Source organism: Bradyrhizobium sp. CCBAU 53340, from assembly GCF_015291645.1.
Lineage (GTDB): Bacteria > Pseudomonadota > Alphaproteobacteria > Rhizobiales > Xanthobacteraceae > Bradyrhizobium.
Window position 1 is genome coordinate 6,607,985 of sequence record NZ_CP030055.1, and the last position, 56,600, is coordinate 6,664,584.

51 protein-coding genes (2 of these 51 running past the window's edge) are annotated in these 56,600 nt (G+C 65.0%); 30 read left to right on the top strand and 21 right to left on the bottom strand.

Annotation, left to right across the window (positions count from 1 at the left end; genetic code table 11):
* Positions 1 to 529, bottom strand: partial view of an acetolactate synthase large subunit gene (locus XH89_RS31220; protein WP_194464171.1) — the beginning only. The gene continues 1,019 nt to the left of window position 1, outside the view; 529 of the gene's 1,548 nt are visible here — the first part of the coding sequence; its start codon is at positions 527 to 529; its stop codon lies beyond the left edge, outside the window.
* A gap of 265 nt (positions 530 to 794) precedes the next feature.
* Between XH89_RS31220 and XH89_RS31225 the strand changes: the two genes are divergently transcribed.
* Both XH89_RS31225 and XH89_RS31230 read left to right on the top strand, forming a co-directional pair.
* On the top strand, positions 795 to 1,373 hold the full coding sequence (locus XH89_RS31225) for a L,D-transpeptidase (protein ID WP_194464172.1): 579 nt from the start codon (positions 795 to 797) through the stop codon (positions 1,371 to 1,373).
* 159 nt (positions 1,374 to 1,532) lie between these two features.
* On the top strand, positions 1,533 to 2,348 hold the full coding sequence (locus XH89_RS31230; protein WP_194464173.1) for a DUF2927 domain-containing protein: 816 nt from the start codon (positions 1,533 to 1,535) through the stop codon (positions 2,346 to 2,348).
* A gap of 44 nt (positions 2,349 to 2,392) precedes the next feature.
* On the opposite strand, the gene XH89_RS31235 is transcribed toward XH89_RS31230, so the two are convergent.
* Complete coding sequence (locus XH89_RS31235; RefSeq protein ID WP_194464174.1) at positions 2,393 to 3,520, bottom strand: threonine synthase; 1,128 nt, start codon at positions 3,518 to 3,520, stop codon at positions 2,393 to 2,395.
* A 57-nt stretch (positions 3,521 to 3,577) separates the two neighbouring features.
* Complete coding sequence (locus XH89_RS31240; RefSeq protein ID WP_194464175.1) at positions 3,578 to 5,497, bottom strand: tetratricopeptide repeat protein; 1,920 nt, start codon at positions 5,495 to 5,497, stop codon at positions 3,578 to 3,580.
* 270 nt (positions 5,498 to 5,767) lie between these two features.
* Here XH89_RS31240 and XH89_RS31245 point away from each other — a divergent pair, with 270 nt between their 5' ends.
* The 4 genes from XH89_RS31245 (at position 5,768) to upp (ending at position 9,628) form a co-directional block, all read left to right on the top strand.
* Complete coding sequence (locus XH89_RS31245) at positions 5,768 to 6,214, top strand: sigma factor-like helix-turn-helix DNA-binding protein (RefSeq protein WP_246767669.1); 447 nt, start codon at positions 5,768 to 5,770, stop codon at positions 6,212 to 6,214.
* A 227-nt stretch (positions 6,215 to 6,441) separates the two neighbouring features.
* Positions 6,442 to 7,698 (top strand): GTP cyclohydrolase II, encoded by a 1,257-nt coding sequence (locus tag XH89_RS31250; RefSeq protein ID WP_194464177.1) that lies wholly within the window; start codon positions 6,442 to 6,444, stop codon positions 7,696 to 7,698.
* A gap of 7 nt (positions 7,699 to 7,705) precedes the next feature.
* A complete protein-coding gene (locus tag XH89_RS31255) occupies positions 7,706 to 8,944 on the top strand; it encodes a URC4/urg3 family protein (RefSeq protein ID WP_194464178.1) in 1,239 nt (412 codons plus the stop codon).
* 54 nt (positions 8,945 to 8,998) lie between these two features.
* The gene (upp, locus tag XH89_RS31260) at positions 8,999 to 9,628 is read left to right on the top strand and encodes a uracil phosphoribosyltransferase (protein WP_057744709.1); all 630 of its coding nucleotides are present in this window, start codon (positions 8,999 to 9,001) and stop codon (positions 9,626 to 9,628) included.
* 71 nt (positions 9,629 to 9,699) lie between these two features.
* Here the strand turns inward: upp and XH89_RS31265 are convergent, their stop codons facing one another.
* Positions 9,700 to 10,800 carry a M48 family metallopeptidase gene (locus tag XH89_RS31265; protein WP_371825241.1) on the bottom strand — a complete coding sequence of 367 codons (1,101 nt, stop codon included), beginning with the start codon at positions 10,798 to 10,800 and terminating at the stop codon, positions 9,700 to 9,702.
* A gap of 35 nt (positions 10,801 to 10,835) precedes the next feature.
* Positions 10,836 to 11,975: a YjgN family protein gene (locus XH89_RS31270; protein ID WP_194464180.1), complete on the bottom strand. Its 1,140-nt coding sequence runs from the start codon at positions 11,973 to 11,975 to the stop codon at positions 10,836 to 10,838.
* Between the two features lie 365 nt (positions 11,976 to 12,340).
* On the opposite strand from XH89_RS31270, the gene XH89_RS31275 reads away from it, so the two are divergent.
* Both XH89_RS31275 and XH89_RS31280 read left to right on the top strand, forming a co-directional pair.
* On the top strand, positions 12,341 to 13,606 hold the full coding sequence (locus XH89_RS31275; RefSeq protein ID WP_194464181.1) for a cytochrome P450: 1,266 nt from the start codon (positions 12,341 to 12,343) through the stop codon (positions 13,604 to 13,606).
* A 175-nt stretch (positions 13,607 to 13,781) separates the two neighbouring features.
* A complete protein-coding gene (locus XH89_RS31280; RefSeq protein ID WP_194464182.1) occupies positions 13,782 to 15,056 on the top strand; it encodes a cytochrome P450 in 1,275 nt (424 codons plus the stop codon).
* A gap of 296 nt (positions 15,057 to 15,352) precedes the next feature.
* Here XH89_RS31280 and XH89_RS31285 read toward each other — a convergent pair whose 3' ends face one another.
* Entirely contained in the window at positions 15,353 to 16,273 is a 921-nt protein-coding gene (locus XH89_RS31285; protein ID WP_194464183.1) for a LysR substrate-binding domain-containing protein, read from the bottom strand.
* A gap of 125 nt (positions 16,274 to 16,398) precedes the next feature.
* On the opposite strand from XH89_RS31285, the gene XH89_RS31290 reads away from it, so the two are divergent.
* The 4 genes from XH89_RS31290 to mdlC all read left to right on the top strand — a co-directional run bounded on the left by XH89_RS31290 (position 16,399) and on the right by mdlC (position 21,315).
* Positions 16,399 to 17,568, top strand: coding sequence for an acyl-CoA dehydrogenase family protein (locus XH89_RS31290; protein WP_194464184.1), 1,170 nt, complete (start codon positions 16,399 to 16,401; stop codon positions 17,566 to 17,568).
* A 9-nt stretch (positions 17,569 to 17,577) separates the two neighbouring features.
* Positions 17,578 to 18,678 carry a CaiB/BaiF CoA-transferase family protein gene (locus XH89_RS31295; protein WP_194464185.1) on the top strand — a complete coding sequence of 367 codons (1,101 nt, stop codon included), beginning with the start codon at positions 17,578 to 17,580 and terminating at the stop codon, positions 18,676 to 18,678.
* Positions 18,679 to 18,694: 16 nt separating this feature from the next.
* Positions 18,695 to 19,546: a MaoC family dehydratase N-terminal domain-containing protein gene (locus tag XH89_RS31300; RefSeq protein ID WP_194464186.1), complete on the top strand. Its 852-nt coding sequence runs from the start codon at positions 18,695 to 18,697 to the stop codon at positions 19,544 to 19,546.
* A gap of 146 nt (positions 19,547 to 19,692) precedes the next feature.
* On the top strand, positions 19,693 to 21,315 hold the full coding sequence (mdlC, locus tag XH89_RS31305) for a benzoylformate decarboxylase (protein WP_194464187.1): 1,623 nt from the start codon (positions 19,693 to 19,695) through the stop codon (positions 21,313 to 21,315).
* A 5-nt stretch (positions 21,316 to 21,320) separates the two neighbouring features.
* Here the strand turns inward: mdlC and XH89_RS31310 are convergent, their stop codons facing one another.
* Entirely contained in the window at positions 21,321 to 22,097 is a 777-nt protein-coding gene (locus tag XH89_RS31310; RefSeq protein WP_194464188.1) for an SDR family NAD(P)-dependent oxidoreductase, read from the bottom strand.
* 75 nt (positions 22,098 to 22,172) lie between these two features.
* Between XH89_RS31310 and XH89_RS31315 the strand changes: the two genes are divergently transcribed.
* Complete coding sequence (locus XH89_RS31315) at positions 22,173 to 22,634, top strand: MarR family winged helix-turn-helix transcriptional regulator (protein WP_194464189.1); 462 nt, start codon at positions 22,173 to 22,175, stop codon at positions 22,632 to 22,634.
* Positions 22,635 to 22,820: 186 nt separating this feature from the next.
* On the opposite strand, the gene XH89_RS31320 is transcribed toward XH89_RS31315, so the two are convergent.
* Positions 22,821 to 23,615 (bottom strand): SDR family oxidoreductase, encoded by a 795-nt coding sequence (locus tag XH89_RS31320; protein ID WP_194464190.1) that lies wholly within the window; start codon positions 23,613 to 23,615, stop codon positions 22,821 to 22,823.
* 54 nt (positions 23,616 to 23,669) lie between these two features.
* Entirely contained in the window at positions 23,670 to 24,365 is a 696-nt protein-coding gene (locus tag XH89_RS31325; RefSeq protein ID WP_194464191.1) for a hemolysin III family protein, read from the bottom strand.
* 179 nt (positions 24,366 to 24,544) lie between these two features.
* On the opposite strand from XH89_RS31325, the gene XH89_RS31330 reads away from it, so the two are divergent.
* Both XH89_RS31330 and XH89_RS31335 read left to right on the top strand, forming a co-directional pair.
* Positions 24,545 to 26,014 (top strand): YcjX family protein, encoded by a 1,470-nt coding sequence (locus tag XH89_RS31330; RefSeq protein WP_194464192.1) that lies wholly within the window; start codon positions 24,545 to 24,547, stop codon positions 26,012 to 26,014.
* Positions 26,011 to 27,039 (top strand): YcjF family protein, encoded by a 1,029-nt coding sequence (locus tag XH89_RS31335; protein ID WP_194464193.1) that lies wholly within the window; start codon positions 26,011 to 26,013, stop codon positions 27,037 to 27,039. The genes XH89_RS31330 and XH89_RS31335 overlap by 4 nt, the downstream gene beginning before the upstream one ends.
* Before the next feature lie 133 nt (positions 27,040 to 27,172).
* Here XH89_RS31335 and XH89_RS31340 read toward each other — a convergent pair whose 3' ends face one another.
* Positions 27,173 to 28,783: a glycosyltransferase family 39 protein gene (locus XH89_RS31340; protein ID WP_194468689.1), complete on the bottom strand. Its 1,611-nt coding sequence runs from the start codon at positions 28,781 to 28,783 to the stop codon at positions 27,173 to 27,175.
* A gap of 324 nt (positions 28,784 to 29,107) precedes the next feature.
* On the opposite strand from XH89_RS31340, the gene XH89_RS31345 reads away from it, so the two are divergent.
* The 4 genes from XH89_RS31345 (at position 29,108) to XH89_RS31360 (ending at position 33,003) form a co-directional block, all read left to right on the top strand.
* Positions 29,108 to 30,844 carry an adenylate/guanylate cyclase domain-containing protein gene (locus tag XH89_RS31345; RefSeq protein WP_194464194.1) on the top strand — a complete coding sequence of 579 codons (1,737 nt, stop codon included), beginning with the start codon at positions 29,108 to 29,110 and terminating at the stop codon, positions 30,842 to 30,844.
* A gap of 241 nt (positions 30,845 to 31,085) precedes the next feature.
* Positions 31,086 to 32,285 (top strand): molybdopterin-dependent oxidoreductase, encoded by a 1,200-nt coding sequence (locus XH89_RS31350; protein ID WP_194464195.1) that lies wholly within the window; start codon positions 31,086 to 31,088, stop codon positions 32,283 to 32,285.
* A gap of 12 nt (positions 32,286 to 32,297) precedes the next feature.
* Complete coding sequence (locus XH89_RS31355) at positions 32,298 to 32,606, top strand: cytochrome c (protein WP_194464196.1); 309 nt, start codon at positions 32,298 to 32,300, stop codon at positions 32,604 to 32,606.
* A 196-nt stretch (positions 32,607 to 32,802) separates the two neighbouring features.
* Positions 32,803 to 33,003 (top strand): cold-shock protein, encoded by a 201-nt coding sequence (locus XH89_RS31360; protein WP_008134691.1) that lies wholly within the window; start codon positions 32,803 to 32,805, stop codon positions 33,001 to 33,003.
* A 167-nt stretch (positions 33,004 to 33,170) separates the two neighbouring features.
* Here XH89_RS31360 and XH89_RS31365 read toward each other — a convergent pair whose 3' ends face one another.
* Positions 33,171 to 33,632, bottom strand: coding sequence for an Lrp/AsnC ligand binding domain-containing protein (locus XH89_RS31365; RefSeq protein ID WP_194464197.1), 462 nt, complete (start codon positions 33,630 to 33,632; stop codon positions 33,171 to 33,173).
* Between the two features lie 113 nt (positions 33,633 to 33,745).
* On the opposite strand from XH89_RS31365, the gene putA reads away from it, so the two are divergent.
* From putA to XH89_RS31380, 3 genes are all read left to right on the top strand, one after another.
* Complete coding sequence (gene putA / locus XH89_RS31370) at positions 33,746 to 36,745, top strand: bifunctional proline dehydrogenase/L-glutamate gamma-semialdehyde dehydrogenase PutA (protein ID WP_194464198.1); 3,000 nt, start codon at positions 33,746 to 33,748, stop codon at positions 36,743 to 36,745.
* A gap of 144 nt (positions 36,746 to 36,889) precedes the next feature.
* A complete protein-coding gene (locus XH89_RS31375) occupies positions 36,890 to 38,095 on the top strand; it encodes a CaiB/BaiF CoA-transferase family protein (protein ID WP_194464199.1) in 1,206 nt (401 codons plus the stop codon).
* A gap of 281 nt (positions 38,096 to 38,376) precedes the next feature.
* Positions 38,377 to 39,024, top strand: a complete 648-nt coding sequence (locus XH89_RS31380; protein WP_194464200.1) for a glutathione S-transferase family protein — start codon at positions 38,377 to 38,379, stop codon at positions 39,022 to 39,024.
* Between the two features lie 7 nt (positions 39,025 to 39,031).
* On the opposite strand, the gene XH89_RS31385 is transcribed toward XH89_RS31380, so the two are convergent.
* The 3 genes from XH89_RS31385 to XH89_RS31395 form a co-directional block, all read right to left on the bottom strand.
* Entirely contained in the window at positions 39,032 to 39,196 is a 165-nt protein-coding gene (locus XH89_RS31385; protein WP_194464201.1) for a hypothetical protein, read from the bottom strand.
* A gap of 28 nt (positions 39,197 to 39,224) precedes the next feature.
* A complete protein-coding gene (locus XH89_RS31390) occupies positions 39,225 to 40,763 on the bottom strand; it encodes a hypothetical protein (protein WP_194464202.1) in 1,539 nt (512 codons plus the stop codon).
* Positions 40,764 to 40,856: 93 nt separating this feature from the next.
* Positions 40,857 to 41,861 carry a hypothetical protein gene (locus XH89_RS31395; protein WP_194468690.1) on the bottom strand — a complete coding sequence of 335 codons (1,005 nt, stop codon included), beginning with the start codon at positions 41,859 to 41,861 and terminating at the stop codon, positions 40,857 to 40,859.
* 282 nt (positions 41,862 to 42,143) lie between these two features.
* On the opposite strand from XH89_RS31395, the gene XH89_RS31400 reads away from it, so the two are divergent.
* Together XH89_RS31400 and XH89_RS31405 are read left to right on the top strand one after the other, a co-directional pair.
* On the top strand, positions 42,144 to 42,515 hold the full coding sequence (locus XH89_RS31400) for a Crp/Fnr family transcriptional regulator (RefSeq protein ID WP_194464203.1): 372 nt from the start codon (positions 42,144 to 42,146) through the stop codon (positions 42,513 to 42,515).
* Positions 42,512 to 43,324 (top strand): MBL fold metallo-hydrolase, encoded by an 813-nt coding sequence (locus tag XH89_RS31405; protein WP_194464204.1) that lies wholly within the window; start codon positions 42,512 to 42,514, stop codon positions 43,322 to 43,324. The genes XH89_RS31400 and XH89_RS31405 overlap by 4 nt, the downstream gene beginning before the upstream one ends.
* A gap of 176 nt (positions 43,325 to 43,500) precedes the next feature.
* Here the strand turns inward: XH89_RS31405 and XH89_RS31410 are convergent, their stop codons facing one another.
* The 3 genes from XH89_RS31410 to XH89_RS31420 all read right to left on the bottom strand — a co-directional run bounded on the left by XH89_RS31410 (position 43,501) and on the right by XH89_RS31420 (position 45,614).
* Positions 43,501 to 43,998 carry a TPM domain-containing protein gene (locus tag XH89_RS31410; protein WP_194464205.1) on the bottom strand — a complete coding sequence of 166 codons (498 nt, stop codon included), beginning with the start codon at positions 43,996 to 43,998 and terminating at the stop codon, positions 43,501 to 43,503.
* Between the two features lie 2 nt (positions 43,999 to 44,000).
* Positions 44,001 to 44,873: a YgcG family protein gene (locus tag XH89_RS31415; protein WP_194464206.1), complete on the bottom strand. Its 873-nt coding sequence runs from the start codon at positions 44,871 to 44,873 to the stop codon at positions 44,001 to 44,003.
* 132 nt (positions 44,874 to 45,005) lie between these two features.
* Positions 45,006 to 45,614, bottom strand: a complete 609-nt coding sequence (locus XH89_RS31420; protein WP_194464207.1) for a LemA family protein — start codon at positions 45,612 to 45,614, stop codon at positions 45,006 to 45,008.
* 183 nt (positions 45,615 to 45,797) lie between these two features.
* On the opposite strand from XH89_RS31420, the gene XH89_RS31425 reads away from it, so the two are divergent.
* Genes XH89_RS31425 through XH89_RS31435 form a run of 3 tightly spaced genes read left to right on the top strand, consistent with a single transcriptional unit; the run spans position 45,798 to position 49,003 of the window.
* Positions 45,798 to 46,649 carry an enoyl-CoA hydratase gene (locus XH89_RS31425; protein WP_194464208.1) on the top strand — a complete coding sequence of 284 codons (852 nt, stop codon included), beginning with the start codon at positions 45,798 to 45,800 and terminating at the stop codon, positions 46,647 to 46,649.
* A 5-nt stretch (positions 46,650 to 46,654) separates the two neighbouring features.
* Positions 46,655 to 47,794 (top strand): acyl-CoA dehydrogenase family protein, encoded by a 1,140-nt coding sequence (locus XH89_RS31430; protein ID WP_194464209.1) that lies wholly within the window; start codon positions 46,655 to 46,657, stop codon positions 47,792 to 47,794.
* Positions 47,795 to 47,806: 12 nt separating this feature from the next.
* On the top strand, positions 47,807 to 49,003 hold the full coding sequence (locus tag XH89_RS31435) for an acyl-CoA dehydrogenase family protein (RefSeq protein WP_194464210.1): 1,197 nt from the start codon (positions 47,807 to 47,809) through the stop codon (positions 49,001 to 49,003).
* A 231-nt stretch (positions 49,004 to 49,234) separates the two neighbouring features.
* Here XH89_RS31435 and XH89_RS31440 read toward each other — a convergent pair whose 3' ends face one another.
* Positions 49,235 to 51,559 (bottom strand): xanthine dehydrogenase family protein molybdopterin-binding subunit, encoded by a 2,325-nt coding sequence (locus tag XH89_RS31440; RefSeq protein WP_194464211.1) that lies wholly within the window; start codon positions 51,557 to 51,559, stop codon positions 49,235 to 49,237.
* A gap of 246 nt (positions 51,560 to 51,805) precedes the next feature.
* The gene (locus XH89_RS31445; protein WP_194464212.1) at positions 51,806 to 52,687 is read right to left on the bottom strand and encodes a dihydrodipicolinate synthase family protein; all 882 of its coding nucleotides are present in this window, start codon (positions 52,685 to 52,687) and stop codon (positions 51,806 to 51,808) included.
* Positions 52,688 to 52,877: 190 nt separating this feature from the next.
* Between XH89_RS31445 and XH89_RS31450 the strand changes: the two genes are divergently transcribed.
* On the top strand, positions 52,878 to 53,630 hold the full coding sequence (locus XH89_RS31450; protein WP_194464213.1) for a transporter: 753 nt from the start codon (positions 52,878 to 52,880) through the stop codon (positions 53,628 to 53,630).
* Positions 53,631 to 53,653: 23 nt separating this feature from the next.
* On the opposite strand, the gene XH89_RS31455 is transcribed toward XH89_RS31450, so the two are convergent.
* Positions 53,654 to 54,619: a VOC family protein gene (locus XH89_RS31455; protein ID WP_194464214.1), complete on the bottom strand. Its 966-nt coding sequence runs from the start codon at positions 54,617 to 54,619 to the stop codon at positions 53,654 to 53,656.
* 183 nt (positions 54,620 to 54,802) lie between these two features.
* Between XH89_RS31455 and XH89_RS31460 the strand changes: the two genes are divergently transcribed.
* Both XH89_RS31460 and XH89_RS31465 read left to right on the top strand, forming a co-directional pair.
* Positions 54,803 to 55,669, top strand: coding sequence for a S1C family serine protease (locus tag XH89_RS31460; protein WP_194464215.1), 867 nt, complete (start codon positions 54,803 to 54,805; stop codon positions 55,667 to 55,669).
* A complete protein-coding gene (locus tag XH89_RS31465) occupies positions 55,666 to 56,037 on the top strand; it encodes a response regulator transcription factor (protein ID WP_194464216.1) in 372 nt (123 codons plus the stop codon). The genes XH89_RS31460 and XH89_RS31465 overlap by 4 nt, the downstream gene beginning before the upstream one ends.
* Here the strand turns inward: XH89_RS31465 and XH89_RS31470 are convergent.
* Positions 56,032 to 56,600: the 3' portion of a HAMP domain-containing sensor histidine kinase gene (locus XH89_RS31470; RefSeq protein ID WP_194464217.1), read on the bottom strand. The gene runs 502 nt beyond the window's last position; 569 of the gene's 1,071 nt are visible here — the last part of the coding sequence; its start codon lies beyond the right edge, outside the window — the gene reads right to left on this strand; its stop codon occupies positions 56,032 to 56,034. The two genes, XH89_RS31465 and XH89_RS31470, sit on opposite strands and share 6 nt — an antisense overlap.

A 56,600-nucleotide genomic window follows, 5' to 3' on the forward strand; every position in this document is an offset into this window, starting at 1 on the left:
GCTCGGCCGGGACCTCGGCGATGCCGTCGGCCTCGTTCCAGGCGGTGTCGGCGGGCAGGATCAGGGTCGCGATCTGCGGCGGGGCGCTTTTGGCGGCGGCAATCGCCGCGGCGCCGTCTGCGGCAACCGATTTGGAATCCGGGGAGGTGCGGACCCAGGACGACATCGGCCGGGCGAGGCCCTCGATGTCGGAGGTCAGCGGTGCGTTGTAGCCGATATGGTAGACGGCATGCTGGCCGACGATGTTGACGATGCCGGAATTGGCCTTCTTGGCATTGTGCAGATTGGCAAGGCCGTTGGCGAGGCCCGGGCCGAGGTGCAGCAGGGTGGAGGCCGGCGTGCCCTTCATGCGAAAATAGCCGTCGGCCGCGCCCGTCACCACGCCCTCGAACAGGCCGAGCACGCAGCGCATGCCCGGCACGCGGTCGAGCGCGGCGACAAAATGCATCTCGGAGGTGCCGGGGTTTGTGAAGCAGACGTCCACCCCACCCTTGACCATCGTCCGCACCAGGCTTTCCGCACCATTCATTCTGTCTGCTCCCGCAACCGGCGATTTCCAGTGATCACAGCGGTCAATCATTGTTCGCTCGCTCCGTCAAAGCAAGAGCCGGCGTTGCGACCCTGCCCCGCATCATGACCCGCCGGCTTGGCTAACGCTTTTCGGCAAATTGGCGTGGTTGCCGATTTGGTAACGTCATTCGTTAAGGATGATCCCTCACGGGGCCGTGGCTTGCGGAAAGCCCGCAAATATGGCCTCTGGCCTTCGTTGAGAAGATCATTTGCCGGGGGATACAATGATTCGGTTTTTTGCCGCGCCGATCACCGCCATCGCACTCTTGACCGCCACCGCCGGCGGCGCCTTCGCCGAGGAGTTCGACTCCCGCGACATCATGGGTGGCGGCCCGAACTTCTTCCGCGGCGGCGTGAACCCGGTCCCCCGCACCACCGTCATGTACAACGGCAATTACGCTCCCGGCACGATCGTGGTGAACACCGCCGAGCGGCGGCTCTACCTGGTGCTCCCGAACGGCCAGGCGCTGCGCTACGGCATCGGCGTCGGCCGCGACGGCTTCCGCTGGGGCGGGGTGCACAAGATCACCGCCAAGAAGGAATGGCCGGACTGGACACCGCCGTCGCAAATGATCGCCCGCCGGCCCGACCTGCCGCGCCACATGAAAGGCGGCATCGAGAACCCGCTCGGCGCGCGCGCGATGTATCTGGGCTCGACGCTCTACCGCATCCACGGCTCCAACGAGCCGGAGACGATCGGCCAGGCGGTCTCCTCGGGCTGCTTCCGCATGACCAATGACGACGTCACCGACCTCTACGGCCGCGTCTCGGTCGGCACGACGGTGGTGGTGCTGAACAACTGACCACGCACGAGCCGCCGCTTCCGCTTTCGCTCTTCGAGCTACGGCGGACAAGTCGCTCTGCCCACCCTACGGCACCGTGCTTGAAGCGACCGGAACCGCCCGGCCGCCTAAATTTGCGGACTTGTGCACGGGCATCGAATACGGCAGCGTTGCGCAACGATGAGCGCATTGGTCTCGCCCTCGACTGCCCTTCGCTTCGCCCTGCTGGCGTTTGCTGCGCTCACCTGTGTGCCTGACACCGCTACCATGGCCGTCGCCGGCGAACTGCCCGCGATCGTCTCGCGCCAGCGCACTGAAAAGAAGAGCTTCACCGACGCCGAGATCGTCGACGGCTTTTTCAAGACCGCCTTCGGCGCCGAATACCACCTCGCCGGCCGCGTCGATCGCATCCGCAAGTTCGACACTCCGGTGCGGGTGTTCGCCGAAACCGACCGCGCCGACCGCAAGGCGCAGCTCGCCAAGGTCGTCGCCGACATCGCCGCGCGTGTGCAGCATCTCGACATCGCCATGACCGATGCCGCCGAGGCGGCGAATGTGCGGGTCAAGCTGGTGCGCGACCGCGACCTCTACCGCACCATTGCGAGCTTCTATGGCGCGGAGAAGGCGCGCGAGATCCGCACCTCGCTCGATCCCCAGTGCCTGTCCGGCTTCCGCAAGAACGATCAATTCGAGATCGAGCATTCCGACGTCATCCTCACCGTCGACACCAGCGAGTTCACCTTCCTCGACTGCGCCTATGAGGAGGTGCTGCAATCGCTCGGGCCGATCAACGACACATCAAGCGTGCCGTGGACGATGTTCAACGACAACGTCTCGATGGGCTATTTCGACGTCTACGACCAGTACATCCTCAATTTGCTCTACGATCCCCGCATCAAGGCAGGCATGACCGTGCTGGAGGTGAGAGCGGTGCTGCCCGAAGTGCTCGCGGATGTCAGGGCATGGGTGAAGCGGGTGAATGAGTTGAAGGACTGAGGTGCTCTTACCTTCCGCTGGAGGGTAAGAACCATCGCCCCGCCCTACTGCACCAGATCGGCGACCGTGGTCGCGGCCTTCAGCCCGGTGCCGGTGAGAACCGCGACCGTGGTCTCATTCGCCTTGATGGCGCCGCTGGCGGAGAGTTTGTCGAGCGCAGCCGCCGCGCTGGCGCTGGTCGGCTCGGCGAACAGACCTTGCCGCGCAAGGCGGCGCAGCGCGGCGACGATCTCGTCCTCGGTGAGCGCAATGGTGCTGCCGCCGCTTTCGCGCAACGCGCCGATGATCTCGCGCAACCGCAAGGGGTGCTTGATCGCGGTGCCCTCGGCGATGGTCTTGCTCACCTCGCGCGCGACAGGCGTGTCGACACCGGCCTTGAAGCTGGCGTCGATCGGCGAGCAGTTGAGCGGCTGGGCCGCGAACAGGCGCGGCAGTCTTGCGATCTGCCCCGCCTTCAACAGTTCACGAAAACCGAACGCGCAGCCGAGCAGACTGCTGCCGGCGCCGACGGGAACGATGACGTTGTCGGGCGCGCGAAAGCCGAGGTCTTCCCAGATCTCGTAGGCGAGCGATTTTGTCCCTTCGAGAAAGAACGGCTGCCAATTGTGGCTGGCATAGAAGGTCTGGCTCGACTGCCTGATCGCTTCCGCTTCCGATTCCTCGCGCGGGCCTTCGACGAGTTGCACCTCGGCGCCGTAGGCGCGCACCTGCGCGATCTTGGCCGGCGAGGTCGAGGCAGGCGCGAGGATCTTCACGCGCATGCCACCGGCGGCGCCAAGCCCCGCCATCGACGAGCCGCCATTGCCGGAGGAATCCTCCAGAATGGCATTGACGCCGATTTGCCGCAGGAAGGACAGCATCACCGCAGAGCCGCGGTCCTTGAAGCTGCCGGTCGGGTTGAACCATTCGAGCTTGAAGAACGGCCGCAGGTCGCCCCAGCCCTGTTGTACGAGCGGCGTGCAGCCCGTGCCGAGCGAAATCGGATCCTTGATCTCCACCGGCAGCGCCGCCCGGTAGCGCCAGAGCGATCGCGTCCGGCTGTCAACGTCAGCGCGTGAGATCCCCGTCCCCGGCGTCACCAGCAGCGGCGTGCGCTCGTCCGAGCACCAGCGCGGGTCATGGAGGGAATAGAGCTTTCCATTGCGGGGATCGATATAACTGGCAGCAGACATGGCGTGCTCCGGGACGTGACCGAGGCCGTACCCTATGTCTGATTATGCCGGCATTATCTAGAGGCCGATGCGGCGCATGAGCTCCGTGAACCGTGCATCGCTGCGCAGCGGATCGAAGGCGGGCCGCAGCAGGATCGAGGGGTTGAACCTGATGGCATAGGCCTTGTCGAGCCAGTCGAGGGCGGCGTCACGGTCGCCGAGGCCGACATAGATGAGCGCGATGTTGGCCTGCGCCGACGGATAGGTCTCGCTGTGCGCAGCCATCTCAGTCGCAATCATGATCGCATCGTCCTTGCGGCCGGACACCGCATAGGCGTAAGCGAGATTGGAATCGAACACGCTGCTGTGGCCGGAGATCGCGATGGCCTTGCGGAACTCGGCAATGGCCTCGTCGAAGCGGCCAAGCTGGACCAGGGCCTGGCCAAGCTCATAATGGCCGACGGCAAATTGCGGATCGAGCTCGAGCGTCTTGCGGCTCTGCGCGACCGCCGCGTCGAAATCCCTGACGATGCACAGCGCATCGGCGATGTCCGCGCCGATGATCAGGGACAGCGGATCGAGGCTTTGCGCCTGGCTGAACTCCTTGAGCGCCTCCGCCGTCTTGCCCATCAGCATCAGATGCCAGGCGTACCAATGGTGCGCCGTGGCGTAGTTGGGGTTGAGGCGGATGGCGGCCTCGTATTCGGAAGCAGCGACATCCCAATCCCAGCCGTAGAGGTCGAGCGCGAAGGCGAGCGAGGTGTGGGCTTCGCCGAGCGTGCCATCGAGCTCGAGCGCCTTGCCGGCCGCCGCAGTCGCCTTGGCGAAGGCCTCCTCGGTCGAGAGCACGCCATATTCCCAATCACCGGCTAGAGCATAGGCATCGGCAAGGCCGGAATGGGCCTCGGCATAATTGCGGTCGGTCTCGATGGCCTGGCGGAAATATTTGATGGCGGCCTTCAGGCCCTCGCCGGTGCGCTTGTTCAGGAAGTAGCGTCCTTTCAAATAATCTTCGTAAGCCAGCGGATCCACGCTGCGCGTCTTGTCCAAGGCGGCGCGCTCGCCGTGATTCAGCGTGGCGCGCACCTGGCCTGCCACGGCGCGGGCGACGCGAACCCGAAGCGTCAGCGCATCGCGCACCTCGCCTTCGTAACTGTCGGCCCAGATGCGGCTGTCGTCGGGGGCACGGATTAGCTGGGCGGTGATCCGCACCCGCCCACCCGCGCGCATCACGCTGCCCTCGATCACGGCATCGACGTTGAGCTCGCGGGCGATGGTCGCGAGCGATTTATGCGCACCCTTGTAAGTCATCGCCGAGGTGCGCGAGATCACCCGGAGCGAATCGACCTTGCCGAGCTCCGTGATCAGCTCGCCGGTCATGCCGTCGGCGAAGAAGTCCTGCGACGGATCTTGCGAGGTATCGACCAGCGGCAGCACCGCCAGCGAATGGATCACTTTGGCTCCCGGACGCAAGGCAGACAGCCAGGCTGCAAGCGCCACGGCCAGCAGGAGAGCAAGGCCGATCAAAGCGAAAAGGCCGTGCTGGCGACCGATGACGGGACGTGCCGGGGGCGCCGCCTCGGCCGCAGGCGACGGCGGAGGCGGATCGGGCTCGCGCGGCGTGCTGCCATCGACGACGACGGTGACGTCGGCAAGAAAGCGATAGCCGCGGCGCGCCACCGTTTCGACGAAGCGCGGGCTCTCCGCGGAATCCCCGAGCGCCTCCCTGATCTTGCTCACGGCCTTGTTGAGCCCGTGATCGTAGTCAACCACCGTCTGCGGCCAGAGCAGCGTGCGCAACTCCTCGCGCGTCACCACCTCGCCCGGTCGCTCCAGCAGCGCCGCGAGCAATTGAAACGGCTGCTCCTGCAACCGCACCCGCCTGCCGTTCTTGACCAGCTCGCCGCTGCGCGGGTCGGCCTCGAATGCGCCGAACCTGGCGCGCTTTGCCGGATGTGTCGCGGCGGGTCTTTCGATCAATTCCGGTTCGTGCAGCATGGCCGTCTCGAAGCGTTGGGGAGGTGTGGCCGGAAGCCGATGATTTCACGGGGCTTCCCGGGGGATTGCGATTCCAGCGAAAGACCACGCACGGTCCATTGAGACCGGCTGCCGTGCGGGCGAAGAAAGCCGCGCACGACAACACGGGACCGCACGGGACACGCGATGAAGAACGGAGTCGATCCGGGACGAAACGGCATGCCTATGCTCGACTCGGCATATAATTTCGCGCGCTTCCTGAGCGGCGACGCCGATGCCGCCGAGCACATCGTGCAGGCGGCCTTCCTTCGCGGCGATGTCGGCACGGAACGACGAAGCCGGACCCGGCTGCTGAAGGGCGTGCGGAATTGCTATCGGACATGGCTGACCACCCGGCGGCGACGCGATCGGCAAAGTGATGTGTTCGCACACAAGCCGTTACCTGATGCGGTCGCCGGTTCCGTCCTCCGAACGGACGACCGTACCGACAAAATTTCGGTGGGCGCTGAGGCCGATGCCAGCGCGGTGCGCTGCGCCATCGAGACCCTGCCGCGGCGCCTCCGCGAAATCCTGGTTCTGCGCGAGCTCGATTCGCTGTCCTACCGGGAGATATCAGAGGTGACGTCGCTGCCGACGGGCGAGATCATGTCGCGATTGGCCCACGCGCGGCGCCGGCTGGCGAGATCGGTCGATCGACAATTCAAAAATCGAAATTATTTCAATATCTTAAGCGAATAAAATGACCCGCAGGCGGCGCGGGCGGCGCCGCCCCGCCATTTCCCTCGGGACCTCCGATCCCCATATCTAGGTGAGATCAACGGCCCTGCCCGCTCCGCACGATTAACTTGTCTGTCGTCGCTGGCCGCTACAATATGTTGGATTGCGTCGCCGGGGCTCTGGTCCGGCAACGCTGATGAGCCAGGCCCGTCCGAGCGGCGGGCCGTTGGCTTTTTAGGAGTTTGGCCATGAGCCGCGCGAACCGTACTGAGCATATCCGCCTCACCTCTCATCCGGAGCCGGGCAAGAAAGCCGCCTATCCGATTCACTGGGGCGCACCCGATGCGCGCGCCCGCGGGCCGATCATCGGCACGGTGTCGCGCGCCGGGGATCGCAACGTGATCGGCAGCCATGGCGGCTCCTATGCGATGTACCGCGCACTCGCGGTCTCCGCCGGCGCGCTGGATCCGATCAAGCGCCCCGATCTCACCAACACGTTCCCCGCAGCGACCATCGGGCCGTTCGAGCAATGGCGCGATCCCGCAAAGATCGTCGCGCTCGATCCCTGGGGGCACCTGGTCGCCGAGAACTTTGGCAAGGATATCGCCGAGGGCGTCGATATCCGCCCGAGCATCGCGGTGACGCGGGCACGGCTCGACCTGCCGGAGATCCGCGAGGCGCTCGCCGCCAAGCGCCTGCGCGCCGACGGCGAAGTCGTGCACGCCAATGGCAGCGTCTCGGTGGTGAAGATCGCGATCGATCCGGTCTGGTACCTGCCCGGCCTTGCCGAACGCTTCAAGACCAACGAGACCGAACTGCGGCGCACGCTGTTCGAGCAGACCGCCGGCATGTTCCCCGAGCTGGTAACCCGCCCGGACATGAAGGTGTTCCTGCCGCCGATCGGCGGCACCACCGTCTACATGTTCGGCGATGTGACAAAACTGCCGGATCATCGCACCAGGATCACCTGCCGCGTCCATGATGAGTGCAACGGCTCGGACGTGTTCGGCTCCGACATCTGCACCTGCCGGCCCTATCTGATTCACGGCATCGAGGAATCCGCGCGCGGTGCGCAGGAGGGCGGGCTGGGACTCGTCGTCTACAATCGCAAGGAAGGCCGCGCGCTCGGCGAGGTCACCAAATTCCTGGTCTACAACGCGCGCAAGCGCCAGGAGGACGGCGATGCCGCCGCAGCCTATTTCGAGCGCACCGAATGCGTCGCCGGCGTCCAGGACGCGCGCTTCCAGCAGCTGATGCCGGATACGATCCACTGGCTCGGCCTCAAGCGCATCGACCGCTTCCTGTCGATGAGCGACATGAAGTACGACGCGCTGACCTCGCAGGGCATCGACATCGTCGAGCGCGTCCCGATCCCGCCGGAGCTGATCCCCGCCGACGCCTATGTCGAGATCGCCGCGAAGAAGGCCGCCGGCTATTACTCGACCGACATCGCGCCCGAGAAGGACGTGGGCGGCGTGGTCGGACGTTCGCTGGAAAAATACTGACCTGGCGATGGCGAACGCTTCAGAACTGCAGGCACGCGCGCTGCTCACCGCAAAGGCGGTTCGCGCGCGGGCTGGCCAAATGTTCGCAATCGGCCTCGACGGCGGGCTCACGCATTTCACCATCGATCTCGATCGCATGGACGGCGTCGCCGACGCGGTGCTCGCCGTGACGCGAAAGGCCTATCCGACGCTCGACATTCCCTTCCACGCGCGGTGGCGGCACTTTGTGTTCGGCGGCGTCGACCGCTGGGCGCGGCTCGCCGATGCGGCATCGTGGCCCGATCGTGCGGCGCGAGCACGCGCGGAGTTCGACCTCGCCATCGTCAGCGTGCTGCTCGACGCCGGCGCGGGCGCGACCTGGCGATATCGCGACGCCGTCACGGGACAAGGCATCGGCCGATCCGAGGGGCTGGCACTCGCGAGCCTCGACATGTTTGCCGGCGGGCTGTTTTCGCGCGATGCGCGCGCACTATACAGGGTCGATGCCGATGTGCTTGCAAAGCTGCCGCTCCCGGCCCTGACGTCGGCCTTCCAGGCCGGCGATGCCAATCCGCTGCTTGGCCTCGAGGGACGCACCGATCTGCTGCAGCGTCTGGGCCGACTGGTGGCCGCGCGCGCCGACATTTTCGGCATGCAGGACACGCCGCGGCCGGGCGGGCTGTTCGACCACATCGCCGCGCAGGCAACAAACGGCGCCATCCCAGCGCCCGCGATCCTGTCCGCGGTGCTGAACCAGCTTGGACCGATCTGGCCGTCCCGGCTCGAACTTGCGGGCGTCCCGCTGGGCGATTGCTGGCGGCATCCGGCGATCAGAGCTGACGATGCGACCGCCGGCCTCGTGCCCTTGCACAAGCTGTCGCAATGGCTGAGCTATTCGCTGATCGAGCCGCTGCAGCGCGCAGGCTTCGACGTCACCGACATCGACGGCCTGACCGGGCTTGCCGAATACCGCAATGGCGGACTGTTCGTCGATCACGAGGTGCTGCGCCTGCGCGATACAGCGGATGCGGATCGCGCGCACGCGGTGGACTCGCTGCTCGTCGTGGAATGGCGTGCGTTGACGGTCGCGCTGCTGGATCGTGTTGCCGAGCTGGTTCGCGCCAAGCTTGGCCGCAGGCCGGAGTCATTGCCGCTCGCCAGCATCCTGGAAGGCGGCACCTGGGCCGCGGGCCGCGCCATTGCATTTGCGCGCCGTCCCGATGGCTCCCCGCCCCTCAAGGTGATCAGCGACGGCACCGTGTTTTAACCCACCATTGTTGCCCTGCCGAACTGACTTGATGAATTTCAGGAGCATCCGATCATGGAAGGCGTCACGATCGTCGATCATCCGCTGGTGCAGCACAAGCTGACCCTGGTGCGGGACAAATCGATCTCGACAAAATCGTTCCGGGAGCTGATCAAGGAGATCGGCATGCTGCTCTGCTACGAGGTGACGCGCGATTTGCCGCTTACCGACACCGTGATCGAGACGCCGCTGGCGACGATGCACTCGGCCAAGATCGCCGGCAAGAAGCTGGTGTTCGTGCCGATGCTGCGCGCCGGCACCACCTTCGTCGACGGCATGATGGACCTGGTGCCGACCGCGCGCGTCGCCCATATCGGCCTCTACCGCGAACCCGAGAGTTTTGCCGCGGTCGAGTACTTCTTCAAATCGCCGTCGGATCTCAGCGAGCGCCTCGCCATCGTGGTGACGCCTGTCGTCGCCACCGCCAACACGGCCGTCGCCGCCGTCGACCGCCTGAAGGAGCGCGGCGCCAAGGACATTCGCCTGGCCTGCCTGATCGCAGCACCGGAGGGATTAGAGCGCCTGCGCGGCCTGCATCCGGACGTGCACATCTGGACTGCCGCAGTGGACGAAGGCCTCGACGAGAACGGCTTTATCCTGCCCGGCCTCGGCGATGCCGGCGATCGCGCTTACGGGACGCGGTAGTCGCGAGGCTATATCCTTGTTTGGCGCGTCTTCTTCACGCGAACCGGGTCTCCACTTCGCTTGAAAACGCCTTAAATCTTCCCGCTGCCGCAGATGTTCTTCAGCGCCTGCCACTCCGTGTCCGTCAGCAGCGGCGGGCCACTGGCGGGGCGGTCTTCTTTCGTCATGCGTGCAAGTCGGTCCTCGGTGAGCGGATGGCTCGCCAGGATCGTCGCGAAGCTCGAACCGCCTTCCTTGCCGGTGATGCGGAACATCAGCTCGGCCGCGGGCTTGGGCGAGCGACCGAGCTTGTGCATGATCTCGATCGCGAACGTGTCGGCAGCGGTCTCGGCCTCGCGCGAATAGGAGGCCTCGACCACGCTGCGCGAGGCGAAGATCACGGCCGAGGAGCCGGTGACGTCGCCGAACAACAGGCCGATCAGGAACGAGGTGCCGCCGTTGTAGATCAGGCCGCGCATGTTGTCGTGATGCTTGAGATGGCCGAGCTCGTGGGCGAGGATACCGGCAAGCTCGTCGGGACTTTCGGCCTTGTCGAGCAAGGCGCTCAGCACGTAGACCTTGCCGCCCGGCAGCGCGAACGCATTCGGCACCGAGGTTCGCAGCACGCCTGCCGTCATGGAATCGTCGTCGAGGCCGGCGGCGTCGCGCAGGCGGTTGACGAGCTTGCGGAACGCCGCCTGGCCGGCCGCGTCGTTGCAAGCCTCGCCGCGGAAGATCGTCTTCACCTGCACCTCGGACGCATCGCCAATGCGCCGCTCGATCGGCTTCGGCACCAGCGGCGCGAGACGATCCGCGGCCAGCGGTACCCCGAACAGCACGACGCAGACGATGGAAACGGCGGCGGCCACCGACCAGCCGACGATTTTTGCAATGCCGCGGCCGGTGGTCTGGTGCTCGTCGATGCGAGTACAGCGCGCGACGAGATCGCCTCCGAAAGCAGCGTCGCGAATCTCCAGCCGCGCCAGCGGCGGGGCGGACGTCGAGGTCAAACGCAGGATGCCGGCCGGACTGTCCGCGCGGCGGATTTCGTCATAGGCCCAGCGTGTGACGGTCCCGCCCGCCTGCGCCTCGCCCGGTTCGGCAATTTCGAGCGCGTCGCCGAGCGTCAGCGTGACTTGCCGCCGGCGGCTCGACAGGCCGTCGAAGAAGATCGCCTCCTGTCCGGGGTTCATCTCGGCGTTGGGCTCGGCGCTCACATCACTCACGTCTAGAATCCCGCGACATCGAGGCCATCGGCAAAGCCTTCGCCGAGCGCGTTGGCAAGCTCACCGCTGGCGCGGACATCGGCTGCCGCTCCGATATCATGCACCTCGACGGTTTCCAGAACCTTGGCCCAGAGATCGCGCTGGAGATAGACACGCATGATGATGTTGGCGCCGAGCGCAAGAGCGAAATAGCCGATCACCATCACCACCAGCATCGGGATGTTCGCCCCGGGACCGCCGCCCTGTGCGGGCGGCGCGAGTTCAAGCTTGACGGTGATCGCGACGGCAGCAGCGAGATAGGCGCCGTAGACGGTCGTCAGCAGCACCCACCAGCCGATGACCTTCCAATAGAGGCCGTAGAACGCGTTGTGAGGCAGATCCGAGGACAGGCGGACATCACCGATGCGGATGCCGTTGAGCCACCAACGCCATTCGCGCGCCTTGAACTCGGCATAGAGGAACGGCGCTGCCGGGAAGAACAGCAGCGCGAGCGGCGTGAGGAGCCACAGCCCCCAGGCGCGCTTGAAGAACTCCCAGCCATTGCCATCGAAATCGCCCTGCAGATCGCCGAAATGCGTGTGCTGCATCTTGTAGCGCTCCAGCGACGCCTCGCGCCACGGCAGCGCCAGGCCGAGCGTCAGGAACATCAGCAGGCCCCACAGCATCGCGCGAAACGAATAGGCCCAGCCGGAGCCGTCCATCCAGAACCGCACGCCGCGCCAGACCGTGCGGGTCAAACGATAGCGCCGCGCGCGATAGATCGCGAACTGACCGAAGGCATAAAAGGAGATGAACAGCGGCGTCGAGGCAAAGCCCTTCCAGCGCTCGAACTCGATACCGACGAGGAAATAAGCGACGTAGATCGGCCCCAGGATCGCGAGCGCGACAAGGAAGCCGATCAGAAGTTCCCTGGCCCGTCCGGTGTATTCGGCAGCATCGCCGTCGATCGATGTATTCGACCACAGATGACGGCGGATGTCGGTGACGAGCCAGAACCGGTAGAAACCGAACGTGACGAGCTCGAGCATGGCCCCCTTGGTGACCATTTTTCGGAACTCGGAGCGATCGCCGGTGAAGTCGACTCGCGTGGGCGGCAGCGGCGGCGGGACCGGTTCGGAGGGGCCGATAGGGGTCCATTGCATGTCGTTCACAGCGGCAACCTCGGGATGCGGATATGATCCGTCCAAACTATAGATCAAAGATTAGTCGATCCCCAAGACGCGCGGGTTCGATTTACCTCTGTTTCGAGCGATTTCTGACAGGATTTCATGACGAACGGCGTGCGGCTGCTCACGCTTCGTAGCCCGGATGGCACGGAGCGCAACCCGGACAGTGTCAATCGCGGACTGGAATCCCGGATTACGCTTGCACTCCATCAGGGCTACGCATCTCGCTTGCGGCAAAACTGCCGCTTGCTCCGAAGCACGTAACGCGTTGTAATTGTAGTCCAAATACCGCAGCGCAGAATTCAGAAAAGATCGCGCGGTCCACGCCAGGGAGAGCGGTCATGCACGGGACCATCGAGAACACGGCGAAACTCGACGCATTGCGCGAGCGCGCGATGTCGCTGCCGCTGGAGCAGTTCGATCCAGGCGATCCTGAACTGTTCAGGACCGATACGTTCTGGCCCTATTTCGACCGGCTGCGCCGCGAAGATCCCGTGCACTATTGCAAGGATTCGATGTTCGGGCCGTACTGGTCGGTGACGCGCTACAACGACATCATGGAGATCGAGACCAACCATGCGGTGTTCTCCTCCGCCTCCGCGCTCGGCGGCATCACCATCAGAGACATCGATCCCGACCTGCGCCGCGAAAGCTTCATCTCGATGGATCCGCCGCGCCACGCCGCGCAGCGCAAGACCGTGGCACCGATGTTCACGCCGACGCATCTGGACAATCTCGCCATCAACATCCGCAAGCGCTCGGCCGAGTGCCTGGACAATCTGCCGCGCGGTGAGGTGTTCGACTGGGTCGACCAGGTCTCGATCGAGCTCACCACGCAGATGCTCGCCGTCCTGTTCGACTTCCCCTGGGAGGACCGCCGCAAGCTGACGCGCTGGTCCGATATTGCCACGACCATTCCCGGCCCTGATGGACTCGTCGCCACCGAGGACGAGCGGCAGGCCGAACTGACCGAATGCGCGGGCTATTTCGCGCGGCTGTGGAAGGAACGCATCGAGCAGCCGCCGAAGAGCGATCTGCTCTCGATGATGGCGCATGGCGCTGCGACGCGCGACATGGATGCCAGGAACTTCCTCGGCAATCTCGTTCTTTTGATCGTCGGCGGCAATGACACCACACGCAACACCATGTCGGGCTCGCTGCTCGCGCTGAGCCAGCATCCCGATCAGTATCGCAAGCTGCGCGAGAACCCCGCGCTGCTCGACAGCTTCGTGCCTGAAGTGATCCGCTGGCAGACGCCGCTGGCGCATATGCGCCGCACCGCGCTCGCCGACTTCGAGTTCCGCGGCAAGCAGATCAAGAAAGGTGACAAGGTCGTGATGTGGTACGTCTCGGGCAACCGTGACGAGGAGGCGATCGAGAAGCCCTACGATTTCATCATCGACCGCGCCCGGCCGCGCACGCATTTGTCCTTCGGCTTCGGCATCCACCGCTGCGTCGGATTGCGCCTTGCCGAACTCCAGCTCAAGATTATCTGGGAGGAGATCCTGAAGCGGTTCGACCATATCGACGTGGTCGGCGAGCCGAAGCGGGTGTATTCGAGTTTCGTGAAAGGCTTGGAAACATTGCCGGTCAAGATTGCGGCGTGAGCTTGAGCTATTTCCACGACGGTACTGCGCCCCCTCTCCCGCTTGCGGGAGAGGGTTGGGGAGAGGGTATCTCCGCAAAGGGACAATCCCCCAGAGGAGAAAACCCTCACCCGGCGCTGCGCGCCGACCTCTCCCGCAAGCGAGAGAGGTTTAAGAACAACTGGAGCGACTGCCCATGAACATTCAGACCCCGGTCAAGGCCGACAAGGCCGAACGCATGCGGCGCGCGCGCGAGGAAGCCTATGCGACGCCGCTGAAGAACTTTCATCCGGGCGCGCCCAGACTGTTCCAAGACGACACCCTGTGGCCGTGGTTCGAGCGGCTGCGCAAGGAAGAGCCGGTGCATTACTGCACCAATGCGCCGATCGATCCCTACTGGTCGGTGGTGAAATACAACGACATCATGCATGTCGACACCAACCACGGCATCTTCTCGTCGGACTCGACGCTCGGCGGCATCTCGATCCGCGACGTGCCTGAGGGCTACGACTGGCCGAGCTTCATTGCGATGGACCAGCCGAAACACTCATCGCAGCGCAAGACCGTGTCGCCGATGTTCACGCCGACGCATCTGGACGAGCTGGCAAAACTGATCAGGCAGCGCTCGCAGACCGTGCTGGACAATCTGCCGCGCAACGAGACCTTCAATTTCGTCGAGCGCGTCTCGATCGAGCTGACGACGCAGATGCTGGCGACACTGTTCGACTTCCCCTGGGAGGAACGGCGCAAGCTGACGCGCTGGTCCGACGTCTCGACCGCGCTGCCCAAGAGCGGCATCGTCGCCTCGGCCGAAGAGCGCCGCCGCGAGATGGACGAGTGCTACGCCTACATGTCGAAGCTGTGGAACGAGCGCGTCAACTCCGCGCCACGCAACGATCTGTTGTCGCTGATGGCCCACAACGACGCGACGCGCTTCATGGACCCCGACAACCTCATGGGCAACATCATCCTGCTCATCGTCGGCGGCAACGATACCACCCGCAACACCATGACCGGCTCGGTGCTCGCGCTGAACGAGAACCCGGACCAGTACGACAAGCTTCGCGCCAACCCCGCGCTGATCGATTCCATGGTGCCGGAGGTGATCCGCTGGCAGACGCCGCTGGCGCATATGCGCCGCACCGCGCTGCAGGACACCGAAATCGGCGGCAAGCAGATCAAGAAGGGCGACCGCGTCGTGATGTGGTACGTCTCGGGCAACCGCGACGAGGAGATGTTTGAGAATCCTGACGAGTTCATCATCGACCGCCCGCGCCCGCGCACTCACCTCTCCTTCGGCTTCGGCATCCACCGCTGCGTCGGCATGCGGCTCGCGGAGCTGCAGCTGCGGATCGTCTGGGAGGAGATGCTCAAGCGCTTCGACCGCATCGAAGTGGTCGGCGAGCCCAAGCGGATCTATTCCAGCTTCATCAAGGGATACGAGACGCTGCCGGTGCGGATTCCGGGGTAGCGGATAGGAAGCCATCACTCCCGACGAAAGGGAGGGCGCACAACTCCATCACCGTCATCCTGAGGTGCTCATCCTGCGCAGCAGGATGAGCCTCGAAGGGCGACGGCCCCGGCTGCATCGAGGCCGTACATCCTTCGAGGCTCGCTGCGCGAAGCTGCGCATCGCGCAACTCGCACCTCAGGATGACGGAATCCTCAGCATCGGACCAGTCGATATAGAAATCCGGCATATCAGCTCGCGCCAGATGAGATGAGAGTGGCGGACTCCATTGCCCTAGGACATTAGCATCAGCTGGCTCAGGTCAGCTTGATGTCCCACACGCCTTCCTTGCGGCAGGCGGCGACCTCCTCGCGCAGGAGTGCGGTGACGGCGAGCGAGGCCGTGGAGGCCGGGCGGTCGATCGGAGAAGCGAAAATGAGCTCGCGTGTCATCGGCTTGGAGACGACAGCGGTTTCCAGCCGTCCTTCCGCGACCTCGCCATGGACGGAGGACGGCGGCAGCAGCGCGAAGCCGAGCCCTTCCTCGACCAGGCTCGTCAGCACCCGGAACGAATCCGCCTCTAACTGGACGCTGAGCTTGATCTTGCGCTGCGCGGCGGCGTGCTCGATCAGCGCGCGGAGACCATGGGAATGACTGGGCAGCACCAGCCGCTGCCGCAGCAGCCAGCCGATATCGACGCTCTTCTTGCGCGCCAGCCCGCAGCCGCGCGGGCCGACCGCGACGATGTTGTCGCGTCCAAGGCTCTGCACATTGAGATGCAGATCGGCGGAACGGCCGTAGAGGATGGCGAGATCCATCTCGCCGCGATGCAGCCATTCGACGATGTGGCCGCTGTAGCTCTCGACGATGCGCAGCGAAATGCCGGGAAATTTTTCGACGCAGCGCCGCGCAAAACGCGCCGACAGCACGCAGCTCACCGTCGGCACCAGGCCGAGCACGACCTGCCCCGATGGCGGGCCCTTGGCCGACTGGATATCGTCGCGGATCTGGTCGATCTGCCGCACGATGCCGGAGGTGCGCGCCAGCAGAAGCCGGCCGGCCTCGGTCAGCACCATACCGCGGCCGTTGCGGGTGAACAGTTCCGTGCGCAGCTCGTGCTCCAGCAGCTTGATCTGCCTCGACAGCGCGGGCTGCGCCACGCGCAACGTGTCGGAGGCCTTGGAGAGGCTGCCGAGCTCCGCAACGCAACTAAAGGTCCTGAGCTGCCGGAAATCCATACTTGCCAATCCTGGAAGGCTACTCCATACGCTATAGCAAATGAGCATAGGGGGCTGGCGATGTTTTCACAACGCCGGAGGATCGGCCGGCGTTATCTTGACTGCCGCGACAACCGGGAAACGCCATGAGTGAAGAACACCACACCGAAGACCACGCCGACATCCGCGAAGCCGTCGCCAAGCTCTGCGCGCAGTTTCCCGGCGAATATTGGCGCAAGCTCGATCGCGAGATGGCTTATCCCAAGGCCTTCGTCGATGCGCTGACAGAGGCCGGCTATCTCTCGGTGCTGATCCCCGAGGAATATGGCGGGGCAGGTCTGAAGCTCTCCGCGGCCGCGGCGATCCTCGAAGAGATCCAGCGCGCCGGCTGCAACGGCGGCGGCTGCCATGCCCAGATGTACACGATGGGCACCGTGCTGCGGCACGGCAATGCCGAGCAGAAGGCCAAATATCTGCCGAAGATCGCGAGCGGCGAATTGCGCCTGCAGGCGTTCGGCGTCACCGAGCCGACCAGCGGCACCGACACCTCCTCGCTGAAGACCTTCGCGCGCAAGGAAGGCAACGACAGCTATATCGTCAACGGCCAGAAGATCTGGACCAGCCGCGCCGAGCATTCCGATTTGATGGTGCTGCTGGCGCGCACCACGCCGAAGGAGCAGACCAAGAAGCGCACCGATGGGCTTTCCGTGTTCATCGTCGACATGCGCGAGGCCAAGAACAATGGCCTCGAGATCCGTCCGATCCGCACCATGATGAACCACGCCACGACAGAAGTGTTCTTTACCGACATGAAGGTGCCGGCGGGGAATCTGATCGGCGAGGAAGGCAAGGGCTTTCGCTACATCCTCTCCGGCATGAATGCCGAGCGCATTTTGATCGCCGCCGAATGCATCGGCGACGCCAAATGGTTCATCGCCAAGGCCACGAACTACGCCAAGGAGCGCAGCGTTTTCGGCCGCCCTATCGGCCAAAATCAAGGCATCCAGTTCCCGATCGCCAAAGCCTATGCCTCAATGCGTGCGGCCGAATTGATGGTGAAGGAGGCGACGCGCAAATACGAGGCCGGGCTCGACTGCGGCGCTGAAGCGAACATGGCCAAGATGCTGGCGGCAGATGCGTCCTGGGAAGCGGCGAATGCCTGCATCCAGACGCATGGCGGCTTTGGATTTGCCGAGGAATATGACGTCGAGCGCAAGTTCCGCGAGACGCGGCTGTATCAAGTCGCGCCGATCTCGACCAACCTCGTGCTGTCCTTCGTTGCCGAGCACGTGCTCGGCATGCCCCGCTCGTATTGAGGTCGCACCATGGGAGCACTTGACGGGATCAGGGTGATTGCGGTCGAGCAGGCGGTGGCGGCGCCGTTCTGCTCGTCACGGCTGGCGGACGCCGGCGCCGAGGTGATCAAGATCGAGCGGCCGGAGGGCGATTTCGCCCGCGGCTATGACGCGGCGGCCAAGGGTCAGAGCAGCTATTTCGTCTGGCTCAACCGTGGCAAGCAATCGGCCGTGGTCGACCTCGCCACCAAGGAAGGCCGCACTGAACTGGAGAAGCTGATCGCGAGCGCCGACGTGCTGGTGCAGAACCTCAAGCCCGGCTCGATGGACAAGCTCGGCTTTTCGCGCGAGCGCCTCTTGAAGGACTATCCGAAGCTGATCTCGTGCACGATTACCGGCTATGGCGACGAGGGCCCATATGCGCATCGCAAGGCGTATGATCTCCTGATCCAGGCCGAGAGCGGCCTGGCCTCGATCACGGGCAACCCTGACGGCGCCTCGCGCGTCGGCATGTCGATCGTGGACGTCGCCACCGGCGCCACCGCCCATGCGGCGATCCTGGAGGCGCTGATCGCGCGCGGGCGCACCGGCAAGGGCGCCGACATCCGCATCTCCATGTTCGACGTGATGGCGGACTGGTGCACCGTGCCGCTGCTCAACGCCGAGGCCGGCAATCCGCCGAAGCGTATGGGGCTGCGGCATCCCTCGATCGCGCCCTATGGCGTGTTCACCTCGAAGGACGGCAAGGACATCCTGATCTCGATCCAGAGCGAGCGCGAGTGGAAGACGCTCTGCGCCGAGGTGCTTGATAAGCCTGACCTGCCCAAAGACCCCCGCGTCGCCAACATGGTTGAGCGCGTGCGCAACCGCGACTTCACCGACAAGACCGTCGCCGACATCTTCGGCAGGATGACGCGCGATGAGCTCCTGAAGCGACTGTCGGATGCCGACATTGCGTTCGCCGAAGTCAACACCATGACCGACCTCGCCAACCATCCGCATCTCCGCCGCATCGAGGTGGATACGCCGAATGGCCGTGTCAGCTACCCCGCGCCGGCGCCGATCATCGTCGGCGAGACGCGCGTTTACGGCGCGGTGCCGGCCATCGGCGAGAAACCAGCCAAGAAGTAACAAGAGCGAGGGCGACATGACCGAAAAGCTCGACATCGATCACTTGAGGCAATGGATCGGCCGCAGCGAAGAGGCGACCGACATCGTCACCGTGCAGCTCGTCAAGGGCCTGCGCGCGACGCTGTTTCAGGAGGTCGGCGAGCCCAAGCCTGGCGACGCTGCGCCGTTCACGGTGCATTGGTGCCTGGCGCCGCCGGTGTTTCCGATGGCGATGCTGGGACCCGACGGCCACCCGACCCGCGGCGGCTTCCTGCCGCCGGTGCCGTTGCCGCGCCGGATGTGGGCCGGCGGCGAGATCGAGTTCCTGCAGCCTTTGCGGGTCGGCGACGAATCGACGCGCAGCTCGCGCATTGCCGACGTGCAGGTGAAGACAGGTTCGACCGGCACGCTATGCTTCGTCTCGGTCGAGCACAGCATCTCCTCGCCCCGTGGCATCGCCATCCGCGAGCGGCAGGACATCGTCTATCGCGAGATGACCAGCAGTGCGCCGGCGACCGCGAAGGCTCCTCCCCCGCCACCGAAGGCACAGCATCGCGAGACCCATGTCAGCGATCCCGTGCTGCTGTTTCGCTATTCCGCGCTGACCTTCAACGGCCACCGCATCCACTACGATCGCGATTACGTCACCAAGGTCGAGGGCTACCCGGGCCTGATCTTCCACGGACCGTTGCAGGCTGCACTCATCATTGAGATGGCGGCAAAGCTCCGCAGCGGCAAGCCGCCGAAGAAGTTCACCTACCGCGGCGTGCAGCCGTTGTTCGAGGGGACCGAGTTCTCCATCAACGCCAATGAGACCGCTGATGGCATGGAGCTTTGGACTGCGAATGCGGAGGGGCAACCGACGATGAAGGGGACGGCGGTGTGGTGAGCCACCGAAGCCTCCCCATCGTCATTGCGAGCGCAGCGAAGCAATCCAGAATCCCTAAACGATGGCAGTCTGGATTGCTTCGTCGCTTCGCTCCTCGCAATGACGGTTGGGGTTGGCAGCGTCAACAATAACAGGGCACGGAAACAATGGCCAAGAACGGCAAGACCGGCAGCAAGTCCGTCACCGTCAAACAGGCGACGCTCGACCTGCTGCGCGCCTTCGGCATCAACAAAGTGTTCGGCAACCCCGGTTCGACCGAGCTACCGTTCCTCTCCGACTGGCCCGACGACATCGACTACGTGCTGGCGCTGCAGGAAGCCTCCGCCGTCGGCATGGCCGATGGCTACGCGCAGGCAACGCGCAATGCCGGTTTCGTCAATCTGCATTCGGCCGCCGGCGTCGGCAATGCGCTCGGCAACATCTACACCGCGCATCGCAACCAGACGCCGCTGGTGATCACCGCCGGCCAACAGGCGCGCTCGATCCTGCCGCTGCAGGCATTCCTCTATGCCGAGCGCGCCTCCGAATTCCCGCGGCCTTATGTGAAATACAGCGTCGAGCCGGCGCGACCCGAGGATGTGCCGGCTGCGATCGCGCGGGCCTATTACACCGCGATGCAGCCGCCCTGCGGGCCGACCTTCGTGTCGATCCCAATCGACGACTGGGCACATGCCTGCGCGCCGGTCGAGGCGCGCAAGGTCAGCCGCGAGATGGGACCAGAGCCTGACGCGATGAAGACGCTGGTTGCCGCGCTCGGCTCCGCAAAGCACCCTGCCCTCGTGGTCGGCCCCGGCGTCGATCGCGCCGGGGCAGTGGACCTGATGATACGCGTCGCCGAGAAGGCAAAGGCCAGCGTCTGGGTCAGCCCGTTCTCGGCACGCTGCTCGTTCCCTGAGCGGCATCCGCAGTTCGCGGGCTTCCTGCATGCTTCGCCAGCGCAACTCTCCGACGCCTTGCGCGAGCACGACGTCGTTGTCGTCATCGGCGCGCCGGTGTTCACCTTCCATGTCGAGGGCCATGCCGCGATCTTCGACGGCGGCGCGACGATCTTCCAGATCACTGACGACGCGGATGCAGCCGCGGTCACGCCATCAGGCACCAGCATCATCGCAACGATGAAGCCGGCGCTGAGCCTGCTGCTCGACATGCTGCCGGAGAGCAAGCGCGCGACGCCAAAGGGCCGCACGCTGCCGCCGGCGCCGCAGGCGGCCGATCCGCTCCCGGTCGAATTCCTGCTGCACTCGCTGTCGCAGGCGATGCCGGATGGCGTGTCACTGGTCGAGGAGGTACCCTCACATCGGCCAGCGATGCAGAAATTCCTGCCGATGCCCGGCCAGGATTCCTTCTACACGATGGCCAGCGGTGGCCTCGGCTATTCGCTCCCCGCCGCCGTCGGCATGGCGCTCGGCAAGCCGAAGCAACGCACCGTCTGCCTGATCGGCGATGGCTCGGCCATGTATTCGATCCAGGCGCTGTGGACTGCCGCGCAGCGAAGGCTGCCGCTGACCATCATCGTCATCAACAATTCCGGCTACGGCGCGATGCGCTCATTCAGCCAGGTGATGCAGGTGCGGAACGTGCCGGGGCTGGAGCTGCCGGGAATCGATTTCGTGCGGCTCGCCGAAGGCATGGGCTGCCATGCCGTGCGGGTGAGCAAGGCCGCCGAGCTCGGCGCAGCGCTGAAGCGCGGCATGGCGTTTGAGGGCACAAGCCTCGTCGAAGTCATCGTGGATTCGGCGGTGCCTGTGCTCTACGGGCAGAAGCACTGACGCTGCTACGCCGCCAGGAATCCCCCATCAGCCGCCAGCACGTGGCCGACCACATACGACGACGCATCGGACGCCAGCCACACCACGGCTTCCGCGACCTCCTCCGGCGTTCCCGTCCGGCGTAGCGGCAGGCCTGCGCCGATGGTCGCGACATCGCCGACGCCGGAACGCAGCATCATGTCAGTAACGACGCGGCCGGGCGCGATCGCGTTGATGCGGATGCCGCGCGGGGCATTTTCCATGGCGGCCGAGCGCGTCAGGGAGATCGCCGCGGCCTTCGAGGCCGAGTAGAGCGCCAAGCCAGCATTGGGGTTGCGCACGCCGCTGACGGACGCGTTGACGACGATGTTGCCGGTGCCTTTCGCCAGCATCGGCGGCAATTGATAGCGCAGACACAGGAACAGCGCGCGGACATTGGTGTCGAACACGCTGTCATAGGCCTCCGGGCCCTGCTCCTCTAGCGGCGCCCGGCGCTCCTGGAAGCCGGCATTGTTGAAGGCGACGTCGAGACGGCCGCAGCGCTCGAGGGTGGTGCGGACCATGCGTTCGACGTCGTCCTCACGCGTGATATCGGTCTTGATCGCGATGGCGTCGGCGCCGTGCTCCCGGCATGCCACCGCGACCGCTTCGATCTCGGCCTCGCGCCGGCCTGCAACGATCACCGCATCAGCGCCTTCGGACGCCATCCGCAGCGCCGTGGCGCGGCCGATACCGCTGCCGCCGCCCGTGATGAGGCAGACCTTGCCTCTCATCCGATCTCCGGTTGGCAAAGTTCCGCTCATGGCTCACTCCAAAACGCTTGCGCGCGCCGCTGCGTTCATATAGTTGTATGATACAACTATATGCCGGGAGTCAAGATGGCCGAGCTTTCGCTGATCGACGATATTCGCGCGGCCTCACGTCTGATGGTGCGCGAGCTCGGCTTCATGGATGCGACGGTGGCGGCCTCGGACTATCCGCCATCGGCGGTGCACACGATCCTGGAGATCGGCATTCGCGGCCCGCTGACGTCTGGCCAGCTCGGCGATTTCCTGCGGCTGGAGAAATCCAGCGTCAGCCGCCTGGTGCGCAAGCTGATCGATTACGGCGAGCTCAGGGAGACGACAGATGAGGCGGACGCGCGCAGCAAGCTGCTGTCGCTGACGGCGAAGGGACGGCGCACGCTGGAGGCGCTGCACGCGTTCGGCCGCCAGCAGGTGAACGGCGCGTTGGCAGTGCTGACCGAAGTCGAGCAGCGCAAGGTGCGCGAGGGGATGATGCTCTATGCGCGGGCGCTGCGACAGAGCCGGGTGGAGGATGAGGCGCAATCGGCCGCTTGACCAAAGATGTCGTCCCGGCGAAGGCCGGGACCCATACCGCGTGATCTATCGATGGACCGTTGGTGTCAGTATCACGAAAGCAACACCAACAGTCTTCGTCAAACTACTCCCTGGGGTTATGGCTCCCGGCCTTCGCCGGGACGACACTGTTTGTTTGGCATGAGCGTGCCATCAGCATCGCCAGCCCTACTTCCCGAACTCCTCCCGCATCTTCGCCTGGATCTTCGCCATTCCCCCGATCCAGCGGTCGTAATTTTCGGTCTTCTTGCGCATGTAGCCGAGCACCTGGGGGTGCGGCAGGATCAGGAAGCTTTCCTGATCGAGGCCGGCGAGAACGTCCTTTGCCACCTGCTCGGGCGTGAGATCGCCATCTCCGGATTGCGGCCCCTTCGGGATCGACCGCAGCATGTTGGTGTCGACGCCCTGCGGGCAGAGGATCGAGACCTTGATGTTGTCGACCTTGTGCGAGATCGCGAGGTTCTCGGCAAAGCCGACTGCGGCGTGCTTGGTGGTGGAATAGGCGGGGCTGCCGACCTGCGAGAGCAGGCCCGCGGCAGAGATGGTGTTGAGGAAATAACCGCCGCCGCGCGTCTTCATCCGCGGAATGAGATGCCGCGCCGCATAGACATGGGCCATGACGTGGATCGCCCAGCTGCGCTGCCACGGCTCGTCGGAGGCGCCGCCGGCATTCACCGACATCGGATCGAAACCGCCGCCGATGCCGGCGTTTGAGCAAAAGAGATCAATGGGCCCGAACTGCCGCTCGGTCTCATCGATAACGTGGGCGACCTCCTTCTCCTGCGCGACGTCGCATTTGAAGGCGGCGCCATCGACCATGGCGGCGACGGCGCGCGCATTGGCGGCATCCATGTCCGCGACCACGACCTTGGCGGCGCCCGCCTTGTGAAAGGCCTCGCACAGCGCCTTGCCGATACCATTAGCGCCGCCCGTGACGACCACGACCTTGCCGGTCACCTGCATGCGACGTCTCCTCTTGTCTTGCGCCGCTTAGCTTATACCGCTTCGCGGAACTGCTCAGCTCAACACGAGGTCGAGCACCGCAGTATAATGGCATGCCGCGCCGGCCAAGACAAAGCCGTGCCAGATTGCATTCTGGAAGCGCAACCGCCGCCAGGCGTGGAAGATGACGCCGAAGCTGTAGAGCAGGCCGCCGGCGAGGATGAAGCCCAGCGCCAGCGCCGGCAGCGCCCTGACCACGGCATCGTAGAGCATCACGCCGCTCCAGCCCATGACGAGATAGATGCCGACCGAGATGCGATCGAACCGACCCGGAAAGAAAAGCTTCAGCACGATGCCTAGGATGGCGACGCACCAGACGCCGGCGAGCAGCACCAGCGCGAACACGCTGTCCTTTACCTCCAGGATGAACGGCGTGTAGGTCGCCGCGATCAACAGATAGATCGCGGAATGATCGAAGCGTCGCAGCAGCCATTTGGCCGGCGAGACCGGCCAGAGATTATAGGTCGCAGACAGTACCAGCATCGACAGCAGCCCGGCGACATAGATCGAGACGCCGACGATATCGGTTGCATCGGCATAGACCGCCGTCAACACCACCAGCACGGTCGCGGCGACGATGCCGGAGAGCACACCGATGGCGTGGATGATGCCGTCGGCGATCAGCTCGGCGCGATCGTAATTCCAGCCGATCACGTCGGCGGCGGCGTGGACCGAGGTGGATGCAAGTTGTTTCAATTGGAAGACGGTCATGGCAATCCGCAAAGCTGAGATAATGCCCTCTTCTATGGGTCTTTCGGGACCGGCGCGTCGTTCAATCGGCTGATTTGCCGACAAAGGCGGTGGAAGTATGAAGCTTGATTTTCCTCACGCAATTGCCACTTTTGTGAACGGCTTCACTGTTCCGCCCGCCCGAGAATATCAGCGTTCATATGGCATTCAGCTTTCAGGATATGGTCGAGGAGGCGCGCCTGTCGGCCCGGGCGCTGATCGACTATGGCGAGCACTTCTTCAATCCGACGGTGCGGCTTGGTGTCACCGGCCTGTCGCGGGCCGGTAAGACGGTATTCATCACCGCACTGATCCATGGGCTGACGCGCGGCGGACGGTTTCCGGTGTTCGAAGCCTATGCCTCGGGCCGGATTGCGCGGGCGCATCTGGCGCCGCAACCCGATGATGCCGTGCCGCGCTTTTCCTATGAAAGCCATCTGCGCGCGCTGATCGAGGAGCGGCGCTGGCCGAGCTCGACCGTCGACATCAGCGAGCTGCGCCTCGTCATCGACTATCAGCGCCCGAACGGCGCCGATCGCACACTCACGCTCGACATTGTCGACTATCCCGGCGAATGGCTGCTCGACCTGCCGTTGCTCCAGAAAAGCTACGAGCAGTGGGCGGCCGAGAGCCTGGCGTTGTCGCGCGAGGCACCGCGCGCGCATCTTGCGGTAGATTGGCACGCGCATCTGGCGATGCTCAAGCCCGAGGCGCGCGAGGACGAGCAGGCAACGCTGTCGGCCGCAAAGCTCTTCACCGAATATTTGCGCGCCTGCCGCGACGAGCGGTTTGCGATGAGCCTGTTGCCGCCCGGCCGCTTCCTGATGCCCGGCAGTCTCGCCGACACGCCGGCCCTCACCTTCGCTCCACTCGATGTGCCCGCAGGCAGGCAGGCGCCCGAGGGCTCGCTGTGGGCGATGATGGTGCGGCGCTTTGAAGCCTACAAGGACGTCGTGGTGCGGCCGTTCTTCAGGGATCATTTTGCCCGGCTCGATCGCCAGATCGTGCTGGCCGACGCGCTTGCTGCATTCAACGCGGGACCCGAGGCGCTGCACGATCTCGAAGCGGCGCTATCAGGCATTCTAGATTGCTTCCGCATCGGCCGCAGCACGTTTCTGTCGAGCCTGTTCAGGCCACGTATCGATCGCATCCTGTTCGCGGCGACCAAAGCGGATCATCTGCATCATTCCAGCCACGACCGCCTCGAGGCCGTGCTGCGCCGCGCCGTCACCCGCGCGGTCGCGCGCGCCGAAGATACCGGCGCCGAGATCGACGTGGTGGCGCTCGCCGCGGTGCGCGCGACGCGCGAGGCACAGGTTGCGCATGGCCGCGACAAGCTGCCCTCGATCCTGGGCACACCGGCCGCAGGCGAAAGTGCCAATGGCGAGTTCTTTGACGGCAACACGGAGGTCGCGACATTTCCGGGCGATCTGCCAGATGATCCCGAGCCGCTGTTCAATGGCATCGATGCGTTCCGCGGATTGTCGACACAAGCCGCCGAGAAGAGCGATTTCCGTTTCCTGCGCTTCCGCCCACCCAAGCTCGAACGCGAGGGCACGGAAGAGCCCGCGCTGCCGCACATCCGCCTCGACCGGGCCTTGCAGTTCCTGATCGGAGACAAGCTCGCATGAACGACCGATCGAAATCACGACGGCCGGCGACGTTTCGACTCGATGATCCCGATGTCGTCGTGTCCGAGGCCGACGAAACCAGCCGGCTCAGCCGCGCTACGATCCAGATCACGCCGGAGCACGATCTAATGGCCTTGCCGGTGCCGATTGAGACGGCGGCCCCCGCGCGGCGCGGCTTTCCCTGGGGCGCGATGTTCTGGTCCGGGCTCGCAGGGCTGACGTTGCTGGGCACCGGGCTTGGTGTTGTCAATCTGATCGAGAATCTGTTTGCGCGCAGCGAAAGCCTCGGCTTCGTCGGGCTTGCGCTTGCCTTCGTCACCACGCTCGCACTCGCAGTGGTGGTCGGGCGCGAGGCCTTTGGCCTCGCACGGCTTGCGACGATCGAAAAACTGCATCGGCGCGCCGCCGAGGTGCTCGCCAGCGACGATCGCAAGGAGAGCCGCGCCATCGTGCAGGATCTCATCAAGATCGCGCACCAGAATCCTCAACTCGCGCGGGCCCGTGCTGCGCTGGAGAGCCACACCGGCGAGATCATCGACGGCGCCGACATGATCCGACTTGCCGAGCGCAATCTGATGTCGCCGCTGGATGCGGAGGCGCGGCGGCTGGTGTCGGCGGCGGCGCAGCGGGTCTCGATCGTCACGGCGGTGTCGCCGCGCGCGCTGTTTGACGTTCTGTTCGTGTTCGTGGCCTCGTTGCGCCTGATCCGCCAGCTCGCCCGCCTCTATGGCGGCCGGCCAGGCGCGCTCGGCATGATCCGCCTGCTCCGCCACGTCATCGCCCATCTCGCCATCACCGGCGGCCTCGCCGCCAGCGACAGCCTGGTGCAGCAGATGCTCGGGCATGGGATTGCAGCAAAGCTGTCGCAGCGTCTCGGCGAAGGCATGCTCAATGGCCTGCTGACGGCGCGGCTTGGCTTGGCGGCGATCCATGTCACGAGGCCCCTCCCGTTTGCGGCGTTGCCGCCGCCGAAACTGTCTGATCTCGCGACGGATCTGTTGCGGCGGAAAGAGGAGGAGGAGTAGGCTCCTTCCTTACCCTCCCCTGGAGGGGGAGGGTCGGCATGTGATCGAGCGAAGCGAGACACGTGACGGGGTGGGTGTCAGTCTCTCCACTCGAACACTGCCCGTGCTGAGAGATCACCCCACCCCGCTCGCGCTACGCGCGATCGACCCTCCCCCTCCAGGGGAGGGTAAGCAAGTGCGCGGCTCGCGTGCTGAACTCCCCTGCCAGCACGCGCCACTGGAACAGCGGCGAGTCCTTCGGCGGGTTGAGCTCCGGGGTCCATCCGGTGAGCTTGTCGAGCGTATAGGTGTCGATCAGGACGCCGCGCCAGCGGCGCTCGACCTCGCCAAATTGCTCACGCTTGGCGGGGATCGTCTCCCATAGCGGCGAACGATCGTCGGGCTGGCGACCGACATAAATCCCCGCGTGTCCGCTAATCCTGTCCATGCCGGGATCGCGAAAATCCTGGAAGCGGCCGCGTTCGTTGATCTCGATCACGGGGACGCGCCCGCGGAACAGCCAGCGCATCATGGCATAGGTGCGGTAGTCCGTGGTCGCGATCCAGGTCGCGCCGGTCTCGTCCAGCGCGGCCTGCGTGCGCGCGGCGACCTGATCGTAGCCGGCCTCGGCGCCGATCGGATCCATCTTGCCGAGGACATTCCAGGGCGCGGCGACATAATAGAGGAACACGATGACGACGAAGGCGATCCCCGACACCAGCGCCGTCTTCACCCAGAAGGTGCTTGAGCGGATCATCGGCGCCGACCAGCCTTCCTGCGGCAGCGTCGCCAGATTGATCGCAGCGGCAGCAAAGCCCACCGGCCACATGAACATCGGCCAGGTGTCACCGACCCTGAGCGTCAACGACTTGAAGAAGAAATAGGCGAACGGCACCAGCACCGCCGTCGACAGCAGGATCGCCACCGGCTCACGGGAGCGATAGCCGCGCCACGCCGTCATCAAAAGGCCGGACAGCACCACCGGCAACATCACGAAGCCGACCAGGCCGAATTGCAGGCCGATATAGTCGCCGATGGTCCGCAGCGAGATGCCGTAATTGGCGGTGGCGCGCACGCCCTGGAAACGGAACGAGGCCCAGTCGTGCTGCGCGTTCCAGATCAGCACCGGCGAGAACAATGCGATCGCCATCAGCGCTGCGAGATAAGGATAGGGGCTGCGCAGCCAGCGCCAGCGCCAATCCGGCACCAGCAGAAAGGCGGCAACAGCCGGTGCGAACATGATCGCGGTGAATTTCGACAGCAGCGACAGCCCGGCGAACAGCCCGGCCGCAAGCCACCAGCGGCCGTCGCCGCTTTGGGCTGTCAGCACCAGCGACCACATCATCGCCACCGCAAACGGGATCATGGCAACGTCGGGCGCGACCTTGGCCATCAGCAGGCCGTAATAGAGCGCAGCTTCCGGCATCAGGACCGCAACCACGATCGCGCGCACATCATGGGTGAGGCGGCGGACGATGTCGGCGAGCAAAAGCTGCGTCACCAGCATGGCGACGATGCCACCGAAGCGGACACCGAGCACCGTGTCGCCGAAGATCGCGGTGCCGAAGCGAATGAGCCAGGCAATGCCGGGCGGATGATCGAGGAAGCTCAGCGCGCCCTCTTTCGACCAGGTCCAGTAATAGGCCTCGTCGGTGCGCAGCTCGAGCGCGCAGGCATAGACGATGCGCAGGACCGTCATTGCGGCGATCACCAGCACGGCCACGACGAGCGGCCGGCGCGAGGCGCTATCGGGCTTCACTGTCATGTCGGGAGCGATCGTCACGGCCGCGCTTTTCCCCGACTTGGAAGGGCGAGTCAATGTGGGCCGATGCGCTCGATGTCAGCGTTCCGGACGGTCTCGTAGGGTGGGCAAAGCGAAGCGTGCCCGCCACCTGGGGATGCGTGGGCACGGCGCAAGAGCGCCTTTGCCCACCCTACGATGCTTGTCCGGGACGACGGCGGAGAGGGTCGATGCAGCGAATGCTTACCGTTACGTAACCTTGTCAGGTATGTGATCAGGTCGGCCGTCCACCTGCGGAATTTAACTCTCCGCTGGCTGTTCTCCTCAGTGAACTGATACAACCGAATCATGGCTACGACCGCCCTTTCACGATTGCCAGAACTCGTCCGCTCGACCAGCGCGCGGCAGGTGAGGCTGGTCTGCGGTGTCATCCTGTTCGCTTACGTGGTCAGCCATTTCCTCAACCATGCGCTCGGCAACATCTCGGTCGATGCGATGCAGGTCGGGGTCTATTACCACACAGCATTCTGGCGGTTCCTTCCTGTTACGATCGTGTTCTATGGCGCGGCTTTCACCCATATGGGTCTCGGCGTCTACGCGCTGTACCAGCGCCGCCAGTTCCGCTGGCGGACGATCGAGCCCCTCCAGCTGGTGCTGGGCCTGAGCATCCCGGCGCTGGTGATGGCGCATGTGATCGGCATCCGGCTGGGCGAGGCGCTGTACGGCCACGAGAAGTTTTATCCGCAGGAGCTCTATCTGTTCTTCGTCCTGGCGCCCGGCCGGCTCTGGACGATGACGATCCTGCTGATCGTCGCCTGGATCCACGGCTGCATCGGCATCTATTTCTGGCTGCGGCTGAAGCCGTTCTTTACGCGCGCGGCGCCCTATTTGCTCGCGGCCGCCGTGCTGATCCCGACGCTGGCGCTGCTCGGCATCTACCAGGGTGGCCGCAGTGTCGCCGCGGACAGCGAGGACGGCGACTGGCGCCGGCAAAATTACACGCAGCGCGACGTCGGCACATTCGCACAAGCCGATACGCTCGACCGCATCACCGGCGGGCTCACCATCAGCTATATCGGCCTGCTCGGACTGGCGCTGCTCGCGCGCGGCGTGCGCGGCTGGCGCGAGCGGCGCGGCGGCATGATCGCGCTGTCCTACGGCAACGGCAAGACGGTGCGCGTGCCCAAGGGTCTTTCCGTGCTGGAGGCGAGCCTGCGCCACAACGTGCCGCATGCCAGCGTCTGCGGCGGCCGCGCCCGCTGCTCGACCTGCCGCATCCGCATCATCGGCGACCACGGCGCCTTGCCCGAGCCCTCGCAGCGCGAGGCCTTCGTGCTGGCCCGTGTCGGCACAGCCGATCCCTCGATCCGCCTTGCCTGCCAGCTGCGGCCGAACTGCGACCTCTCCTTCTTCCAGCTGTTCATGCCGCACGTGCTGGCGGCCAACACGCAGGGATCCTCGCCGGCCAGAATCGGCCAGGAGCGGTATCTCGTCAGCCTGTTTGTGGACATGCGCGGCTCGACCCAGCTCGCCGAGAAGCGCTTGCCGTTCGACACCGTCTTCATCGTCAATCGTTTCCTAGGTGCGGTATCGCAGGCCGTGATCGAGAATGGCGGCCAGCCGAACCAGTTCGTCGGCGACGGCATGCTGGCGCTGTTCGGGCTGACGACCGACCCGCAAACCGCCTGCCGGCAGGCGCTGAAGGCCGTCGCCGGCATTGCGACCCATGTCGACGAGCTCAACCAGGTCCTGAGCCACGATCTGCGCCAGCCGATCCGCTTCGGCATCGGCGTCCATGGCGGCGAGGTCATCATCGGCGATATCGGCTATCGCGACCACATCGTCTTCACCGCGCTTGGCGATGCCGTCAACGTCGCCGCCCGCCTCCAGGACATGACCAAGACGCTTCAGTGCGAGGCCATCGTCTCCGAGGAAGTCCGCCGCACCGCCGGTCTTCACGACGACGCGCTGCCGAAGCAGGAGGTCGCGATCCGGGGGCGCGACGAGCCGATGGTCGTGCGGGTGGTTGCGGACACCAGGACCTTGTCTGCCCTCATCCCCAGCGACGCGCGCGTCGCGGCGTAAGACGCGAACCGCGCGGAAGGTGCGCTCCGTCTCCCGCATCCGCCTTCGCCAAGGCTTCGGGCGGACAAGAGCGGGAGACGTGAAGGAAGAATCATCGCGGCGTAACACCGGCCTGTTGCAGCGCAACGGCATGGGCTTGCTGCGAAAGCACGAATTGACTTCAACCTGATGGTTGAGACAGATGAGCACGGGCCTTGCGGTGATGACCGCGGGCCAACAAAAGCTCCGGGAGGAGACCTGAATGTTCGACCGACGCGACCTGCTCAAAGGAGCGGGCCTTGCCGCTATGGCGGCCACACTGAATTCCACCAAAGCGCTGGCGCTCGACACCGTTACGCTGCCCATCGGCAACGGTGAACGGCCGCTGGTGAAATATCCGCAGAAGCGGCCGATGATCGGGCTCACCAGCCGTCCGCCGCAACTCGAGACGCCGTTCGCAATCTTCAACGACGGCCCGATTACGCCGAACAACGCGTTCTTCGTGCGCTATCACCTCGCCGACCTCCCCTACAATCTCGACCCTGACAAGTTCACACTCGAGGTCAAGGGCAAGGTCGACAAGCCGCTGAAGCTGTCGCTGAAGGACATCAGGAAGATGAAGGCGACCGAGATCGTCGCCGTCGCGCAATGTTCCGGCAACAGCCGCGGCTTCTTCGAGCCGCGCGTTGCCGGCGGACAGCTCGCCAATGGCGCGATGGGCAATGCGCGCTGGCGCGGTGTGCCGCTGAAAACCGTGCTCGACATGGCCGGCGTGCAGGCCGGCGCCAAGCAGGTCGTCTTCGGCGGCATGGACGGGCCGGTCAGCGACAAGACTCCTGATTTCGCCAAGGCGCTCGACCTCGATCACGCCGCCGACGGCGAGGTGATGCTGGCCTATGGCATGAATGGCGAGGATCTGCCCTTCCTCAACGGCTTCCCGCTGCGCCTGATCGTTCCAGGCTATTACGGCACCTACTGGGTCAAGCACCTCAACGAGATCACCGTCGTCGACAATATCTATGACGGCTTCTGGATGAAGTCGGCCTACCGGATCCCGGACACGCCCGACAATTCGGTCGAGCCCGGCACGACGCCGAAGGCGACGATCCCGATCAACCGCTTCACCATCCGCTCCTTCATCACCAATGTCCCCGATGGCGCCAAGCTGAAGGCGGGACGCACGACGCTGCGCGGCATCGCCTTCGACGGCGGCAAGGGCATCAAGGACGTCTCGGTCTCCACCGATGGCGGCAAGACCTGGAGCTCCGCCAGGCTCGGCAAGGACCTCGGCAAGTACTCGTTCCGGGAATGGAAGCTACCGGTGAAGCTGGCAGCGGGCCAGATCGAGCTCAAGGTGCGCGCCACCAGCAATTCCGGCGAGACGCAGCCAGACACGCCGCGCTGGAACCCGGCGGGTTATTTGCGCAACGTCGTCGAAACCGTCCGCGTCAGCGTGGCCTGAGGGAGAATGATCATGCAGCGCACCGTTCTCCTCGCCTTCACGCTTGCCACCGCCGCTTTGGTGGGTTCGGCCCTTGCCGCACCCATCAATTACAAGACCCCGGACGAGGTCGCGGCCTTCAGGCCCGGCCCCAATCTCGAGGTGGCGCAGGGCAATTGCGCCGCGTGCCATTCGTCGGACTACATCGCCACGCAACCGCAGATGAAGGACAAGAAAGCGTTCTGGCAGGCCGAGGTAACCAAGATGATCAAGGTCTATGGCGCGCCGATTGCGGACGCCGACGTCAGCAAGATCGTGGACTATCTGGCCGCGACTTATTGACGGCCCCGGGGGCAATTGACCGCGAAACGGGCAAAACTGGCAAAAACGCCGCGAAGTTGAGCGAATTTCGGCAAAATGCGGATGTGGTTTGATCTACCAAGCCCGCCACATTCCGCGTATCCTATAGGACCGAACCGGCCGGTTGGCGGGGACTGGCGGTTCGTGATCTCGGAGGAAGACCCGCGGAGAAGTCGTGATGGCTAAAGGTACGGTCAAGTGGTTCAACCCGACCAAGGGTTATGGATTTATCCAGCCTGCGTCGGGCGGCAAAGATGTGTTCGTGCATATCTCGGCAGTGCAGAAAGCCGGTCTGTCGTCCCTGAACGAAGGACAGACGGTGGAATACGAAGAGATCGCAAACCGGGGCAAGACCTCCGCAGAGAACCTCAAAGTATAAGCCGCCAGCTCTTGCTGCCTCCCGGATTCGTCCGGGAGTGAGGCCAAGAAAATTTCAGAAGACGATCCGTGCATTCGACGACAGGCGTTGCGACTGCACACGATAGGCTATTTGCCCGTAGAGATCGCGATCAACGCCGCAGCAATGACAATCGCGACCGCATGTGGTCAGCCCACCGGCAACGGTGCGTCGCGCTTGATCTCCTCCATCACCGCATAGGTGCGCGTCTCGCGCACGCCCGGCATCGACAGCAGGGTCTCGCCGAGAAAGCGCCGATACGCGGTCATGTCCGCCAGCCGCGCCTTCACCAGATAGTCGAAGCCGCCTGCAACCATGTGACACTCCAGCACTTCGGGCGCGAGTTTCACCGCGCGCGCAAAGCGCTCGAAATTGTCGGGCGTGGTCTTGTCGAGCAGAACCTCGACGAAGACAAGCAGGCCCAGGCCCAGCCGATGCGGATTGAGCCGAGCCCCATACCCCTCGACAAATCCCTCGCGCTGCAGGCGCTTCAGCCGCTCGCCGACCGAGGTCGGCGACAGCCCGATGCGCTCGGCGAGCTCGACATTGGCGATTCGCCCATCTTCCTGCAAAATCGAGAGGATTTTCCGGTCGATTCGATCGAGTTCCATATTCTATACGGCTAATGCGGGAGTAATCTTCATTTTCTAAGGCAAAAGCGCTATTTTGTCTATCGAACTACGGTCACGCGGGCCTTATCCTGATTTCAGCCACAGGACACGCCATGCCGAACATCCCGCCGCCTTTCAGCGCTCCCTACGCCTCTGACGACGCCGACATCGCCGGACGGCTCTTTGCATCGGCGCATCTCGCCCCGCCGCAGGAGGGACGGATCGACCGCACCGCGACGCGGCTGATCGAGGCGATCCGCAAGCGCGACGACCGTCTCGGCGGGGTCGAGGACATGCTGCGCGAGTTCGCGCTCTCGACCAAGGAAGGCCTCGCGCTGATGGTGCTGGCGGAGGCGCTGCTGCGCGTGCCTGATGCGCACACCGCCGACCAGTTCATCGAGGACAAGCTCGGCGAGGGAGATTTCATCCACCACGAAACCAAGTCCACCGCGTTCCTGGTCAACGCCTCGGCCTGGGCGCTCGGCCTGTCGGCGCGGGTGATCCAGCCCGGCGAGACGCCCGACGGTACCATCGGCCGGCTGGTGAAGCGGCTCGGCGCACCCGCGGTGCGGACCGCCACGCGCCAGGCGATGCGGCTGATGGGCAATCATTTCGTGCTGGGCGAGACCATCGAGCAGGCGCTGGAGCGGGGCAAACCGCGCTCCGGCCAGAAGTCGCGCTACTCCTTCGACATGCTCGGCGAAGGCGCACGGACCGCCGCCGACGCCAAGCGCTATTTCGACGCCTATGCCAGCGCGATCGACACCATCGGCAAGGCGGCCGGCAACCATCCCCTGCCCGACCGGCCCGGCATCTCCGTCAAGCTCTCGGCGCTGCATCCGCGCTTCGAGGCGATCAGCCGCGACCGCGTCATGGCCGAGCTGGTGCCACATCTGCTCGACCTCGCGCAGCGCGCCAGGGCGTACGACCTCAACTTCACCGTCGATGCCGAGGAGGCCGACCGGCTGGAGCTGTCGCTCGACGTGATCGCGGCCACGCTCGCCGACCCCTCGCTCGAAGGCTGGGACGGGTTCGGGCTTGCGATCCAGGCCTATCAGAAGCGCGCGAGCGCGGTGATCGACTACATCCACGAGCTGGCCCGGGTGCATGACCGCAAGCTGATGGTGCGCCTGGTCAAGGGCGCCTATTGGGACACCGAGATCAAGCGCGCGCAGGAGCGCGGGCTCGACGGCTATCCGGTGTTCACGCGGAAGGCGATGACGGATCTGAACTACGTCGCCTGTGCCTCGAAACTCCTCGCTCTGCGGCCACGCATCTTCCCGCAATTCGCAACCCACAATGCGCTCACCGTCGCGACCGTGCTGGAGCTCGCCTCCGACAGTGGCGGCTTCGAATTCCAGCGCCTGCATGGCATGGGCGAAGCGCTCTACGAGCAGCTGGCCAAGGATCATGCTGAGACCGCCTACCGCACCTATGCCCCGGTCGGCAGCCATCGCGACCTGCTCGCCTATCTGGTCCGGCGGCTCTTGGAAAACGGCGCCAACTCCTCTTTCGTGGCGCAGGCGGCTGATTATCGTGTTCCCGTCCCGGCGCTGCTGAAGCGCCCGGTCGATCTCATCGTCCGTCCCGATCACGCCCATCACGCCAAAATCCCGTTACCGGGCGACCTGTTCGCGCCGGAGCGGCATAATTCAGCCGGCATCGAGTTCGGCGAGCGCGCCGCGCTCGACCGGCTGCTCACCGACGTCAAGGCTGCGACGACCGAGCTCAAGCCGGTCACTGACGCAACGCCCGAGCAGGCGGGCGCCGCAATTGCCGCGGCCCGTGCCGGCTTCGCCGGATGGAGCCGGACACCGGCGGGGACACGGGCGGCGGTGCTGGAGCAGGCCGCGCACTTGCTGGAAAGCAGCAGTGCGCATTTCATCGCGCTGCTGCAAGCCGAGGGCGGCAAGACGCTGGACGACGCGCTCTCCGAGCTGCGCGAAGCCGCCGATTTCTGCCGCTATTACGCCGCGCAGGGCCGCAAGCTGTTTGGCCAGGAGACGGCGATGCCGGGCCCGACGGGCGAGAGCAACGCGCTCGCCATGCGCGGCCGTGGCGTCTTCGTGGCCATCTCGCCCTGGAACTTTCCGCTGGCGATCTTCCTCGGCCAGGTCACGGCGGCGCTGATGGCGGGCAACAGCGTGGTGGCAAAACCCGCCGAGCAGACGCCGCGGATCGCCCGCGAGGCCGTCGCCCTGCTGCACGAGGCAGGTATTCCCAAAAGCGCCCTGCACCTCGTCACCGGCGATGGTCGCATCGGCGCCGCGCTGACCGCGCATCCTGACATTGCCGGAATCGTCTTTACCGGTTCGACCGAGGTCGCGCGTCACATCAACCGGACGCTTGCCGCCAAGGACGGCCCGATCGTGCCGCTGATCGCGGAGACCGGCGGCATCAACGCCATGATCGCGGATGCCACTGCGCTCCCCGAGCAGGTCGCCGATGACGTCGTCACCTCGGCGTTCCGCTCCGCCGGCCAGCGTTGCTCGGCGCTGCGGCTCTTGTTCGTGCAGGAGGATGTCGCCGACCGCATGATCGAGATGATCGCGGGCGCGGCGCGCGAATTGAAGATCGGGGATCCCTCAGAGGTCGCGGCCCATGTCGGCCCTGTCATCGACCTTGAAGCCAAGCAACGGCTCGACGCGCACATTGCGCGGATGAAGAGTGAGGCGCGGCTGCACTTTGCCGGCACGGCGCCGGAGGGCTGCTTCGTCGCGCCGCATATCTTCGAGCTGAAGGATGCTGGCCAGCTCACCGAAGAGGTGTTCGGTCCGATCCTGCATGTGGTGCGCTACCGCGCCGAAACGCTCGAACGCGTGCTGCAAGCGATCGCGCGGACCGGTTACGGGCTGACGCTCGGAATCCACTCGCGCATCGACGACACGATCGAGGCCATTATCGACCGTGTTCAGGTCGGCAACATCTACGTCAACCGCAACATGATCGGCGCCGTGGTCGGCGTGCAGCCGTTCGGCGGCAATGGCCTGTCCGGAACCGGTCCCAAGGCCGGCGGCCCGCACTATCTCGCACGCTTCGCCACCGAGCAGACCGTGACCATCAACACCGCAGCAGCCGGCGGCAACGCCGCGCTGCTGGCAGGCGAGGAGTGAGGCCGCTTGGCGGCCGCCTCTCCGCAATGAGCCCTGCACCCTGCGCCGTTGCATCCCGCTGAAACATCGGTCTAATGCGCCATGATTGGGCCTGCGCCAATTCCAGCGCGCGGGAAACAACAAGAGCGAGGGAGCAACGCCGCGATGGAAAAAGGCATTTTTGCAGGGCTCAAGGTTCTGGACTGCGCGAGCTTCATCGCAGCGCCCGCGGCTGCCACCGTGCTGTCCGATTTCGGCGCTGATGTCATCAAGATCGAGCCGCCCGGCGCCGGTGACCCCTACCGCAATCTGCCCAACCTGCCCGGCTATCCCGTCGGCGAACACAATTTCGCCTGGCTGCTCGAGGCCCGCAACAAGAAGAGCCTCGCGCTCGACCTCTCCAAGCCCGAGGCGCAGGCCGTGCTCTACAGGCTGGTCGAGGAGGCGGACGTCTTCATCACCAACATGCCGCCGCCGGTGCGTACCAAGCTCGGCATCACCTATGATCATCTCGCCCATCTCAACGACCGGCTGATCTATGCCTCCTTCACCGGCTATGGCGAGAAGGGCGAGGAAGCCAACAAGCCCGGCTTCGACAGCAACGCCTATTGGGCGCGTTCCGGCCTGATGGACCTCGTCCGCGCCGACATCGACACCACGCCGGCCCGCTCGGTGGCCGGCATGGGCGACCATCCCTGCGCCATGGCACTGTATAGTGCGATCGTCACCGCGCTGTATCAGCGCGAGAAGACCGGCAAGGGCTCGCATGTCGCCTCCAACCTGATGGCCAACGGCGTGTGGGCGGCGAGCGTGCTGGCGCAGGCAAAACTCTGCGGTTCCAAGTTCGGCGAGCGGCGCCCGCGCGAGCGCGCGCTCAATGCGGTCGCCAACCACTATCAGTGCAAGGACGGCCGCTGGCTGATCCTATCGTTGCTCAGCGAGGAGAAGCAGTGGCCGACGCTGGCCAAATGCCTGGGACGCGAGGACCTGATCGCCGATCCGCGCTTTGCCACCAAGCCCGACCGTCACGCCCGCTCGGTCGAGCTCATCAAGATCTTTGACGAGACCTTTGCGACCAGGGACCTCGCCGAATGGCGCAAGATCCTTGACGGCAACGGGCTGGTGTTCGGCATCGTCGGCATTCTGGACGACATCCCGAACGACAAGCAGATGCTCGACAACGAGGTGCTGGTGCCATTCGAGAACGACACCATGCTCACCATCAATTCTCCGATCTGGATCGACGGCACCAAGAAGGTGCAGCCGCGCAAGCCGCCCGGCGTCGGCGAGCACAGTGACGAGATTTTGCGCGGCGCGGGATACGACGAGGCCGCGATCAAGCAGCTGCGCGCGAAGGGGGCTGTGGGGTAAGGCGCGCGCCTCGCACACCGCCGTCGTCCCGGGGCGCGCAAAGCGCGAACCCGGGAGCCATAACCACAGGGAGTGGTTTGGCGAAGACTCGGAGTGACCATCTCGCGCAATAACTCCTCCCTGTGGATATGGGTCCCGGATCTGCGCTTCGCTTGTCCGGGACGACGATGGGGAGATATCTCGCGCTTCTACAAATGCATTGCTGAATTGCTTTACTGCGCTCGCAATGACGATGCCGTACTCGATATAACCTCACGACCGCATTCGCCGCGTGAGGCCCCATGCCGCACTATCGCCTGCACTACTTCCCCGAGTCCGGCAACAGCTACAAGCTGGCGCTGATGCTGACGCTTTGCGGCGAGACGTTCGAGCCGGTCTGGACCGATTTCGGCGGCGGCGTCACGCGCACCGCGGAGTGGCGCCGGAGCGTCAACGAGATGGGCGAGATTCCCGTGCTCGAGGTCGACGGCGTGAAGATGACGCAGACGGCTCCGCTGCTGCTCAAGCTCGCCGAGCAATACGGCCGCTTCGGTGCCGAGACAGAGGACGAAAAATTCGAGCTGCTGCGCTGGCTGTTCTGGGACAACCACAAGCTCACCGGCTACATGGCGACCTATCGCTTCATGCGGGCCTTCACCGAAAAGAACGATCCGCAGGTGCTGAAGCATTTCCGCCGACGGCTGGACGATTTCCTCGGCATTCTCGACGGACATCTCCAGCACAATGCGTTTGCGGTCGGCGCCAAGCCGACCATCGCCGACATCTCCATGATGGCCTATCTGCATTACCCTGATGACGAGCACGGTTTCGATTTCGCGGCGAGCCATCCCGCCATCCACGCCTGGCTCGGTCGCATGGCCGCACTGCCCGGCTGGAAGCCTGCCTATGAGCTCTTGCCCGGAAAGCGGATGACGAATTATGCGAAGTGAGGGCGCCCTACCGCAGCGACAGCCAGCCGAGCGTGAACAGGATGCCGCCGATGATGACGGCGACCGCGACAGCCCAGATGCTGACGCGGGCGCTGCCGGTTACCTGCTTGGCTTCTTCATTGCGCGCGATCTCGCGATTGCGCTGCTTGTTGGCGTCGCTGGTGTCCGTCATGGATCATCCAAATCGGTTGGGTGCGGGCCTAACGCGTCTTGATGAAGCACATGCCAATGCGGCTCGAAGCCGCCGCAGCCTGACAGGTGAGACCTTTAGCACAGGTCCATGATGTAAAACTCTTGTCAGCCGTTCCCGATCCCGCATTTTGCAGGGAACAATGCGCGCCCCAACCGTCCTGATATTCGGTGCCGGCGAGCTCGCCGCTGCCGCGTGTCTGCGGACGGCTGGCAAATCCGCGTGAGAAATCAGGACGTTTGCCTTCAGCGAACGCGGTCAGGATGTCGCGGCGACGAGGCTGGTCGCCGAAGAAATGCGGCGAGGCCGGCACGATCGTGGACTTCGATGCGTTCTCCGCGAGCCAGTCGACACCCGGAAAATGGAAGCCCCCGATGCCGCGGGTCTGGTGGCAGCCCGAGCAGGTGACGTCGTTGAGGCGGCGCTGGAAGCCCGCCACCGACCGGATGTTCTCCATGGCGATGCCGCGCGCGGCCGCCTGCTTCAGTGCGCCGACAACGTCGGCGTCAGTGAAGACCGGATCGCCCTTGCCCTCCCCTTGCATCATCGAGAACTCCGGCTGCAACGTTGATGCGTCGAGACCGGCAGGCGTCGGCGCCACGGCAGCCTTGGCGAGATACTTCTCCGGGATCAACACGGTGCCGCGATCGAACTCGCGAAGATGCGCGGGCTCAAGCAGCCAGGCCTTGAAGTCGCGCCGGAGCGCGTCATCGGCCAGGATACGATCGCGGTCGATCTGGTTCTCCAGCGTCGATTCCTCGAACGTCTTGATGGCGGCGTCATATTTGAACACCTTGAGCAGATAGTCGGCGCGGAAATCGTGCAGCGCCGACTTCGGCGCAACCGAGATCTGGATGTTGGTCTCGATCCGGTCGATCAACGCATCGTCAGGGGAGAAGTGACCACCGATCAGTTCCTGCCAGTCGCCGTTATCGAGCCAGCGCCTCGCGACCTCGGCGCAGGTGACCGGCTTGCCGCTGCTATCTGTCTGGCGGGCATCGCGCGCCTTCATCACCAGGTTGAACGTCATCGGCAGGCGCGTCGCGATGCTGCCACCATCCGGCCCGGGCTCGAACCGCGCCAGCCGATAGATCAGCCGGATCTCGCCGCAGGATTCTTCCGCCACATAGGCGCGGTCCATGCGATTGACGATGCCGGCCAGTACGAAGCGCGTGTCGGGAGAGTTGAGATTGGCCCGGTCGAACAGCTGGACGTCGAAACCCTCGCCGACACCGATGGTCTCTGTGGGAGATGCCGCCTTGTGCTGCGAGATGTAGCGATCGAACTCGGCATCGATAGCCGGCGGAATGTCCTTGAGCTGCGGCAGTGAGGCGAACAGCTGATCGCTCGTTAGGGGAACATTCGCGTTCCGCTCCGGCCGCAACAGCCGCGAGATTGACAGCGCATCACTCTGGTCGAGCTTCTTCAGGAGATCAGGATCGGTGATCGCGGTGCCGCGCGCGAGCGGCGCATTCTCCGCTGCCGAGAGCGACATGACGCTGCCAAACAACATGGTGACAGCCAGGAGAATTCGCAGCGCGCGGCTCATGCCTCCACTAACACCGCGCGTGCCAGCCTATTCAAGTAAAAAGGCGCTTCACGCGGTGGTGAAGCGCCTCTCTGAAATTTAACCGTCGGACGTTCAACGCGCGATGATCAGCCCCTTGGCAGTAACGACGACCCAGCGGCCGTCCTGACGGCGGATCGCATCGACGCGGCCGACGCCGGGGATGGGATCGCCCGGATAGACCTCGTACAGGCCGCCCCTGCCCTCGATCAGCGCGCCCCCATTGGCGGCGTTGCGCAGCCGCCAGCCTTCGATCGTCGGCAGACGACCGACCTCGGTCTTCGGCGCGGCCGGCGCAGGAGCAGTTGCGGGAGCGGCCGTCGCGACCTGCGTCGGAGCCGGCGCGATCGTGCCGGTGGTCTCCTTGGCTGGCACCGCGGCAGCGGCCTGCACGGGAGCGGCAGGTGGTGCGGTGCGGAGTCTTTCAACCGTCTCGGACAGCTTTGCAAGCTTGGCCATCGGCTCGGCCTGCGCCTTCTCCAGCTTGTCGAGACGGTCGTTGGCCCGGTTGTACTGGTTGAGGCCGGCCTTCGAGGTGTGCTCGACATTGGCCTTCAGCGCGACGATGTCGGCATCGATCCGGGCGACGGCGGCATCCAGCGCACTGGTATCAGCAACCTGGGCCGGCGGAGGGCTGGCGAAATGCATCATACCGGCGGTCGCGAGCGCGCCGCTGATGGCCCCGACGCAGGCCGCGATGGCCGCGACCGCAGCCATCGCCGACAGACGGCGCTTGCTGCCGGTCTCGCGCACCTCGTCCGCGTTCACGTGCGGGGCAAATTCCTCACGATTCCAGGCGCGCTCGGACGGCGCCATGACGATCAGCTTGCCGGGCTTAGGCTCGGGCTTGGTCTCAGCCTTGATCCCGGGTTCGGCTTCGAACTTCGGGGCCTCGATCCTTGAAGCCTCGATCTTTGGCGGCTCGACCTTCGGGGCATCCGGCTTGGGCGGCGCTTCATGGTCGGGGGCGATCGAGGGGGCCTCGATGCCGTCGGCAGCCTCGACGGCGTGCGGCGCGGCTGCGGCGGCATCGGCGGCGACGGTCCGCTCACCAGTCTCTTGGCCGGCCAGTTCGGGCATTGGTTCGCTCACGGCTCAAATACTCCAGTCCAGGTTGACCTTTTGGTAACTTTCATTGCTTGCGAATTCCTTACCTCGGGACCCGCTTACCGAAATTTTAGGAACTCGTCCGAGGCCGAATTGGGTCGGGAAAGTGGAACCGGCGTGACGCCGTGCAACAAATTGTCAGCCGATGCTGCTCTGCGGGAGGACGCCCGCCTTAGCCGAAGGGGCTGTTTGCCGGTCATTGTTCCCCGGCTAACATGGGCCATCCCGTCAGCCAGAAGGCGTTTTGGGGGTGCCATGACGATCGAGAAATGCATCAACGCGTTTGCCGTCGATGACGTCATTTTCGAGGAGGGCTCGACCGGCCGCGAACTGTTCGTCGTGCTCGACGGCGAGGTCGAGATCGCGAAGGTCGACGGCGCGCGCAAGACCAGCATCATCAAGCTCGGCAAGGGCGAGTTCTTCGGCGAGATGGCGGTGATCGACGGCTCGGCCCGCTCGGCAACCGCGATCGCGTCGGCGCCGAACACGCGCGTGATGCGGATCAATCACGCCCGCTTCGTCTATCTCGTCAGCCAGCAGCCGGCATTCGCACTGATGGTGATGGATGCGCTGTCGAAACGCCTGCGTGCCTCCAACGCGGTCACCTATCGGGCGGCGCAATCATGAGCGAGCGCAAACCGACCGCATTCCCGATTCTGATGAAGAACGACACCTGCTCGCTGATCCAGGCCGCCGATGACGTCTATCAGATCCGCTTTTCCAACCGCGCCGCCAACGCCTATCTGGTGCGCGGCTCGGCACGTACGATCCTGATCGATGTCGGCCTGTCGTCGAACTATCCGGCTATGGTGGAATGTCTGAACTTCGCCGGCTGCCCGCCCGAGACGATCGACATGGTGGTGCTGAGCCACGAGCATCTCGATCACATCGGCGCAGCCTGGCACTTCAACGAGCGCCGCACCTACGTCGCCGCGCATCGGCTCGCCGCCAACAAGATCATGCTGCGCGACGATTTCTCGATGCTGCGCAAGATGTTCAACGAGCCGAACGTTCCGATCAATATCGACATCTGGCTCGAGGAAGGCAATTTGATCGACCTCGGCAATTTTCGCCTCAACGTAATGTACACGCCGGGCCACACCTCGGCCTGTATCACGCTGTTCGACCAGGACAAGGGCTTGTTGTTCGCCGCCGACACCCTGATGCCCGGCGGCGTGATGGGCGGCGTGTTCGGCTCCGGCAGCATCGCCGACTACATTCAGTCGCTGGAGCGCATCAAGGGGCTGAATGCGAAGATCCTGCTGTCGGGGCACGGACGGCTCTCGGACACGCCGCAGGAGGACGTGCGCATTGCCATCGCCCGGTCGCACGGCTTACTGGAAGACACCGCGCAATTGTTCGACGCGCTCGATGCGCGCTCGAACTTCGAGCCGATCATGCAGTCGGTGCGGGATCTGAACAAGCTGGATGATTGATCGTCAACGCTAGTACCAGACCCGTCATCCTGAGGTGCGAGTGGCGCGATGCACGCCATCGCGCCAGGAGCCTCGAAGGATACACGGCCAAGCTTCTGCAGCCGGGCAGTCTCCCTTCGAGGGCCGCTGAAGAAGCGGCCACCTCAGGGTGACGGTGCGAGTGCATCAGCGATCACTCACATCACCACCGGCTTGTCCGGCAGCTCGTTCGGATGCGCCCCGCCCGGCGGGAAATGCTTCGCCAACTCCCGCGACACCGCTTCGATCCCGCCGATCACGCCGCGCTCGAACCGGCCCGCGCGGAACTCGGCCTCCATCGCCCGGCAGATCGTCTCCCAGCCCGCCGTGCCGACCTTCGCGTCGATGCCGCGGTCGGCGATGATCTCGACGTCGCGGTCAGCGAGCAGCAGATAAATCAACACGCCGTTGTTATGCGCGGTGTCCCATATCCGCAGATGCGAGAATAGGTCGAGCGCCCGCGCGCGGGCGTGCTGGTTGCGAAACAGTGGACGGCCGTCGAGCGCACCTTCGACGACGAAGCGGACCTGGCCGGAATGCGTCGCCTCGCCTTGCCTGATCGCCTGCTCGATGCGCTCGAGCACGCTTTGCGGAAACACTTGCTTCGCCCGCCAATGATGCTGGAGCAGATGCCTGGTGATACGCCCAATGCTCATGACTACCAGCTCCCCGAGGCGCCGCCGCCGCCAAAGCTGCCGCCGCCCCCGCCGAAGCCGCCGCTGGACGACGATCCGCTGCTCCATCCCCCCGACGAGGAGCCGCCCGACCACGACCCGCCGCGCGACGGCCCTGTCGACGCCGGAAACAGATCGGCGATGAAGGACAGCACGAAGCCGATGATTCCGGCGAGCAAGGCTAGCGCCCCGGATCCGAGAATGAGCAGCGCCAGCAGGCCGATCACGCTGCCGGTCGCGACCGAGCCCAGCAATCGCCCCAGCAGCGCGCGCAAAAATCCGCCGACGACGAGCGAGGCGAACAGGACAAACGGGACCGCCGGCCCGACGTCGTCCAGATTGGCAAAATTCACACTGCGCGAAGGAACCGGCAACGGCTCGCCGTCGACAACACGCATCATCCGGTCGATGCCGGCCGAAATGCCGCCGGCGAAATCGCCCTCCCTGAATTTCGGCGTGATGACCTCGTCGATGATACGCCGCGAAGTCACGTCGGTGAGCGCGCCTTCAAGGCCGTAGCCGACCTCGATGCGCAGATGGCGGTCGTTCTTGGCGACCACCAAAATCGCGCCGTCGTCGATCTTCTTGCGGCCGATCTTCCAGGCCTCGGCGACGCGGATCGAGAATTGCTCGATCGTCTCCGGGTCCGTCGTCGGCACGATCAGCACGGCGATCTGGCTGCCCTTGCGGGTCTCGAAGTCGCTGAGCTTCTGCGACAGCGCGGCGATGTCGCTGCTCGACAGCGTGCCGGTCCGGTCGACCACCCGGCCAGTGAGCTGGGGGACGGCGACGTCGGCCGAGGCGGCGGATGCGATGGCAAGGATGAGCGCGACGGCGAGCCACAACCTCACTGTCATCGCCCGGCTTGACCGGGCGATCCAGTATTCCAGAGACGCAAGCGAAAGACGGAGAGGCCGCGGCGTACTGGATTCCCCGCTTTCGCGGGGAATGACAGCGGTGGGTGGGGCGCGCATCGAAGTCAGGCACGCTTACTTCGACGGCGCCGGCGCCGGGTTGAAATCGACCTTCGGCGCGGTCGAGATTTCCTTCTCGTTCTCGACCGAGAAGTTCGGCTTCTCCTTGTAGCCAAACATCATCGCGGTCAGGTTGTTCGGAAATGAGCGGACCGTGACATTGTATTCCTGCACCGACTTGATGTAGCGGTTGCGCGCGACCGTGATGCGGTTCTCGGTGCCCTCGAGCTGCGACATCAGATCCTTGAACAGAGCATCCGACTTGAGCTGCGGGTAATTCTCGGTCACCACAAGGAGACGCGACAGCGCGCTGGAGAGCTCGCCTTGCGCGGCCTGGAATTTCTGGAAGGCGGCGGGGTCGTTGAGCACTTCGGGAGTTGCCTGGATACTGCCGACCTTGGCGCGGGCGTTGGTGACGCCGAGCAGCACGTCCTTCTCCTGCTGCGCGAAGCCCTTCACCGAGTTCACCAGATTGGGCACGAGATCGGCGCGGCGCTGATACTGGTTCACCACCTCGGACCAATTGGCCTTGATCTGCTCGTCCTCGCTCTGGATCGCGTTATAGCCGCAATTGGTGAGGCTCAGCGAGGCCAGCGCCGCGAGCACGGTGAGGATCTTGCGCATCAAATTTCTCCCGGTGGAATCGGCTCGCAAACTACCAGATTGCACCTGTACGGCGCCAGACGTCCGGATGGCACGAAAAGCAGCCGACTGACGCAAGCCCCTTGCCTATCACCACGCGACATAGTCAACTCCTGGCAACAAGACATCTTGGCCAACAAGACGAAAAATGCACGGGAGCGCGCCATGTCCTCGTTCGAGACCATCCTCGTGGAGCGGCCGGAGCCGGCGATCACCAGGGTCGTAATGAACCGCCCCGACGCGCGCAACGCGCAGAACCTGCAAATGACCTACGACCTCAACGCCGCCTTCGACGCCGCGGTGCAGGACGACGCCATCAAGGTCATCATCCTCGCCGGCAACGGGCCGCACTTCTCGTCCGGCCACGACCTCCGCCCCGGGGCGAAGAATGCGGCTGGCGTCGATTTTCCGCCGATAGGAAATTGGGGCGGCTTTGCCGAACCCAATGCGCACGGCCGCTTCGCACGCGAGCAGGAAATATATCTCCAGATCACGCGGCGCTGGCGAAACCTCGCCAAGCCCATGATTGCTGAAGTGCACGGCAGATGCATCGCCGGCGGTTTGATGCTGGCCTGGGCCTGCGACCTCATCGTCGCCAGCGATGATGCGCAGTTTTGTGACCCCGTGGTGACGATGGGCGTCTGCGGTGTCGAATGGTTCGTGCATCCCTGGGAGCTCGGCCCGCGCAAGGCCAAAGAGTTTCTGTTCACCGCCGACAGCTGGAGCGCGCAGGAGGCGCACCAGCTCGGCATGGTCAATCAGGTCGTCCCGCGCCCGGAATTGTCGTCGCGCGTGCTGGAGCTGGCACGCCGGATCGCGGCAAAACCGTCGTTCGCGCTGAAGCTGACCAAGGAGGCGGTGAACCGCTCGGTCGACGTGATGGGCCAGCCCGCCGCGATCGACCAGGCCTTCGCCCTGCATCAGCTCTGTCACGCCCACAATCTCCAGGAGTTCGGCATGATCGTCGATCCATCCGGACTGCATCCCTCCGTACGCAAGCCGGCGGCGGCGGAGTAGAGGCCATGGATCTCAATCTCAGTGACGAGCAACGGCTGCTGCGCGAGAGCGCCGAGCGCTTCGTGGCCGAAGGCTATAATGCCGATCACCGCCGCAAGATGGCGAACGATGCCCTCGGGTTCAGCCCTGTGGTGTGGAAGCAGTTCGCCGAGCTCGGCTGGCTGGCGTTGCCGATTGCCGAAGAGTTTGGCGGGCTCGGCGGCGGGCCGGTCGAGATCGGCATTTTGATGGAAGCGTTTGGTCGCGGGCTGGTGTCCGAGCCCTACGTCGCGACAATCGTGCTCGGCGCTGCACTGATCGAGAGGTGCGGCACGACGGCGCAGAAGCAGGCAAGCCTGCCCAAGATCGCGGACGGATCAATGAAGCTCGCCTTTGCGCATTCCGAGCGCGCGGCGCGGTTCGATCTTGCCAAGATCGCAACCGTGGCGACCAGGACGACGCAAGGCTGGCGTCTTGCCGGCAGCAAGATCGCCGTGCTCGACGGCCATGCCGCCGACGAGATCATCGTCTCCGCGCATCTGCATGATCATCACGGACCCTCGGGGCGGATCGGCCTGTTTCTGGCGCCTGCGACGGTGCCTGGCCTTTCGATCTCCGACTATCCGCGCCTCGGTGGCGGACGCGCATGCAACATCGAGCTGTCAGACGTGCAACTGCCGGAGGATGCCCTGCTCGGCAACGGCAACGACGCACTGCCGGCGATCGAATGGGCCGTCGACCGCGCTATCGCAGCGCTCGGTGCGGAAGCCGTCGGCATCATGCAGACGCTGCTGAACACCACGATTGACTACACCAAGATCCGCAAGCAATTCGGCCGACCGCTGTCGGCCAACCAGGTGATCCGCCATCGCCTCGCCGACATGGCGATCCAGGTCGACGAAGCGCGCTCGATGGCGCTGCGCGCCGCGCTGAAGGCGGACAGCGCGCCGCTCGAGCGCGCACGGGCCGCGTCGGGCGCCAAGGCCAAGATCGGCAAATGCGCGCGCTTCGTCGGCGAACAATCGATCCAGCTTCACGGCGGCATGGGTGTCACCGAGGAGCTCGAGGTCGGCGCCTACTTCAAGCGCCTCGTCGCCTTCGACACGCTGTTCGGCGGCAGCGCGCATCATTATGCCCGCCATGCGCAGCTTGGCCGCAGGGCCTGAGAGGAGTGCATCATGGACCTGTCGTTCAATGCCGAAGAGCGCGCCTTCCAGAGCGAGGTGCGCGGCTTCATCGCGAAGACTCTCACCGAGGAGATGAAGCGCGCGACTGCGCTGACGCCGTCGGTGTTCTCCGATCCTGATATCGGCATGGCCTGGCAGCGCGCGCTGCACGGCCGCGGCTGGGGCGCGCCGGGCTGGCCGGTCGAATATGGCGGCCCCGACTGGACGCCGGCGCAGCGCTGGATCTTCGAGACCGAATGCGCGCGGGCCGGCGTGCCCAACGTCAACGTGATGGGCGTGAAGATGGTCGGGCCCGTCATCATCGGCTTCGGCAGCCCTGAGCAGAAGAATTTTTACCTGCCGCGTATCCTCTCCGGCGAGGATTACTGGTGCCAGGGTTATTCCGAGCCGGGCTCAGGCTCCGATCTCTCCTCGCTGAAGACCCGCGCGGTGCGCGACGGCGACGACTACGTTATTAACGGCACGAAAATCTGGACCACGCATGCTCACCACGCCAACCGCATGTTCGCGCTGGTGCGTACCGGCGACGGCGAGCGGCAGCAGGACGGCATCAGCTTTATTCTGATCGACATGAAGACGCCTGGGATCACGACGCGCCCCATTCTGACCATCGGCGGCGATCACGAGGTCAACCAGGTGTTCTTTGACGATGTCCGCGTGCCCGTGGCCAACCGCGTCGGCGAGGAAGGCAAGGGCTGGACCTACGGCAAATATCTGCTCGAGTTCGAACGCGGCTCCGGCATAGCGTCGGCCAAGCTGCGCGAGGGACTGCGCGCCATCACCGAGCTTGCGGAGTCCGATCTCACCGGACGCGCCATCGACAGCCCCGATATCGCATCCCGCATCTCCGAGGTCGAGGTCGACATCGACGCGCTGGAGATGACCGAGCTGCGCGTGCTCTCGGCGCTGCAGACCGGGCAAAATCCAGGCGCAGTGTCGTCGATCCTGAAGCTGCGCAACAGCGAGATCCGCCAAGCCGTGACGCGGTTAGGGGTCGACGTGATCGGCCACGACGCCCTCGCGGTCGAGCCGATGCGCCCGCTCTACAAGCTCAACCACGAGCCGGCGCTGCCGGAGGACATGTTGACGGTCGTGCCGGAATATCTCAACGGGCGGGCCTACACGATCTTCGGCGGCACCTCGGAGATCCAGCGCGATATCATCGCGAAGATGATGCTGGGGATTTGAGGGCGGATTTAGCCATAGCTGGCGCGGCATTCTCCGCTGTCGTCCCGGACAAGCGCAGCGAAACGGAGCGCCGATCCGGGACCCATCATCACAGGGAGAGGTTTTGGCGCGAGCTGGTCACTCCGAGTCTTCGCCAAACCACTTCCCGTGGTGATGGGTCCCGGGCTCGCGCTGCGCGCGCCCCGGGACGACAGCGGAGTGAGACGCTGCGGCCAGCGCAACGGTCCGAGTTCAGCCCGCCGCCTTCGCGTCCCTGATCGCCTTCCAGATCTTCTGCGGCGTCAGCGGCGTGTTCAGCTGGGTGATGCCGAGCTCGGCGAGCGCATCCATCACACCGTTGGTGACACAAGGCGGGCCGCCGATGGCGCCGGATTCGCCGCAGCCCTTGGCACCGAGTGGGTTGGTGCGGCATGGCGCGGAATCATCCAGCGTCACCACGATCGGCGGAACGTCATCGGCGCGCGGGATGCAATAGTCCTGGTAGCTCGCGGTGAGGAGCTGGCCGTCGGCGTCGTACGACACGCCCTCATACAGCGCCTGGCCGATGCCCTGCGCGACGCCACCATGGATCTGGCCGGTGACCAGCATCGGGTTCACGGCCACACCGACGTCGTCGACGGTGGTGTAGCGCACGACCCTGGAGACGCCCGTCTCCGGATCGATCTCGACCTCGCAGATATGCGTGCCATTCGGCCAGCTCGGCCCGTCGACCTCGCCCTCGGAATCGACGCTGAGCTTGGCGCCGCTTTCCTTCTCGGCGAGATCGAACAGGCTGATGCGGCGGTCGGTGCCGACCACGGTGAGCATGCCGCCCTGATACTCGATGTCCTCGACCGACGTCTCCAGCACGTTCGCCGCCTTCTCGCGCGCCTTCTGGATCAGATCGTTGGAGGAGACCGCGACCGCGGTGCCGCCGACGAACAGCGAGCGCGAGCCGACGCTGCCAAAGCCCATGGCGAGATCGGTGTCGCCCTGCACGACGTCGATCTTGTCCATGGCAATCCCGAGCGTGTCGGAGATCATCTGGGTGTAGGTGGTCTGCAGCCCCTGCCCCATCGCCTGAGTGCCGGAATGCAGCACGACGCGGCCCTGCGAGGTTGCTTGCAGCGTAACCTTCTCAGTATGCGCGCGGCCGCCGGTCCATTCGATATAGGACGTCAGGCCGCGGCCGTAGAGCAGGCCCTTCTTCCTCGCGGCCTTCTTGCGCGCGGCAAAGCCGTCCCAGTCGGCCAGCTTCACGGCGCGGTCGAGCATGTGCGCGAAGGCACCGGAATCGTACACCTGACCGGCAGCGTTGGTGTAGGGCAGCTGCGCCGGCTTGATGTAGTTCACCTTGCGGATCGCACGCGGATCCATGCCGATCTTTCGCGCGGCCGCGTCGAACAGGCGCTCGACGATGAAGACGGCCTCGGGACGGCCAGCGCCACGATAGGCGCCGACCGGCGCGGTGTGGGTCATCACCGACTTGACCTCGAAATGCACCAGCGGCAGGTCATAGACGCCGGTCTGCACGAATGGCCCGAGCACCAGCGGAATGATGTTGGCCGCACCCGAGGAATAGGCGCCGGTACAGCCGATCGAGCTGACGCGATAGGCCAGCACCTTGCCCTTCTCGTCCAGTGCGAAGGACGCCGTCGAGGTGAGATCGCGGCCGTGGGTACCGCCGACGAATTCGTCGGTGCGGTCGCCGCGCCAGCGGATCTTCTTGTTCAGCTTGGTCGCGACATAGGCGACGATGCCGTCTTCCGGATAGAGGTTGGTCTTCTGGCCAAAGCCGCCGCCGATGTCGCCGACCAGCACGCGCACGCTGTCCTTCGGACGCTTCAGCACCGCTTCGGCCAGCACATCGCGGGTCGAGGCCGGGGTCTGCGACTGCACGTGCAGCAGCAGACGACCGGTCTTCTTGTCGATCTCGGCAATGGTCGAGCGCGGCTCCATCGCTGAGGGCACGAGCCGCTGGCTGACGAGATCGAGCTCGACCGTGTGCGCGGCCTTGGCGAAGGCCTCGTCCACCTTGGCAGCATCACCATAGCTCATCGCGCCGACGATGTTGTCGGGCGCCTCAGGCCACACCACGGGCGCGCCGGGTTTGACGGCCTCGACGGGATCGACCACGGCGGGCAGCACGTCGTACTCGACTACGATCGCCTCGGCTGCGGCCTGCGCTTCCGCGCGCGAGGAAGCGGCCACGGCCGCCACCGCCTCGCCGGTATAGCGCACGATCTCGTGGGCAAGCAGCCGCCGCGGCGGCACCGTCATCGGCTTGCCGTTGGGGCGCTTGAAGATGCTCAGCGTCGGGATGCTGCCGACGTCGTCCTTGATCAGATCGGCACCGGTGTAGATCGCGGTGACACCAGGCATCGATGCCGCAGCGCTGGTATCAATCGCGACGATCTTCGCATGCGCATGCGGCGAGCGCAGCACGTGCAACCACAGCGCGCCATCTTCCGGCTTGTCGTCGATGAATTGCCCCTTCCCGGTGAGCAGCCGCTGGTCTTCCAAACGCTTGACGGGCTGGCCCGCTCCGAAACGCAAATTGCCGGGAAGAATGTTCATTCCGCTGGATCCTCAGGGTCTCTTGAAATGCGGGCTGCCTTTTAGCGGATCGGTCGGATGCGTACCAGCCGCGGTTTTGGGCGGGATATCTACGATTTCGGCATGCCGTCCCTTCGAGCTGTGATTCCGTAGGGTGGGCAAAGGCGCGCTTGCACCGTGCCAACGATCTTTTTGGACAACGACAAAAGTCGTGGGCACGCTTCGCTTGCCCACCCTACGGCACTGTTCGTGCGGGATGATTGCTCGCTAATCTAGCTCTCGCAGCGCCGCTTCCACCACCTTGCGCGCATCGGCCGTGAGCGCGGCCTGCGGCGGGATGGGATCGCCGACGTCGTAGCCCTGGATCGCGAGGCCTGCCTTGATACAGGCGGCGAGATTGAAGCGGGCGAAGGCCTCGTTGATGCGCCACAGCCTGCGCTGGAGTGCCATGGCCTCGTCCCAGCGACCGGCCTGGCAGAGATCGTAGAGCTGAACGCTCTGGCGCGGGATGATGCAGGCCGGTCCCGCCATCCAGCCGAGGCCGCCGATCAACATCACCGCGGCCGGGATGTGAGCGGAGGCCGAGAACACGCGCAAGGAATCGCCGCAGCGATTCATGATCGAGAGCAGCCGCCCCGTGTTGGTCGAGGCATCCTTGATGTAGCCGATGCGCGGATGCGCGGCGAGACGCGCGATGACGTCGAGCGTGAGATCGGAACGCTGGAATTGCGGATTGGTGTAGATGACGACCGGAATGTCCACGGCGTCAGCGATGCTGCGGAAATAGGATTCGACCTGCGCGTCCGCAAGCGGGAAGTAGGCCTCGAGGATCGCCAGAATGCCGTCGGCGCCAAGCTTCTCGTAGGCCTTCGCCTGCGCCACCGCGTCCGCGGTCGAGGTCGAGGTCGAGGCGACGCCCGCCACCACGGGCACACGGCCCTTCGCAGCCTCGATCGTGGTCTGCACGACCGCCATGCGCTGCGCAGCATTGAGATAGGCGAACTCGCCGGTCGATCCGAGCGGTGTCAGCCCATGCACACCGGCACCGATCAGATCGTCGCAAAGCTTTGCGAGGACCTCGGTCCGTACCGCGCCGTCAGCACCGACGGGCGAGACGAGATAGGGAAAGACGCCGCGAAAATCGGTCATGTCGGGAATAAAATCCGGAGGGCTCGAGTCTTGTCTGACAGGTGCGCGATCCATCGCGTGCTACCATGGGGTTTTATTGCCAGCAAGCGACCGGCCTCCGAGCGCATTTGTGGTTTTGGGAGTTGTCCTGCAGCGTTGGCGGGTCTCGTGGCGTTGCGTCGGCCTTCTGGCCGCCGCACTGTGTCCCGGCATGGCTCAGGCCGGTGAATGCCCATCGCCGCAATCGGAGATCGCGACCGACCGTCCCGACGTGACCAATTCCAGCCTGGTCGTGCCCACGGGCAGCATCCAGATCGAGAATGGCCTCAACACGTCAGGTCAGGGCGGGGCCAAGGGCTTCGACGGCAGCAACAGCCGGCTGCGCTTCGGCGTTGCGCCCTGTTTCGAGGTGCTGGTGGACGTGCCGAGCTATGTCGGGCGGCTAACCGGCACGGTCGATACCGGATTCACCAACGCCACCCCCGGCGTGAAGTGGCAGGTCAGCGGCCTGCCTGAACCCGCCAACCTCTCGGTGGTGGTAGGCGTCGGCCTGCCGACCGGCACGCCCGCAATCACCGGCGCGGGCCCTCAGCCCTATCTGCAAGTGCCTTGGTCCTACGAGCTCGGCAGCGGCTGGGGCATTAGCGGGATGTTCACGAGCTTCTTCCGGCCATCGGATCTCGCCAATCTCCAGACCAGCGAGGCGACCTTCGTGATCGAGCGGAAGGTCAGCGAGCAGCTGGCGCTGTTTGCCGAATATGTCGGCGACACTCCGACGCGCGGCGCGAGCACGGCGCTGCTCAATGTCGGCGGCGGCTACCTCTTGAGCCGGACCGAGCAAGTGGACTTCCATCTGGCTTTCGGCCTCAACCGGAACTCGCCGGACTACATCATCGGCGTCGGCTATTCCTACCGCTGGGACAACGTCATTGGCACGGCGGCGCGGCCACGGCTTTGGCAATGACCAAACTGGTCAGCGCGGCCGGCTTACACCTTGAGCAGTCGCACCCGCGTGCCCCAGGGGTCGACCGCTTCGACTCCGTCAGCAAGCGGCGTGACTGTCGTGCCGCCCTTTCGCAGGCGCTCTTCCTGCGCGGCGAGGATGTCCTGCTTTTCCGTCACCAGCGAGAACCAGGCGAGCCCCGTCGTGGAATCATCGCGCTGGCCGGCGCCCTGGCTCTGCCAGACGTTCATGCCGAGATGGTGGTGATAGCGCCCCGACGACAGGAACGCCGCGCCGTTACGGCTGCGGGTCGGGTCGAGGCCGACAGCGCCATGGTAAAAATTCTGGGCCTGCGCGAGATCGCCGACACGCAAATGCATGTGGCCGACGCGCATCCCGTCCGGCGCCTTGGCATAGTCGGGAACGCGCGGATTCGTCAGCGACAGCAGGTCGGGAATGTTGAGCTCGTCGGTCGCCATCTTCACGCTGCCCTCGCTCCATTGCCATTGCGAGGGATCACGGTCGGCATAGACCTCGATGCCGTTGCCTTCGGGATCATCGAGATAGACGGATTCGCTGACGAGGTGATCGGCAAAGCCCGACAGCGGCACGCGGTGCGAAGCGGCGTGGACCAGCCAGCGCGCGAGGTCTTTTCGCGACGGCATCAGGAAAGCGGTGTGGTAGAGGCCGGCGGCGTTGCGCGGCTCGATCGCAGCGTCGGGACGGGCTTCCAGCACCAGCAGCGTGATACCGGCCGTGCCGAGCTTCGCGGTTGTGGCCGAACGCTCCATCACGGTAAGCCCGATCACGTCGCGGTAGTAATCGGCCACCTTGTCGAGGTTCTTGACCCGCAGCGTCACCATGCCGACCCTCATGGGCGTGCGGCTGGCATAGGTCGGCCCGCCACCTTGCGGAGTGCCCTCGGCGCGCGCTGCCGCGGCTGCAGCCATCGCGAGCGAGCTGGCGCCAGCGAGTTGGAGCAAAGTGCGGCGGGTGAGGTCGATGGTCATCGGTCAGAGCTCGCTGAAAATGGCTGGCGGCCGTCAGGCGCAATTGGGAGATTGCTACACGTTCCCGTGAGCGGCTCCCAATCACATGTTCGTCGGCCGGGATCCTGCGGAGGACTGGCCACCCGGCCAGTTTCGCAACTCACCGCGACATCCCAGATTGGAGGCAACTTACAGGAGCCTTCCATGACTGACCTCACTCCTCTGACCTCGCTGTCGTCAGCGCTTGCGGACGTAGTCGCCGGCGTCGCGCCCTCAGTCGTTTCCGTGCATTCGCATCGCTCGCGCGCAACTGGCTTCGTCTGGAAGCTGGGCCTGGTCGTGACCGCCGACGAGGCGCTGGCCGACGAGGGCGATGTCCAGATCGCCCTCGCCGACGGCAGTACGGCTGTCGCCACGATCGTCGGCCGCGACCACACCACCGACATCGCCCTGCTGCGTACTGAGGCCAATATCACCCCGGTCAAGCTGGCCACGACGGTCCCTGCCCTCGGCACCCTGTCGGTCGTAGTCGCGACCAATCGCGATGCGCCGAGTGCGGCGCTGGGGATGGTGTCCGTCTCAGGCCAGGGCTGGCGTTCCCTGCGCGGCGGCGAGATCGACGCGCGGATCGAGCTCGATGTGCGCCTGCGTCCGAACCAGGAGGGGGGCCTTGCTCTCGATGCCTCGGGCGAGGCCTTCGGCATGGCCGTGCTCGGACCGCGGCGCGTGCTGGTGATCCCCACAGCGACGATCGAGCGCGTCGCAGCCCAGCTCGAGACGCGCGGCCGCATCGCGCGTGGCTATCTCGGGCTCGGCCTCCAGCCGCTGCGGCTCGACGACGGTATCGGCGCGATGGTGATGAATGTCGATAAGGCAGGTCCGGCAGCCATCGCCGGGATCCGCCAGGGCGATGTGATCGTGGCGGTCAACGACCAGAAGCTCTCCGGCGTGCGCGCGCTGTCCCGGACGCTGGGACCGGCCAGCGTCGGCCGGGTGATCGATGTCGCGGTCCGCCGTGGCGGTGAGCCGGCAAGCTTCAGGGTCACTGTCGGCGAGAGGCCCGAGGCGTGAGCGAGGACACCACGCCGGAGATCGTGCTGTCGCTCGAGATCGACGATCCCGCCCTCTCCGACCGCCTCGCGACGCTGCTCGGCAGCGTCGCGGGGATCCGCCTTGCCGTCCCCGGCGAGACCGCCAATGCGACTGTCGTCGCGCGCAATCCGCACGTCATGCCCGAGGATATCGCGCTGACGCAGCGCGAGCTCGACGTGCTGGCGCTGATGGCGGAAGGCGCCTCCAACAAGATGATCGCACGCCGGCTCAACATCTCCGTGCATACCGTGAAATTCCACGTTGGCTCCCTGCTCGACAAGCTGGATGCGACCGGCCGCACCGACGCGGTGGCCCACGCGGCGCGCCGCGGCGTGATCGAGCTATAGCGCGGACGGAAACTTGAGCTGGACCGTGAGGCCCGGCGCATTGTCGTGCAGCGCGATCTCGGCGCCGTGGAGACGCGACACTGCGGCGACCAGGCTCAAGCCCAGCCCGTTGCCGGGCGTATAGCGGCTCTGTTCGAGCCGATAGAAGCGCTTGAACACGTGATCGTGCTGATCGACGGCAATGCCCGGACCGTCATCGGCGATGGCGATCGTTGCGCCGTTGCCGGTGCTGCGGCAGGTCACGGTGACTTTTCCGCCCGGCCGGCCATGCTTGATCGCGTTGTCGACGAGATTGGCGATGGCATCGAACAGCAGGTCGCGGTCGCCTGTCACCGCGACCTCACGATCACCGCCAAGACTGAGGCGCGTTGCGACCTGCTCGGCGGCGGCATCGTAGAGTTCGACGACCTCGCCGGCGATCTCCGCCAGATTGAGCGCGCGGAATGCGCTGCGACGAGCGCGGGTCTCGATCTCCGAGATTCGCGTGATCGAGGCGAACATGCCGAGCACCGAATCGAGATCTGCGATGGTATCGCCGATCAGCGCGGCATCGGCCTTGTCAT

Bases quoted from the DNA above. Each gene is read 5' to 3' on its own strand.
- XH89_RS31375 (WP_194464199.1), top strand. From the start codon at position 36,890: ATGGAAAAAGGCATTTTTGCAGGGCTCAAGGTTCTGGACTGCGCGAGC.
- XH89_RS31295 (WP_194464185.1), top strand. From the start codon at position 17,578: ATGGGAGCACTTGACGGGATCAGGGTGATTGCGGTCGAGCAGGCGGTG.
- XH89_RS31325 (WP_194464191.1), bottom strand. From the start codon at position 24,365: ATGACCGTCTTCCAATTGAAACAACTTGCATCCACCTCGGTCCACGCC.
- XH89_RS31400 (WP_194464203.1), top strand. From the start codon at position 42,144: ATGACGATCGAGAAATGCATCAACGCGTTTGCCGTCGATGACGTCATT.
- XH89_RS31390 (WP_194464202.1), bottom strand. From the start codon at position 40,763: ATGAGCCGCGCGCTGCGAATTCTCCTGGCTGTCACCATGTTGTTTGGC.
- XH89_RS31225 (WP_194464172.1), top strand. From the start codon at position 795: ATGATTCGGTTTTTTGCCGCGCCGATCACCGCCATCGCACTCTTGACC.
- XH89_RS31280 (WP_194464182.1), top strand. From the start codon at position 13,782: ATGAACATTCAGACCCCGGTCAAGGCCGACAAGGCCGAACGCATGCGG.
- XH89_RS31235 (WP_194464174.1), bottom strand. From the start codon at position 3,520: ATGTCTGCTGCCAGTTATATCGATCCCCGCAATGGAAAGCTCTATTCC.
- mdlC (WP_194464187.1), top strand. From the start codon at position 19,693: ATGGCCAAGAACGGCAAGACCGGCAGCAAGTCCGTCACCGTCAAACAG.
- XH89_RS31250 (WP_194464177.1), top strand. From the start codon at position 6,442: ATGAGCCGCGCGAACCGTACTGAGCATATCCGCCTCACCTCTCATCCG.
- XH89_RS31310 (WP_194464188.1), bottom strand. From the start codon at position 22,097: ATGAGCGGAACTTTGCCAACCGGAGATCGGATGAGAGGCAAGGTCTGC.
- XH89_RS31365 (WP_194464197.1), bottom strand. From the start codon at position 33,632: ATGGAACTCGATCGAATCGACCGGAAAATCCTCTCGATTTTGCAGGAA.
- XH89_RS31415 (WP_194464206.1), bottom strand. From the start codon at position 44,873: ATGACAGTGAGGTTGTGGCTCGCCGTCGCGCTCATCCTTGCCATCGCA.
- XH89_RS31290 (WP_194464184.1), top strand. From the start codon at position 16,399: ATGAGTGAAGAACACCACACCGAAGACCACGCCGACATCCGCGAAGCC.
- XH89_RS31355 (WP_194464196.1), top strand. From the start codon at position 32,298: ATGCAGCGCACCGTTCTCCTCGCCTTCACGCTTGCCACCGCCGCTTTG.
- XH89_RS31360 (WP_008134691.1), top strand. From the start codon at position 32,803: ATGGCTAAAGGTACGGTCAAGTGGTTCAACCCGACCAAGGGTTATGGA.
- XH89_RS31320 (WP_194464190.1), bottom strand. From the start codon at position 23,615: ATGCAGGTGACCGGCAAGGTCGTGGTCGTCACGGGCGGCGCTAATGGT.
- XH89_RS31385 (WP_194464201.1), bottom strand. From the start codon at position 39,196: ATGACGGACACCAGCGACGCCAACAAGCAGCGCAATCGCGAGATCGCG.
- XH89_RS31350 (WP_194464195.1), top strand. From the start codon at position 31,086: ATGTTCGACCGACGCGACCTGCTCAAAGGAGCGGGCCTTGCCGCTATG.
- XH89_RS31300 (WP_194464186.1), top strand. From the start codon at position 18,695: ATGACCGAAAAGCTCGACATCGATCACTTGAGGCAATGGATCGGCCGC.
- XH89_RS31425 (WP_194464208.1), top strand. From the start codon at position 45,798: ATGTCCTCGTTCGAGACCATCCTCGTGGAGCGGCCGGAGCCGGCGATC.
- XH89_RS31395 (WP_194468690.1), bottom strand. From the start codon at position 41,861: ATGCCCGAACTGGCCGGCCAAGAGACTGGTGAGCGGACCGTCGCCGCC.
- XH89_RS31380 (WP_194464200.1), top strand. From the start codon at position 38,377: ATGCCGCACTATCGCCTGCACTACTTCCCCGAGTCCGGCAACAGCTAC.
- XH89_RS31405 (WP_194464204.1), top strand. From the start codon at position 42,512: ATGAGCGAGCGCAAACCGACCGCATTCCCGATTCTGATGAAGAACGAC.
- XH89_RS31330 (WP_194464192.1), top strand. From the start codon at position 24,545: ATGGCATTCAGCTTTCAGGATATGGTCGAGGAGGCGCGCCTGTCGGCC.
- putA (WP_194464198.1), top strand. From the start codon at position 33,746: ATGCCGAACATCCCGCCGCCTTTCAGCGCTCCCTACGCCTCTGACGAC.
- XH89_RS31455 (WP_194464214.1), bottom strand. From the start codon at position 54,619: ATGACCATCGACCTCACCCGCCGCACTTTGCTCCAACTCGCTGGCGCC.
- XH89_RS31460 (WP_194464215.1), top strand. From the start codon at position 54,803: ATGACTGACCTCACTCCTCTGACCTCGCTGTCGTCAGCGCTTGCGGAC.
- XH89_RS31430 (WP_194464209.1), top strand. From the start codon at position 46,655: ATGGATCTCAATCTCAGTGACGAGCAACGGCTGCTGCGCGAGAGCGCC.
- XH89_RS31285 (WP_194464183.1), bottom strand. From the start codon at position 16,273: ATGGATTTCCGGCAGCTCAGGACCTTTAGTTGCGTTGCGGAGCTCGGC.
- upp (WP_057744709.1), top strand. From the start codon at position 8,999: ATGGAAGGCGTCACGATCGTCGATCATCCGCTGGTGCAGCACAAGCTG.
- XH89_RS31440 (WP_194464211.1), bottom strand. From the start codon at position 51,559: ATGAACATTCTTCCCGGCAATTTGCGTTTCGGAGCGGGCCAGCCCGTC.
- XH89_RS31340 (WP_194468689.1), bottom strand. From the start codon at position 28,783: ATGACAGTGAAGCCCGATAGCGCCTCGCGCCGGCCGCTCGTCGTGGCC.
- XH89_RS31240 (WP_194464175.1), bottom strand. From the start codon at position 5,497: ATGCTGCACGAACCGGAATTGATCGAAAGACCCGCCGCGACACATCCG.
- XH89_RS31255 (WP_194464178.1), top strand. From the start codon at position 7,706: ATGGCGAACGCTTCAGAACTGCAGGCACGCGCGCTGCTCACCGCAAAG.
- XH89_RS31265 (WP_371825241.1), bottom strand. From the start codon at position 10,800: ATGAACCCCGGACAGGAGGCGATCTTCTTCGACGGCCTGTCGAGCCGC.
- XH89_RS31270 (WP_194464180.1), bottom strand. From the start codon at position 11,975: ATGCAATGGACCCCTATCGGCCCCTCCGAACCGGTCCCGCCGCCGCTG.
- XH89_RS31445 (WP_194464212.1), bottom strand. From the start codon at position 52,687: ATGACCGATTTTCGCGGCGTCTTTCCCTATCTCGTCTCGCCCGTCGGT.
- XH89_RS31315 (WP_194464189.1), top strand. From the start codon at position 22,173: ATGGCCGAGCTTTCGCTGATCGACGATATTCGCGCGGCCTCACGTCTG.
- XH89_RS31345 (WP_194464194.1), top strand. From the start codon at position 29,108: ATGGCTACGACCGCCCTTTCACGATTGCCAGAACTCGTCCGCTCGACC.
- XH89_RS31230 (WP_194464173.1), top strand. From the start codon at position 1,533: ATGAGCGCATTGGTCTCGCCCTCGACTGCCCTTCGCTTCGCCCTGCTG.
- XH89_RS31450 (WP_194464213.1), top strand. From the start codon at position 52,878: ATGGCTCAGGCCGGTGAATGCCCATCGCCGCAATCGGAGATCGCGACC.
- XH89_RS31335 (WP_194464193.1), top strand. From the start codon at position 26,011: ATGAACGACCGATCGAAATCACGACGGCCGGCGACGTTTCGACTCGAT.
- XH89_RS31410 (WP_194464205.1), bottom strand. From the start codon at position 43,998: ATGAGCATTGGGCGTATCACCAGGCATCTGCTCCAGCATCATTGGCGG.
- XH89_RS31275 (WP_194464181.1), top strand. From the start codon at position 12,341: ATGCACGGGACCATCGAGAACACGGCGAAACTCGACGCATTGCGCGAG.
- XH89_RS31420 (WP_194464207.1), bottom strand. From the start codon at position 45,614: ATGCGCAAGATCCTCACCGTGCTCGCGGCGCTGGCCTCGCTGAGCCTC.
- XH89_RS31435 (WP_194464210.1), top strand. From the start codon at position 47,807: ATGGACCTGTCGTTCAATGCCGAAGAGCGCGCCTTCCAGAGCGAGGTG.